We start from the raw sequence: 54,783 nt of genomic DNA on the forward strand, positions 1-54,783 counted from the left end.
TATGCTTATCTCAAAGATGTGCTGATGCGACTGCCAACGCAGCGGGCCAGCGAGATCGAGCGACTGCTGCCGCATCAGTGGATACCTGCCTGATCTGTGCAAGGTGTGTTCGCTGGCCGCTTACAATCAGCTTGCAGCACGTTGTGGTTGGTCATCTCGGTGGCAAGATTTTTGGCGGCTATGGTCAGTGTTGGTAAAAAATCCGCCAACGGACGGCTTCTGACAATGCCATACCTGTCCTTCATGGCCTGGGTGGTTTTGCCGCCGAACAATGCGGCATCCCCTCGGGAGCGGATTCTGGCAAAGCCCTCATCATCCACACCGCGCTCGTAGATGTTCTGCGACAGCTCTTTTTCCGACTCACGTAAACGATCCCGCGCATCGAAGCGGGCCTGTAGGCGCATCCTATCTTCGATAAGCTCCTGCTTGCGCGTTTGCAGCGCAAAGTAACTCTGAGCAAAAGCAATCGGCTGCTTACGCGGGTCACCATTCTGAGCAATCAGGTAGCAGGCATAACGAGTGAGCATGAAGTCGTCTACGGGCCGCTGTCCGCCTTTGCCGACCTCGATCATTTTCGTGACGCCACGAAAATGATTAGCGGCATCCAATCCAGCAGTTTCGCACGAGGCTATAGCGCGCTGGATGGCGGTAAGAAAATTCTCCCAGCGGGCATACCCCAAGGGCTCTTGTAATTCGCGAGCGAACCAGAATTCGATGTCCTCATCGGACACCCGTTGCACCAGCGCATCAAAGCGCTGTTGCAATTGAGGTAGGAATTGATTGTCCATAATGAAGGCTCACCAGAGGGTTTTGATTTCGGTAGCTGGCGACAGCAGCTTAAATACCAGTCTGACGTTGATCTTTAAGCTGTGACTCGCAAAGCAGGCAATTGGTCAGCAGCTTGCTGACCAAATTGGCGATCCGGACAATGCTCAGCGAAGAAGCGCATGTACTTGAGATTACTGGTTGACCAGCCTTTCATGTCTGGGAACAAATCCTTGAGATCTCGTGCCAGACGCTCGATCACTTTCGCGCCCCAGGCGTTGACCTGTTGCCGTTGCCTGATTTCCGCTCCGATCCGGTGATACAAGTGCACCAGCTCGGCATTGACTGCCAGTGCGGCACGTTGTCGGGCTTGAGTAATATCGACTTTAAGCTGAGTCAGCCAGTCAGCGTAGCCCTCGGGCAATCCGAAAATCGTTTCTTTGTTCACTGACAGATCTCCCAGTCCTGGCCGGCTAAGCGGCGTATCTGCCGCTCTTGCTGGCCGTTCGGGCGTAGTTCGAATTTATAGGATTGAAGTCGTTGCATGGCTGGATCATACGTTTTGCCTCTGCGTGATCGCATATATCTATATACCGCTATCCCGGCCTTTAACCAGAAACACCCAAGGATCGGTAAAAAGCAGGCGGTTGCACGCTTACTCGATGACGGGTATCTTTCGTCCGTCGCCCATATGGCGACGGGGTTTGACGGCCCTTAATACATACAGGCGCACAAGCGCTCCATGATGATTGCAGGCGCTTTTTTTGTGCTCGCATATCTGTCTATGGCGGCTGTGCGCGGGAGACCTTCGGGTCTGCCGGGGTCCTGTATGTGTGCCCGGCCCGTCAACCTGCGCACAGTTGCCACCCTTATTCGTTTGACGGCGAACCGGTGGCAGCCCTTCACATACAGGAGCTCTACCATGTCGCATTTCCTCAACACAGTCACACCCGCACTTCACCGCCGCATCGTCTCAACCTAACCCGCTCACCCTGCCACACCAAGGGATCGCGCACTCCATCAGGGTGGTCGCGAGGATGACCTGTATTCCAAGGCCATAGGCCGGCGGAGATCAACATGAAAAATAAAAATGGCGCACTGGCGTCAACGGACCCGGCTTGCCCGAAAAAAGCCACCGAGCTGTTTTTTGTCATTCACCCCAACGTGGCCACACCGCTGCTCGGGCCACTGCTCACGGCCAGCGAGGCCGAATGCGCACGCTCGTTGATTGGCAGCGCTGACGCTGTTGTCGAATCCCGTGCGGTCGTATCAACCGAGGATTTCATTCACGGGCACGCTGTAAAGAACGGCCGCGTCTGCCGGGTCTTGTTGGGGCTCGCCACCCAAGGAAGGCAGGCATGAACGACTCCAACACGCGAGCCACTTTCGATCATCTGCCGACCCTGTCGCCCCGGCCGGACTACGCCCCCGACTACACCGGCAAGCGACGCGGGACCATGACGGCCATCGCCTGGTATCGCCCAAGCCGCTCGGGCAAAGGCACATTGTGGCTATGTCGCTGCAATTGCGGCTTGTACGAGTATCGGCGTCCGGGAACCTGGGAATCCAGGCCGCACCCGGACGACACCTGCGACGTTTGCCTGCGTGCCAAGGGCCCGAATGCCAGGCAAACCGCGCCGGAGCGTCTGCGCCAATGGGTCGATGGCTTGCGTGCTCTTGGCCTGACCGATACGGAGGTTGCCTGGTTACGTGAGACGGGCAGCGGGGTGGACACCCGAGGCAAGACGGCCGCCGAGATACGCGAGCAGATGCTCAAGCGTGTGTGAGTGACAGCGTCCGTCCTTGAGCGGCTGCGTCATTCCCGAACCGGGCCGGTATACTGCCGGCCCAGTTCGGGAGTAGCCCATGATCGCCTTGCCCATCGACGCTGTATTGCCGGCCCTGCGCCAAGCCCTCAACGAGCGCCATGAAGTGGTGCTCGAAGCCCCGCCCGGCGCCGGCAAGACCACCCGCGTGCCGCTGGCGTTGCTTAACGAGCCATGGCTGGCCGGGCAAACCATCCTGATGCTCGAACCGCGCCGTCTGGCTGCGCGGGCTGCGGCCGAACGGCTGGCCAGCGAGCTGGGCGAGAAGGTTGGCGAAACGGTGGGCTACCGGATTCGCCTCGACAGCAAGGTCGGGCCGAAGACGCGCATCGAGGTGGTCACCGAAGGTATCTTGACCCGCCGTTTGCAGGACGACCCGGCGCTGGACGGCGTTGGGCTGGTTATTTTCGATGAATTTCACGAGCGCAGCCTGGACGCCGATCTGGCCCTGGCCCTGAGCCTCAATGGCCGCGAACTGCTGCGCGACGAGCCGCCGCTTAAAGTGTTGTTGATGTCCGCCACGCTGGAAGGCGAGCGCTTGTCGGCGCTGCTCGACGACGCGCCGGTGGTGCGCAGCGAAGGGCGCATGTTCCCGGTGACGATTCAGTGGGGGCGGCCCTTCCAGCCGGGTGAATTCATCGAGCCGCGTGTGGTGCAGACGGTGCTCGATGCCGTGGGCAACGAAACCGGTAGCCTGCTGGTCTTTCTGCCGGGGCAGGCGGAGATTCGCCGCGTCCACCAGCAACTGGCTGATGCCTTGGGCGAGCGCGCCGATATTCTGCTGTGTCCGTTGCATGGCGAGCTGGACCTCAATGCCCAGCGCGCCGCCATCGATCCGGCGCCGCCGGGTGCGCGCAAGGTCGTGCTGGCCACCAACATCGCTGAAACCAGTTTGACCATCGATGGTGTGCGTGTGGTGATCGACGCTGGCTTGGCGCGGGTGCCGCGTTTCGATCCGGGCAGCGGCATGACCCGTCTCGACACCCAGCGCATCTCCCGCGCCAGCGCCACGCAGCGCGCCGGTCGCGCCGGGCGGCTGGAGCCGGGCGTGTGTTATCGATTGTGGTCCGAGGCCCAGCACGATCAGTTGGCGGCCTACGCCAGCGCCGAGATTCTGCAGGCCGATCTTGCCGGTCTCGCCTTGCAACTGGCGCGCTGGGGCGTGGAGCCCGACCAACTGAAGTGGCTCGACCTGCCACCGACCGCCGCTTTTGCTCAGGCCCACGACCTGTTGCAACGCCTTGGCGCGCTGCAAGCCGACGGCCGTCTGGCCACTCATGGCCAGGCCATGGCTGAAATGCCGGCGCACCCGCGCATTGCTCATCTCTTGCTGCGCGGTCAGTCGCTGGGGCTGGCCGACATGGCCTGTGACGTCGCCGCGCTGTTAGGCGAGCGCGACATCTTGCGCGGCGCCGGTGCCGATCTGCACAGCCGTCTGGTGTTGTTGTCTGGCGAACAAAAAGCCCAGCGCAATGCGCAGGGCGGTGTGCAGCGCGCCCGACAACTGGCCCGCCAATACCGCAGCAACCTACGTGGCAAACCCGCGCAAGCGGTCAACGATCCTGACCACCCGCGCTGGCTGGGCGCCTTGCTGGCGCTGGCTTACCCGGACCGCGTCGCCCGCCAGCGACGCCCCGGTGGCGCCGAATACCGCCTGGCCAACGGCCGCGCCGCCTTGTTTGGCGACAGCGATGCCTTGATGAAACACGAATGGCTGGTGGTCGCCGACCTCGGCAGCCGTCAGGGCCAGCGCGAAGAGCGCATTTATCTGGCCACCGATCTGGAGCCTGCACTGTTCGACACGGTGCTGGCCGAACAAGTGCGCAACGTCGATCAACTGGATTGGGACGAACGCGAAGGCGTACTGCGCGCCGAGCGTCAGCGCAAGGTCGGAGAATTGGTGCTGAGCAGCGAACCGCTGCCCGGTCTTGATGAAGCCGCGCGCGGCCAGGCCTTGCTCGGGCTGGTGCGGCGCAAAGGACTGGAACTGCTGGCCTGGACGCCGGAACTGCGCCAGTGGCAGGCTCGCGTCAGCCTGCTGCGTGAACTGGATGTGCAGCAACACGCCAACAGCGAATGGCCCGACGTCAGCGATAGCGCTTTGCTCGTCAGCCTTGAACACTGGCTGCTGCCGTACCTGGGCAAAGTCAACCGGCTCAGCCACTTCGGCGCGCTCGACCTGTCGTCGATGCTGCGCAACCTGCTGCCTTGGCCGCTGCCGCAACGCCTCGACGAACTGGCACCTTCGCATGTGCAAGTGCCTTCCGGCTCATCGGTGCGCCTGGACTACAGCGAGCAACCGCCGATTCTCGCGGTGCGGTTGCAAGAGCTGTTTGGCCTGTCCGACACCCCGCGCATCGCCAATGGCCGGCAGACCGTGAAATTGCACCTGCTGTCGCCGGCCCGCCGCCCGGTGCAGGTCACTCAAGACCTGGCGAGCTTCTGGCGCACGACCTACAGCGAAGTGAAGAAGGATTTGAAAGGACGTTACCCCAAGCACTACTGGCCGGATGATCCGCTGGTGGCCGAAGCCACGGCGCGGATCAAGCCTCGCAAGAGCTAGGGGCGCTTACCCGCGACGACGGTCGTAATGATCGTAACGGTAGTAGTGGCGCGGTGGCGGCGCATAACGGTGATGTTCGTAACGCGGGCGTACCGGCACGTACCTCACCGGCTCACGATGATGGCGGTATTCGCGTGGCGGTGGGCGGCGGTCATAGTGACGGTCGTCGTGGCGATCATTACGAGCGATTACTGTGGCCAGTACCGCACCGACGGCGGCGCCGGCAACGACAGGCACGATCACATTGCGATCAGCGGCCGTGGCGGTCGCAGTACCCGCCATCAGCAGGCTGGCGGACAACATCAGGATTTTGGTCATCTTCGAAAACATGGTGTCTCCTCAGGCGGCATATGTATTCGCCATGTATCGATAAGACATCGGTTTGGTGTAAATCCGAGTACAGAGTCTGTAAAGGTCAAGTAAAGGGCGTGATGAATCCTCATGGCCGATTCGTTGTCTGCATGTGACTTATTGAAAACAGGAGTTGATCGATGACCCAGGATGAAAGCGTGGACTACACCCAGGTTCCGGCTGGCATGCAGCCGTTTCCAGCGCCAGAATCAGTGTTCGTGCCCGACCAGCAGGATCTGGCCACCCACCTGCACCCGTTGTTCAGCATCGATATCAGCACGATCAACCCCGAGTGGTCGGGCGTGTTGCACATGCTCAGCCCGCTGGAACCCTATGAAAGCCTGGTCGGCGAACTGACCGAGTGGGACGGCTATCACGGCGATTTGCTCAAGACCAACTGGATCGGCTTCAAGATCGAAGACGGCCGTTATCGCCTGTGCGGCGACCCGCGTTACTTCTTTCTGCACGAAGGCAATGCCCAACTGCCTGACCCGCACCCCGGTGCCCGTGCCGATCTTGAGCAGCATTACGCCGAACAACATCGCGCCTACGCCGCTGCGGCCGAAGTGTTCAAGGCCCGTGGCATTCTGGTGCGCCCGGATTGGGATACCGACTCGCCGGTAGCGTTCGTCGAGCAACTGGGCGGCGAAGTGGGCCTTGGCAACTGGGTCGAGACCGTCGAATTCCCAACGAAAATCATCGACGTCGATGCCGACAATGGCGACTACCTTGTCTACCCCTTGAGCCCGGCCGGCAATCGCTTTCTGCATGTGGCCAGTGCCCACGGCTGGAATTACCGCAGCGCGGGGGCCGATCTGATCGTGATGTTTTATGAGCCAATCGAGGGGTTGGTGTTGTTTACGTTTGACTACAGCTGAGTCTTGGCGGTTAGGGGGCATGCGGCGTGCGTGATATCTTGCTCTACGCTAGTGGGCATCGGTGCTGCCCCTACAGCTGAAAAATGGCAGGTGCCGTCGAAGAAAGATAAAACCTCACAGGAGTCTCCATGCTGACGGCTATCCATATCTCTGGATTCAAGAGCTACAGAGACCAGTGGCTACAGCTTTCGCCGTTGACGCTCATGATCGGCGCCAATGCATCGGGCAAGAGCAATGCGCTGGAGGCTTTTCGCTTTCTTTGCTGGCTTGGCCAAGGTCAGAAGCTGTCAGTGCTTCATCACCGGGTCGACGATTCCGAGCAGATTTTACGCGGCCAGGTGAAGGACTTGCCTTATTTGAACGGGCAGTCTTTCACATTGGGTTGTGCAACCGATGACCGCGAATGGAATAACCTCAGTGTCGAAATTGCCTTGCGCGACCCTGAGCTGCATATCGTCCAGGAAAGCATCACGTCGACCCGCCAGAAGTTGCCTCTTTATCGTATCGAGCAGCCTTCAAGGGGGCTCGGTACTGATGCTCGCGTGTCCTACAACAACTTTGCACGCGGTGGCCACAAGCCGCAGGTCACCTGTACTGACCAGATTGCGATTCTGAACCAGCTTGCCAGTTCGGCATTATTTGAATCGGGTCACAAGAAAGCGCAGAAGGTCATTCCCGAAACCACCAGCCGCTTTCAGAAACTGCTGACCAGTACGCTGTTTCTGGATCCTGTGCCTGGTTTGATGCGCGGTGACAGTTATCCTGCCACCCTGTTGCGCGGCGACTGCTCCAATCTGTCGGGCGTGCTTTACACGCTTTGGCAGAAGCAGGAAATTCGTCCTGCCATCGTCGAATTCATCAAGAGCCTGCCCGAACAGGACGTCAAGGATGTTCGTTTCTTTGAGGATAGACGGGGGCGCGTGTCGCTGGAACTGGTCGAGAGTTTTGGGGCCGTCGAACGTAACTGGTCGGTGGAGTTATTGTCCGACGGTACGCTCAGAGTGCTGGCGATTGCTGCCGCCCTGTTATCTGCACCCGAGGAGTCCACCCTTGTGATCGAAGAGGTCGATAACGGCGTGCATCCATCAAGGGCTCGGCAATTATTGACCACCATGCGTGAACAGGCACAGCAGCGTGGTGTACGGTTGCTGTTGACCACCCACAATCCGGCATTGATGGACGCGCTGCCCGACAGTGCGCTGGCTGATGTCGTGTTGTGTTACCGCGATCCACAGGAGGGTGATAGCCGGTTGGTTCGCCTGGCCGATCTTGAGGATTACGCCGGGCTTGTCTCTCAAGGGCCGCTGGGCGAACTGGTGACCCGAGGCGTGGTGGATCGTTTCATCAAGTCGCCCGTAACGGTGGAGCAAAAACGCAGGAGTGCGCAGGCCTGGCTGCAGCAAATGCAAGGTGATGACCAATGAGTGCGGTCTGCCTGATCGACACCAGCGTATTCCTGAATCTGCTCAATGTACCCAATCGGAACCAGGCACGGGCTGAAGTGGTGACCAGCTTTGAAGAATATGCCGAGAGCAACTGCACGTTCATTCTTCCGATGGCAACCATTCTGGAGACCGGCAACCATATTGCCCAGAACGGTAATGGTGTTGTCCGGCGCAAAACCGCGCAGCGTTTTTGTAACGCCGTGGCTGCGGCCTTCACCGAGGAGCCGCCTTATCGCTTGAGCGAATTTCCCGGCACAGAAGAAGTCATGAGCTGGTTAACGGAGTTTCCAGATAAGGCTGGCCAGAATAAATCGCCAACCCGGATGGGTGAGGGAACAAGTTTTGGCGATTTGAGCATCCTCAAGGATTACGAGAAGTGTGTGGCACGCTTCCCGATGAGTGAGGTGTTCGTCTGGTCGCTTGACAGTGACCTGGCCGCTCTCCATCACCTGCCGGCCCGTTTTAAATAGTCATCAGGGCTGTGCAATCAAAGCGAGCGCCCATCGTAGCGGCGCTCTTCAAGGCTCGATAACCAGACGTGCAACTCATCAATCAGGCAGTTCAGGTTGACGTTGACCTCTTGTGGCGCAGAACGGGGACGGCAGTGGGTGTGGCTGCCGCAGCGCGCGCAGAACAGATGGACCGCACGCCGGGTTGCAAACTGGTACACCGCCAGATGTGCGTCAGTGGCTGCATACCTGAACGCCTGTCCCTTGACCCGGTAGTGCTTCGCCGCTTTACGTATGCAATAGCTGCAATTGCACAGCGTGTAGAAGTCATTGGCGGGGCGGAACCAGAAGCGAACCGCTCCACAATGACACGCGCCCTCAAGCCAGGCAGCATTGGCTGTCATCAAGCATCGTTGCCATAGAAATGGCTCAGAAAGCTTCGGGTGGCTTCGCATTCGGGGTTGTCGATCACCACCGAGGGTGGCCCGGACTCGACCACGACACCGTCCCTCATGAACACGACCTTGTCGGCCACTTCGCGGGCAAAGGCGATCTCATGGGTCACGATAATCATCGTCATGCCTTCGCTGGCCAGCGCTTTCACAACCCCCAGTACTTCGCCCACCAGTTCAGGGTCCAGCGCCGAGGTGGCTTCGTCGAACAACATGACCGAGGGTTCCATGGCCAAGGCACGGGCAATGGCCACTCGCTGTTTCTGGCCTCCGGACAACATGTCCGGGTAGTAATCGGCCCGGTCGGCCAGACCCACTTTGCCCAGCAGCTCCAGCGCCAGTTTGCGCGCCGCTTCCTTGGGCATTTTCTTGACCGTAACCGGACCCTCCATGATGTTTTGCACAACGCTCATGTGCGGGAACAGGTTGAACTGCTGGAACACCATGCCGGTGTTGGCGCGAAACGCCGCCAGGTCTTTATCTTTGGGCAGCTTTGAAGAGCGGCCATTGCCAAAGTGCATGGTGTGATGGTTGACCTTGATCGAGCCGCCTTCCGGCACGGTCAGCAGGTTCACACAGCGAAGCAGCGTCGACTTGCCTGAACCCGAAGGGCCGAGGAGGGCGACCACTTCGCCCTTGTTGACGTCCAGCGAAACGTCTTTCAGGACAGCCAGCTGGCCGAAGGACTTTTTCAGGTTACTGATACTGATGATGGGCGACGTCATGTTCAGGCTCCGGTCTTGCTGCGCATGCGTGTTTCGAGTCGTTTCGACAACATGGTTGCCGGAAGAAGGATGATGAAGTAAACGACGGCAATGACCGAGTACACCTCAAGTGGACGGTATGTGTCGTGGGCAATGATCTGGCCCTGATACAGCAGGTCCGGCAAGGCCAGCACCGAAAGCAGCGAGGTGTTCTTCAACTGCATGATCGACTGGTTGACCAGCGGCGGCACCATACGCTTGAGTGCCTGTGGCAACACCACGCGCCACATCACCTGACCACGGCGCATGCCCAGCGCCTTGGCGGCTTCTGTCTGTCCTTCGTCGACGGAAATGATGCCGCCGCGAAAGATCTCCGAGTAAAACGCGCCGCCATACAGCGACAGGCACAGTACCGCTGCAGTCATGGCCGAGATCTGGATGCCGGTCAGGACCGGCAACGCGTAATAGAACCAGACCAGTTGCACCAGCACCGGCGTACAGCGAAAGATTTCGACATAGGCCCGGAACGGCGCGCAGACCCAGAGCGAACCGGAAAGGCGTGGCAATGCCGTGAGAACGCCGATCAACATGCCGAGTACCACGCAAATGAACGTGTAGAAAAGCGTGTAGCCGATGCCTGTCTGTAGCAGTGAGTAATAGGTGGTTAAAAACGCAAAATCCCAGGTATAGGAAGACATAAGCACTACTCGAACTTTACCGAAGCAGGGAAGGATTCAGGCTCGACACCGGCCAGTTTCTGCATGTTGGAAAGGACGACTTTCCTGACATCGCCATTGGCCTGTTCCTTTTTCAGCCATTTATTCACAGCCTGGGTAAGGGCCGGGTCATCCTCTTTCTGCATGCCGATGGTCACCGGTGCCGCCAGTACCGGCGTGGGCACTTGGATGCTGCCGATGGTGGGGACTTTCTTGATCAGGGGTTGTGCGAGCAGCACGACCAGCACCTGACAGTCGACGCGTCCTGACTGCAGCGCCATGGTGGCGGCGCTGGTGCTTTCCAGTCGCGAGATGCTGGCGTTGGGCAGCATGCTGGTGACGAAGTTATCCATGGACGAACCGATGTCCACCGAGATCTTCGCGTCGGCGGCGTTGAATTGATCCCAGGTTTTTTCCGGGTAACCGTTCTTGCACACCATGGTGTAGGTGTTTTGAAAGATCGGGTCCGAGAAGTTGACCATGCCGCGGCGGGCGGGTGTCGGCGCCATGCCGAACATCACGTCAATCTTGTTGGCCTGCAAGTCCATGACCGCATTGCCCCATGTAGTCTCGACGTACCGGGTTTTTACACCCAGTTCCTGAGCCAGGTCGTTGGCAAAATCGGGACCGAAACCTGACCACTCACCGGTTGCCAGGCTCTTGCTGTAGTAGGGCACCGCACCATTGATCACGCCGACACGCAGCGTCTTGGTTCTTTCGATGCGCGACAACGACGACTCAGGTTCTGCATACGCATTGGAGAGTGTGCCGAATGCAATCAGTGCGCTGCCCAGTACGGCCCGCAAGGAAGTGGAGTTGAAGAGCGATTTCATAGCGCTGACCCTCGTATGCTTGAATGATTTATTGTCGAGGCAGTAACGGTGTTGCAGGGCGAGCGTCATGCTCTGGATTCGCGTCGTGCGAACGTTGCTTATTGTGGTTTTAGCGCATCACAGGCTTTTTTTGCTTCAGTGGAATCGGTCGGCCGAAAACTCGGTTGGAAGATTCGTGCCGGGTTTATTCAGGATGATTGCCGTGACCAGCTCGGCGGTCTTGGGCGCCGAGGCCAGACCGATATGACCATGACCGAAGGCATAAATGATGTTCTGCGATGCTCTCGATGTTGAAATGACCGGTAATCCATCCGCCACAGAAGGGCGTTTGCCCATCCAGCGGGTCATGGTGGCAGGGTCAAATACCTGTTGCTTGAGGCTGGGGTAAGTGTTGGCGGCATGCTGCAAGAGCATGTCGCTGCGTTTCCAGTCAGGCTCTGCATCTTCGTGGGCCAGTTCCACCTGCCCCGAAAAGCGCAGCCCGGCATTGGTCGAGGTGTTGGCCATGCGTCCATCGCTGGGCATGACCGGCATCGGTAGCTCGAAGTCAGGACTTTTGATCACCACGTTGTAGCCGCGCTCACTGCGCATCGGCACTGCATCGCCCAGGCGGCTTGCAAGCTGGCCGGAACCGATGCCGCAGGCGATGACCACTTTATCGGCGCTGATTACTTGATCGTTGACAATCAGCCGCCCGTGGCGCTCGACCTGGGTGACATGCGCCTGAATAAAGTCGGCGCCCATCGATACCGCATGATCGACCAGGCCACGCACGTAATCACCCGGGTTAAGGCAATGCGCGCCGTCTTCTACCCAAGCGCCAAAGCTGTACTTACCGGCCAGTTGCGGGACTTTCGCCCTTATGGTCGAACTGTCCCATTCCTGCCAGCGCACACCGTTGATGCGCCGCAGCCGCCAGGCCAGGCTTTCTGCCTCGAAAGCGCGCTTGTCGGGGTAGGCATACAGCAGGCCGCTCTGCTGGATCAAATGGCTCAGCCCGGCTTCCTGGGCCAGCTTCACATGGCGGCTGGGCGCATCACACAGCAAGGTATTGAGCAGCCGGGCCGTGTGTTCGACCTTGGCCAGCGTCGAGCCGGCCTGGGTAAAACGCCACAACCAGGGCGCCAGGCCCGGCAGTGCCTTCATTCTGATGGTCAGCGGTCCGCTCTTGTCCAGAAGATACCCCGGCACCTTTTTCCACAGGCCCGGTGTCGACATCGGCACGATAGAGGCAGGGCTCAGCCAGGCACCGTTGCCGTGGCTGGCAGCCTGTTCACCGCCGGGCAAGCCGGCGTCGATGATGGTGACCCTGGCGCCTGTCTTCAACAGTTCGATGGCCGTGCACGCCCCGACAATACCCGCACCCAAAACCACAACGTTCATATCATGTTCCATCAAGTCAGGCTGTCTGGGCGCGTGGCGCTGTTTTCACTGGCGTTAAACCCAATACGTGATCCAGGGCTGAAAAAATATCGTAGACCGGAAGACCAAAGCGTTGTTCGACGGCCTCCCGATAAGGTGGCAAGTTAGTGCATTCAAACAAGATGGCTTTACTCGACGGGTGTTTATCAAGCACGCGCGCCACACTCTGGATAACATCCTGTTGCGCTTTGTCAGGGTCCAGTTCAAGGCGATCGTTATTTATGACCGGGTAAAGTTCCTGGCCGTCTTCAATACCTTGAATCACAACATGGGGTGACCAGAAGCGACCAAAGTGCTGTCTGGAAAGAAGGCGCCCGTCATAGGTAATCACCGGCAGTGAAACATGCCAGCCAAACTGTTTGACCAGTGCCGGAACCAGGTTCAGCGATGACGAAACCAGTGGCACGGGAATCGCGCTTTCCAGTTGATCGTGAAGGGAGCAGGCGAAACCGCACGAGGTGGTAATGGCCGTGCAGCCGCGCTCGACCAACGACAAGGCCGCGTCGATAAAGCCGTCGACCACCGCTGCCTGAACAGGCGCTGCGCTGACGACCGATGCCGGTGTAGCAAGCGGTGCGGTCAGGAATTCCACGGGGTAACGGTACGATTGAGGATTACCGACATCGCCCACAGGACGGGGGAAACGGGTATTGAGCATGATCACGCCGAGCTTGAATGCAGGGTGAGACATACAACCTCCTCACAAGTGTTTTGCCAGAGAAACGCCAGCTGTTTGACAGCGCGTTTCAACATGCTGGCGCGTTTGCCGGGCAAGAACAAGCGAGTATAAGTGGGTTGGTCATTACTTTTAGTCAGGGCAGAGCGTCCTGACAAATAGTCAGTGACACACAACCTTTTTTCGCTTGTTTGTCGCCACTGTTCATCGCGTAATAAAGGGAGTTTTAAACAGTTGATTGTTCGTTGTTTGAATGCGTAATCATTAAAGGATGTACCTCATGGCGGAAAACACTTCACCCACGGCACAGATCAGTGGTGGCGATGCGTTAGTGCGTATGCTGCAACTTCAGGGCGTCAAACATATCTTCGGTGTCACCGGCGACACGAGCCTGCCGTTTTATGACGCCCTGCATCGTCTTGATCATGGCATCACTCATGTATTGGCGCGTGATGAGCGCTGCGCCAGTTACATGGCCTATGTGTATGCCAAGTTGACCGGCAAGGTGGGGGTGTGTGAAGGGCCGAGCGGCGCGGGGGCAACTTATATGCTGCCCGGCATCGCCGAGGCCAATGGCTCGTCTGTCTGTGTATTGGGCATCAACTCCGACATTCCGGTCTCGGGGCGCGACAAGTTCGTACTCACCGAGCTGGACATGAAAGCGCTCTACAAGCCAGTCACCAAATGGAACGCGGTGATCGAAACACCCGGCCGGTTGCCCAAGGTCATCCGCACGGCCTTCCTTGAAATGACCAGCGGCGCACCGGGTGCTGCGCATATTGCGGTGCCTTACGACGTGATGAAAGGCGAACTGGATGAAAGCGAGGTGTATGCCTATGAACAATTCAACCAGTTCCCGGCGGTGCGGCCTGGTGCAGACCCCGAGACGGTACGCGCCACGGTCCAGGCATTGCGTGCAGCGAAACGCCCGGTGTTCGTCTGCGGTGGCGGCGTGGTACTGGCGGGGGCCTGCGCTGAACTTGAGCAACTGAGTGCTCATCTAGGCGTTGCCATCGCCACCTCGATCAGCGGCCAGGGCACAGTCTCGGATCACAATCCCTATGCGGTCGGCGTGGTCGGCACCAATGGCTCAACCCCCGAAGCCAGGGCTTTTGTCGGCACCTGTGATCTGGTGATTTTCATCGGTACCCGCGCAGGTTCTGTGGTGACCGAAAAATGGGGCAATCCGGGACTGGCTGAAAAGACCATTGGCCACATCGATATCGATGCGCATGTCATCGGCAGCAACTACGACACTCGATTCGCCTTGATGGGCGATGCGCGGACCATTCTGCGCCAGTTGCTTGCCGAGGCCTGTGCGGGCGAGGCGCTGCAGCGCGATGAACTGCTCGATGCGATTGCCACCGTGAAATCAACCCGCCAGGCGGCGCTGCACCGGCCAATCAATTCGCAGACAGGGCAGATTGAACCGGAAATTGTGGTCAGGGCACTGCAATCGGCGCTGCCGGCCGATGCGGTGCTGGTGATCGACCCAGGCACGCCGACACCGTTTCTGTCGGCCTATCTCGATGTACAAGTACCGGGCAACAACATTGTTTATAACCGCTTCCACGGCGGCCTCGGCTATTCGTTGCCGGGCGTGGTGGGCGCTTATTACGCCCGGCCGCAACAAAAGTGTGTGGCGGTCATGGGCGATGGCAGCTTTGGTTTTTCATCAAGCGAACTGGAAACGATCTACCGGCTGAATATACCGGTGACCCTGATTGTGCTCAGTAACAGCAACTATGGCTGGATCAAGGCCGGGCAGTACGCCAGTTACGGCGAGCGCTATTTCTCGGTCGACTTCAGCACCTCCAACAGTGCCCGCGTGGCCGAGGCCCACGGCATCAAGTCCTGGAGTGTGCGCGACGATCAGGACGTGCTGAGTGCGGTGCAACAAGCCCTGAGCCACGACGGCCCGAGCCTGGTGGAAATTTTCGTCAAGGAACTGCATGAAACCCGGGCGCCGGTCAGTGCCTGGATGGGCTAAGCGTTTTACCGGCGAGCCCTGAGTCAACGGCGCTCGCCCGACCCTTACTGCAACACCCATAACAATAAGGCGTTACTTCAACAGTCTGCCAATCATCAGGTCGGGGTATCAAGGTGAATAATAAACTTGCACTAGTTGTTCTGGCGGCACTGCCGCTGTTGGCCAATGCCGAGGGGGCGGCACAATCGCAGGCAAAAGGCTTCGTTGAAGATTCTTCAATGGACCTGTTGTATCGAAACTTTTACTTTTATCGCAACTTTCTGAACCGCCCGGCAGGCACGCAGAATTATGTAGAAGAATGGGCGCATGCGCTGATGCTCAATTACAAGTCGGGTTACACCGCCGGTACGGTCGGCTGGGGCATCGATTTGCAGGGTTATGTGGCGCAAAAACTCGACGGTGGTCCCGGGCGGGTCGGTTCAGGCTTGATGCCGGTCGGCAGCGACGGGCATCCGCGAGATTATCAACAGCGCGTCAACCCGGTGGTAAAGATGCGCATCTCCAATACCGTATTGAAGTATGGCAGCCAGCAACCGGATAACCCGGTGTTCAACTATTCGGACAGCCGCCTGCTGCCGCAGAGTTACACCGGCTTCTCGCTGCAAAGTAATGAGTTTTCATCGCTGTTGATGGACGCCGGTTACTTTACCAGCGGCAGTTCGCGGGTTGATCAGGGGCATGACAGCGCCATCGGCCTGACCTTTACCAACTCGAACAACAGCATCGATGCCCGCTCGGCCAGGTACGCAGGCGTGGTCTATAAACCGGTGAAGGGTGTTTCGCTGCTGGCGTACGGATCGGAGCTTGAAGATGTCTGGCGCCAGTATTATCTGGGCGCCACCTATGTCACGCCGCTCGCGGACAACCTGACCTGGGACTCGACCTTCAATCTGTACCGCACCCTCAGTGACGGCGCCGAGAAAGCAGGTTCTATCAGCAACTCGACCTGGAGCCTTGCCAGCGGCATCAAGTCGGGTTTTCACCGCATCGGCCTGGCCTTTCAGCAGGTGCATGGCGATGAGGCGTTCGATCACCAGGGCACGCCGGGCCAATACGGGCGTCTGTGGCTGGCCAACTCGGTGCAGTACTCGGACTTCAACGGCCCTAATGAAAAGTCGGCGCAGATTCGTTATGACTACGACTTTGCCGGCCTGGGTATTCCTGGCCTGACCTTCATGGCCCGTTACGTCAGGGGCTGGGACATCGACGGCACGCAGGCCAACAGCCTTTACGCCAATCGCTATGGTGCCGATGTCAAACACTGGGAGCGCGATGTCGACGTGAAGTACGTCGTGCAAGGCGGGTCGGCCAAGGGCTTGTCGGTGCAGATGCGCTACGCCGCTGCGCGCGCCTCGACCGCCAATGCCCTGACTGACTTGAATGAGTTGAGGGTGATTACCTCGTACCCGCTTTCGCTTTTCTGATCACAGGCTTCAACAGAAAAAGGGTGTCCTCTCGGACACCCTTTTTCATTGTCAGCCCTTGCGAGCCTCCTGTATCAGCCAGTCACGGAACACGATTGCATGCTGTTTATGGCGTTTACGCTCCGGGCTGACCACCCAATAGGAATCGCTTGAGCGTACCGGCGCACCGAACGGCAAGTGCAATTCACCACTGTCCAGTTCGCGTTTCACGTACTGCAGCGGCACCACCGCCAGCCCCAGCCCGCTGACGGCGGCGCTGATCAGCATTTCACTCTGGGAAAAACGCAAGCCTTGAATCAAACCGCTGTGATTGAGGCCGCATGCACGCAACCACTGTAGCCAGAGACTGGGCCTGCTTGAGTTTTGCAGCGTGGGGATTTTGGCAAAATCCAGTTGCTCGAGTTTCTCGCCCAGCGGGATCAACCTGGGTGAGGCGACCACGACCAGGTCTTCGGCAAACAGCTCCAGCGCCCGCGCGTCTGTCCAGGCCCCTGCGCCGCGGATAATCGCGACATCGATCGGGCTGTTCTGAAAATCGACATCGGCCGAGACCGCGAACACCTCGATCGGAACACCCGGTGCCAGCCGGACGAAATTCTCCAGGCGGGGTGCAAGCCAGCGCGAGATGAACGTAGGGTTCGCGCCAATCATCAGCGACAGATCGGCCTTGCGACCGCGCACCAGATCGATGGTCATCTCTTCAAGCCGGTTGAGCATGACATCGACATCGCGCAAGTAAGTCTTGCCGGCGTCGGTCAGGATCAGGCGCGATCCTGAGCGCTGAAAAAGCTCCACGCCCAGTTGCCGTTCAAGATTGGAAATCTGCCGGCTGACGCCACTTTGGGTGATCTGCAAGTCTTCCGCTGCACGGGTAAAACTCAAGTGCCTGGCCGCCGCTTCAAAGGCTTGCAGGGCTGACAGGGAAGGAAGGAAGCGGCGCATGAGCAAGACCTTTGCAATCAATGAACAATCGGTTCGAGCGAGTGTGCCTATGAATAGCAAATTACGCGCCGGATTTGTATTCAGGATTCGGGCTGTGTCGAGACCAAGGTAGTTGACGCATCTGGCAACGTTAATCAAGAATGCCCGGCGAGGACTGCAACCGCGCATCCGTCGGGCTTGGGTACCAGCCAATACCCCCCCGTAATTTCGGCAGCAGAGAAGGCTGGTTTCTCTGAAGTAGAGACGACAGACAGGCTTGTCGGATTCTGAACCCAAGGTGAGAGCCCGGAGCTAAAGAATCGCTGCGACTACTCCTCATCAATACTCGAAAGGCGTCCGTCAGGACGCCTTTTTGATTACTCCCTTAAAAACTCATCTTCACCCCCGCCTGCACACTGCGCCCGGCTGCCGGCACCTCATCCCTCAGAATCGAACTGGCATAGCGCACCGTCTGGTTGTTCAGATTGTCGCCTTTGACAAACGCCAGCCACTCGCTTTGCCCCACATCGAAGCGATAGCCGAGGCTGGCATTGAGGGTGGTGTAGCCGCCGGTGTCGCTTTCGGCTTGCGGTACGCGGTGCTGGGCGCTGGCGTGTTCGGCGCCGACGCTGGCTTGCCACTGATTGTAGTCCCACAGCAGCGCGGTGTTCAGGCGCAGGGGCGAGATGCGTGGCAGTGGCTCGCCGGTGTCGCGGTTGTTGGCGCGGGTGTAGTCGGCCGAGCTTTGCAGGGCGAAGTTGCCGTACGGGGTTTGTGCCAGGCGCCAGTGGTCCTGGGCTTCGATGCCCCAGAAATCGGCTTTCACGCCGCTGTACAGGTACTCGGGCAGGGCATCGTCATCACCGGCGGCGACTTCTTCGCCGTCGTCGTTGAGGTAGCGGCCGCTGCCCAACAGGCCGATGTAGTTCGAGAAGCGGCTGTAGAAGACTCCGACGCTGCCTTTGTGCGTGCCGTTGTCGAAACGCAGGGCGAGGTCGGTGGACCAGGATTTTTCCTTCTCGGCATTGGCATCGCCCACTTCATAGGTGCCGGTCGCCTCATGCGGGCCATTGGCGTACAGCTCGTAGAAGGTCGGCGCTCGCTCGGTGTAGCTCAGGGTGCTGGCCAGCGACCAGATATCGGTCAGCTTGTAGATCGCGCCGAACGACAGACTGCCGGCGGTAAAGCTGTGGCTGGCGTCGCTGCCCTCGAAGCGTTCGTTGCCGTCGGCATCCGGGCGCAGGCGTGTGTGCTCCAGGCGGCCGCCCAGAGTCAGGTCGAGACGCTCGGTGGCTTGCCAGTTTTCCAGCACGAATAGCGCGGCGCTGTCAGTGTCGGTGCGCGGCACGAAGGCTTCGGCGCCCAGCGCCTGGAACTGGCTGCTGGCGACCTGCGCGCCGACCACGCCTTCCAGCGGGCCGATGGGTTTATGCCGCGCTTCGATGCGGGCTTCATAGCCATCGTTCTTGAACACGGTGCCGGTTTCGCCGTCTTCGATCTCGCGGTGTTCATAGGTGGTGTGGCCGAAATCCAGCTTCACCGAACTGAACGGGCCGTCGAGGTCGCGGATTTCCGAGGCCAGCGCGTAATGGCGCTGTTCCATGTCGATGCGCACCGCGTCTTCGGCCGGCGAGCCGTAGTTGCTGTCGTACTCGTCGTAAGACAGGCCGACATAACCGTGATCCCAATGGTAAGCGCCGCCGATGGCACCGCCGTCCTGGCGGCCATCGCTGTTGGCCACGCGGTGCTTGCTGTCGTCGTCGATGGCGCGCTGATCCCGCGAACGGGCGTAGCCGGGAATGCGCAGGTCGTTGAACTCGCGCGAGTTGGCGTCCAGGTGCAGGGCAAAATTGCCGTCACCGGCTTCCAGTTTGCCGGCGCTGCTGCGCGTGGTGTCCGCGCCGCCATAGCGCAATTCGCCGCCGCCATGGACGCCGTGAACCGGTTCGGTGGGGATGCGGTTGTCGAAGGTATTGACCACGCCGCCGACCGCGCTGCCGCCATACAACAAGGCGGCCGGGCCGCGTACGACCTCGATGCGCTCGGCGTTGGCCGCGTCGTACGGCACCGCATGGTCATAGGACAGCGACGAGGCATCCAGCGCGCCGGTGCCGTTGCGCAGGATGCGGATACGGTCGCCATCGAAGCCGCGAATCACCGGCCGGCTGGCCGCCGGGCCAAAGTAGGTCGACGACACGCCGGGCAGGGTATTGAGCGTCTCGCCCAGTTGCGCCGACTGGCGCAGGGTCAACTGATCGCCTTCCACCACGCTGGTCGGCGACGCCAGGGTGGCGCTGCCCAGCGGGTTGGCGGTGATCACCTGCGGGTCGAGCACGACGGCCTGGGCCGCATAAACCGGCTGGGCGACGAGCAGCGCGGCGGCGAGTGTGGAAAGCGGGAAGGCGAATCGGGCGAGCATTGAAGTGTTCCTTACGGTTTGAATTGTTATGTTATAACATAACAATAATCCGTCCAGATGAAACTTCGTGCCCGCCCTCAAGGACGTCGCTTGTTGCGCATCACCTCCACGTGTTCGGCAAATTCGTTGAACGGGCGGCGTTCGCTCAGTGCTTGATGCATCCACTGCTGCCCGGTCATGGGTGCCAGCCCTTGCAGGGGCGGGTCGCTGTCGAGGTTGGTAGGAAACGCATAGCCTTGCGCTGCGCTGGCAATGACCGCGTTCAGCGCCGTGGCGTCGAGCGTTTGCTGCTCGAGTCGCCCAAGCAGGTACGGGTAAACGGCAAGCATCATGCGGTCATGGTCCAGTGCTTCCATCGGCTTGCCGAACGCCGAAGAGATCTGCAGCAGGTTGGCCATGCGCTGCCGGTCGGCGGTGCGATTGGTACCGGCGGCATGCATCAACGCCGGGTTGAAGAACAGCAGGTCGCCCTTGTGCAGCGGCAATTGCACGGCACGGGCCTGGAAATACTCGATGAAGGCCTGATTGCGCCAGGCCATATAGCCGGCCTCGTACTGCTGGGAAAATGGCAGCAGCAGGGTCGGACCTGTTTCCACCGGCATGTCGCTGTGCGCGACGGCGCCTTGCAACGTCAGGTACTGGCTCATGACCTGTACGTCGAGTGGATAGTGTTGCAACACCTCAAGGGTCTGAAAGCCCAGGTGATAGTCGCGATGCGGTTGTTGCGCCTGGCCGCCGGGACGTACCACGTTAACTTGCGCGGTGACCTGGTAGTACGGCCCTAGCCAGGCCTGGGCGACCAGTCCGATCAGCGGGTTGCTGTAGTAGTCGATAAACGACTCGGGTGAGCGCAGGGCGGCTTTTTGCAAGGCGTTCCAGATGCGCCCGTTGGCGCCGCTTTGGGCAAAGTGATCGCCGCCGCTGGCGTGCCGTGCTTCATCGTCGAGGATGTCTTCGAATACCGCGCTGTGTTGGTCGATAACCGCCATGTCAGTGAAGCCCTGACGGATCACCACCACACCTGGTCCATGACGGAACAGCCGATGCAACTCGCTCATCAGCGGCTTCGGGTCATCGTTCAGCGCCCGATGCAGGGTGTCGGCCTGATAGATCGGCACGTTGCTCAGCACACTGTCGCACTGTGGGTAGTCGGCTGCGCGGGTGGTTTGCTCGCACAGCGTGGCAAAGGTTTGCAGGCACAGATCGTTATGGCTCACATAGCGGCTCATGGCTGCACACCCGCTGCTGGCCATTGCAGGGCGCTTTGCGGGCGAGGGGCGGTCTCTTCGCCGCAACCGATCACGCCTTGTTCTAGGTCGGTAACCGTGCCGGTTTGCAGGCCGGATTCGGTCGATAGCAAAAACGCTACATGGCGGGCAACTTCTTCGGGTTTGAGCAGCCGGCCAAACGGCTGCGCCCGCTCGGCCTCGGCCAGCCAGCCGTCTTGGGCACCGTGGTAATGACGCTGGATTTCATCCTCGTGCGGGGTGTCCATCCAGCCGATGTTCAGGCCATTGATCCGGATGCGGTTGCGCAAGGTGCTGAACGCCACGTTTTTAGTCAGGATCGCCAACGCGCCTTTGGACGCGCTGTAGGCTGTCAGGCCCACCGGCCCGCCGTGGGCGACGATGCTCTGGATATTGACGATCGAGCCTGCGATACCGTCGCGGATCATCAGCTTTATCGCCTCCTGCATGAGAAAAAAAGGCGCCCGCACATTCACTGCAAACAGGGCGTCAAAGCGCTCGGGCGAGGTGTCGAGAATACTGCCGCGATCTGACATGCCGGCGCAGTTCACCAGCCCGTGCAGCCGGCCAAAATGCCGGTCGGCGGCGGCGATGATGCGCTGGCAGTCCTCGACCCGCTCCAGATCGGCTTCGATGAACACCGCCTGGCAGTCGAGCGCGGCGAGTTTCTCGACCTGTTGCTGGCCCTTGGCGCGACTGCGCCCGCACAGTGTCAGCCCGGCGGCGCCGCGCTTTGCCAGAGTATGTGCGACTGCGGCGCCCAGGCCTTGAGTGCTGCCGGTAACGACAAAAAACTGCCCGGCGAAGGGGCGTGTGAGATCTGTATGCGACATGGATGTTCTCCTGTTTATTGTTATGAGCTGTACACCTTTCGAGGCTGAGACTAGCATCGGATAAGCCTCAAAATAGCGCTGAAAGACCTCAAGAAAACCTCATGTCAGGAGTTCACCATGACCTCGCTGCTCGACCGCGCCGGGCGTTATTCCATCAAGCAACTGGCGGCGCAGGCCGGGGTCAGCAAAGCCACGGTCGACCGCATGCTGCACGGCCGTGCCGGCGTGCATGCACAGACCGGCCGGCGCATCGAACAGGCGCTCGATGAACTTGAAGCCCAGGAACGCACCGGCCTTGCGGTGGGGCGCACCCTGCATGTCGACGTCATCATGCACACGCCGACCCGGTTCAGTGACGCGGTGCGCGGGGCTATCAATGCGCAACTGGGCAGCCTGGCACCGTTTCGGTTATTCCCGCGTTTTCATCTGTTCGAAGACATCGACAGCCTGCGCATGGCCGAGCTGATTCAGCGCTGCGTGGACAATGGCTCTCAGGGCATCGTGCTCAAGGCCGCCGATGAACCTGCCGTCAACCAGGCGGTAAACCAGGCCATGAGTGCTGGTGTGCCCGTGGTCACGCTGGTCACCGACCTGCCGCAAAGCACGCGTCTGGGCTATGTCGGGATGAACAACCGCACGGCCGGGCAGACCGCTGCCTATCTGTTGTCGCGCTGGCTGGACCCGGCACCCCAGCCGGTGGCCGTGGTACTGAGCAACGATCTGTTTCGTGGAGAAGAAGAAAGAGAAGTGGGCTTTCGCAGTTGGCTGCGTGCCCGTGCGGCGCATTTGCAGGTGCTGGATATCAGCGGTGGCGGCGGGGTGTATGCACCGACCTTTGAGCGGGTCAGCGAAGCGCTGATGGATTACCCGACGCTCAAGGCGGTGTACAGCGTCGGCGGCGGCAACCGGGCGATTGTCGACGCCTTTGCGGCACAAGGCCGTAGCCTGGCGGTGTTCGTCGGCCATGATCTGGATGAAGAAAACCGCCAGCTACTGGCTGAGGAGAGGATCGCGGCGATCATCGACCATCCGCTGCAAACCGATGCCCGGCATGTATTGATGCACATCCTGCAGTTTCACCGGCTGTTGAAGCGCGAGCCGATTCCGCCGTCACCGGTGAACATCGTCACGCCCTTCAGCCTGATGTGATTCAGAAAATATTGATCGGGTAGCTGACGATCACTCGATGCTCATCCGCGTCGCGCTGGCTGACGTAGCCGGTGCGCAACTGCGCGTGACGCAGGGCGACGGTGAGGTTCTTGGCCGGGCCCGATTGCACTGCGTAGCTGAGTGTGACGTTGCGTTCCCATTCTTTTTCGTCGCCGCTGACGGTCTTGATGTGCGAGCCGCTTTCATACATGGCCAGGAAGGTCAGGCCCGGTACGCCCGCCTTGGCGAAGTCATAGCCGTAGCGCACCTGCCAGGTGCGTTCGCCGGCGCGCTGGAATTTGCCGATCATCGATTCGGTCATGAAATAGGCGGTCGAGCCGTCGCCCTGATTGAGCCATACCGCATCGCTGTCGCCGCTGACCACCTGATACCCGGCGGCCAGGGTGTGGCCCTCGATCAGGTAGGTGAACATCGCGCTGGACAGGCGGCTGTCGACCTTGCCCTTGGTCACGCCGTTGCCGTAATAGCCGACCGTGTAATACGCAGGGTTATTGCCGTTGGCGCCGTCGGAGCGGTTATCGAAGTGACGCAGGTCGGTGCGCAGCGTGCCGGGGCCGACCGGCAGTTCGTACTTCAGACCCAGAAAGTGCTGTTTGTAGAAGTCTTCGAGGTTGCCGTAGTAGTACTGCAGCGTCAGGTCCTTGACCGGTTTGTAGTCGACGCCGGCGTAATAGAACTTGTTGACGAACTCGCCGGTCAGCGCGTTGTTGGCGCCGGGGATCGACATGCCCATCTGGTTGGTCGAGCCACGGCCCATGACGTGTTCCAGCTGGCCGGCGGTAAAGGTGAAGTCGCTCAGGTCTTTGGACTGGATCTGCCCGCCGCGAAAGGTCTGTTGCAGCATGCGGTCGGTGGACATCACCACCGGCAGCATGGGCACCAGCGTGCCGTATTTCAGTTCGGTCTGCGAGATTTTGGCCTTGAGTGTCGCGCCCAGGCTGCTGAACTCGTCCACCGCACGGCCGTCGCTGTCAGTGGGAAAGATGTTGCCGTTGAACGCCGAACTGGTCGGGTTGTAGTGACGGCCCTTGCCCGAGTCCAGGCGGATACCCAATTGACCGAACGCATCGACACCGAAGCCCACCACGCCCTGGGTGTAGCCCGATTGCACGTTGAGCATGAAACCCTGGCCCCATTCCTGGGTGTAGTTAGGGTCGGCTGCGCCACTGCGGTTGTCGGCATTGCTGAAGAAGTTGCGCGCCAGAATGCTGGCCTTGGTGTCTTCCACGAAACCTGCAGCCTGGCTTTGTTGCGCGATCATCAGGCCACAGAGGCCGGCAATGACAGTGGGCGTGCGATTGATACGCTCCATCGGTTCATCCTCAATTATGTAGTCAAGTGTGGGGAGAGGCAGGGCAGGGCGGCAGTCAGGTCTTTTCTTGTTGTTCACGGGTCAGCGTCACCGCTGGCAGTCGATACAGCACGTACAGGGCTACGCAGCCCAGGGCGGCGCAGAGCAACAGGCCGACATCCAGCGAATGCGCCAGCGCGGCGCGGGCGATGGGCAGGGCGCTGTCGCTTTCAGGCTGGAGTGTTCGCAGCAGCACTTGCGGGTCGCTCAAGCGCGCCAGGGCGTGGCTTTGCCCGGCAGCGTCAAGGGCGCGTTGCAGGTCGCTGAGGTACAGCCACTTGACCAGTGCGCCCATGATCGCGGTGCCGAGCAATCCGCCGACCAGGCGCAGCGACTGGGTCAGCGCGGTGGCGATGCCCAGCAGCGGGCGCGCAGCCAGGGTCTGGGTAAACACCGTGAGGTTGAGCAGGATGAAACCCAGCCCGAGACCGGCCAGCAGAATCAGCATCAGCAATGTGTGAAAACTGCCGCGCAGGCCGAGGGTTGCCAGCGCCACACAGGCCAGCGACAAGGCGACGAAGCCTGCCAGTGGCACCCGGTTGGGGTTTTGCAGGCGGGTCACCAGCCGACTGTTGACGATGGCGCCCAAAGTGATGCTCAGCGCCAGCGGTGTGATCAGCAGGCCGGCTTCTTGCGGCGAATAGCCGTAGCTGCCCTGCAACAGCAGCGGCAGATAGAACAGCAGGGTGAACATGATCGCGCCGGCAATCATCGACAGCCCGAACAGGCGGCGCAGGCTGGGGCTGGCGAACAGGGCAGCCGGCAGCAAGGCATGCTGACAGCGCCGTTCCCACCACCACAGGCCCAGCAATGCGGCCGCCGCCAGCACGCCCAGGGTGATGCTCAACACGCCATCGCTGTGGCCCAGCCACTGCACGAACAGTTGCAGGCTGCCCAGCAGCACGACGATCAGCAGTGCGCCGAGCCAGTCGAGGCGAATCGCGCCGCTGTGTTGCGGGCGATACCACGGCAGAAAACGCCAGGCCATGACAAAGGCCAGACAGCCCAGCGGCAGGTTGAGCCAGAACACCGAGCGCCAGCCGAACTCGCCGGTCAGGTAGCCGCCCAGTCCCGGCCCGATGGCATTGATGACACTGAACATGGCACTGAGCAGCACTTGCCAGCGCAAGCGCTGCGCGGTGTCGGGAAACAGTTCGGGCACACACGCAAAGGCGGTGCCGATCAGCATGCCGCCGCCGATGCCTTGCAGTGCGCGGCCCACGATCAAGACCCACATGTCGTGGGCCAGGGCGCAGGCCAGCGAGGCGAGGGTGAAGATCAGCGTGGCGGCCAGCACGAACGGCTTGCGTCCATAAAAATCGCCCAGCCGGCCAAAGATCGGAATGGTGACGATCGAGGCCAGCAAGTAACCGGTCGCGACCCAGGCGTACAGCTCAAAGCCATCGAGTTCGGCGACGATGCTCGGCAGCGCGTTGCCGATCACGGTCTGGTCCAGCGCCGACAGCATCAACACCAGCGACACGCCGAGCATGGCCAGCAAGGCTTGCCGGAAGGTCAAGGGCGATGGGCTCGGCGCGGTCATGGCGGCTCCTCAGCTCAGGGTCGCGACGGCGGCGGCAATCCGCGCGCAACCGGCTTCCAGGGTTTCCAGCGCCGTTGCGGTGGACATGCGGAAGAACGGCGCCAGCCCGTAAGCGGTGCCGGCCACCACGGCTACGCCCTGGCTTTCGAGCAGAAACAGCACCACGTCGGTGTCGGCTTCCAGCACCTGGCCGTCGGGGGTGCGCTTGCCGAGCAGGCCGGCGCAGTTGACGTACAGGTAGAACGCGCCGTCGGGCTGGATACAGCTCAGGCCGTCGATGGCGTTGATCAGCGTCAGGCAGCGATCACGGCGCTGGCGGTAGACCTGCACGCTGCTGGCCACGAAACTTTGGTCGCCTTCAAGCGCGGCAACGGCAGCGGCCTGGCTGACCGAGCAGGCATTGCTGGTCGATTGCGACTGCAAGGTGGCCATCGCGGTGATGATGTCTTTGGGGCCGGCGGCAAAGCCGATGCGCCAGCCGGTCATGGCGTAGGTCTTGGACACGCCATTGATGACCACGACGCGGTCGCGCAGGCGCGGCTCGACGGTCAGCAGATGGGTCAGCGGCTGGTCGTCGTAGCGGATGTGCTCGTAGATGTCGTCGGTCATCACCAGCACATCAGGGAAGTCGAGCAGCACATCGGCCAGCGCGCGCCACTCGGCGGCGCTGTAGGTCGCACCGGTCGGGTTGCTGGGCGAGTTGAGCAGCAGCCAGCGCGTACGCGGGGTGATGGCGGCGCGCAGTTGTTCGGCGCTCAGCTTGAACTGGTTGTGCTCCGGGCACGGCAACGTCACCGGGCGACCGTCGCAGGCCAGCACCATGTCCGGGTAAGAAACCCAGTAGGGCGCCGGGATCAGTACTTCGTCATCGGCACTTAACGTGGCGGCAAAGGCGTTGAAGATCGCCGCTTTGGCCCCGCTGGTGACTACCACTTCGGCGGCGCTGTACGCCAGGCCGTTTTCGCGTGCCAGCTTGGCGACGATGGCCTCACGCAGGGCCGTGGTGCCAGCATTCAAGGTGTAGCGGGTTTCGCCCTTTTCGATGGCCGCGCTGGCGGCCTGGCGGATGTGCGCCGGGGTATCAAAATCGGGCTCGCCGACCACCAGGTTGATGATCGAATGGCCGGCACGGCGCAACTCGTTGGCACGATCGGCCGCCGCGCTGCTGGGGGAAGGTTTGATACGGAGCACGCGGGCAGCGATGCGGGATGCGGTCACGGTGGCATTCCTCGTTGATGGCCTTGACGAGGACTACGTTACGAGCCCGGCGCAGGCTGCCCATAAGACGAGTTCGTTCTGGTTTGATAGGCAGCGCTTATGACCCGCGATGAACCTGGCATGCGCCAAAATAGTGCGCGCAGTGTTTGCTGGGGCTACGGGCGGTTATGCCTTGAGGAGTTTCTGTCACCATAACCAACGCTTATGACGGCGCCGCAGGCAAGCTGGCCTGGCTCTTGCTGAGCAGGCAGGGTATCGATCCGGAAGTACCCGCCATGAACCTGCGCCGCCTGAAGTACTTTGTGAAAATCGTCGACATCGGCAGCCTGACCCAGGCCGCCGATGTACTGCACATCGCCCAGCCGGCCCTGAGTCAGCAACTGGTGACCCTGGAAGCCGAGATGCAGCAGCAATTGCTGATTCGCACCAAGCGCGGCGTCACGCCCACCGAGGCCGGCAAGGTCTTGTATGGCCATGCGCAGGTGATCCTGCGCCAGTGCGAGCAGGCGCAAAGCGACGTCAACACCAGCGGCCAGGCGCTGTCGGGGCCGGTGTCGGTGGGCCTGGCACCGGGTACGGCGGCGTCTTCGCTGTCGCTGCCCTTGCTCAAGCGGGTGCGCGAGCGGCATCCGGGCATTTTGCTCTACCTCAACGAAAACTTCGGCACCACGCTGAGCGAGCTGATCATGAACGGGCGCATGGACATGGCCGTGCTGTATGGCGGGCGCGAGGTGCATGGCCTGAGTTTCGTGCCCTTGCTGCGCGAGCAGTTGTTTCTGGTCAGCGGCGATCCGGCGATGGCCGACCGCGAGCAGATCGCGCTGGCCGAAGTCAGCGACATCGACCTGCTGCTGCCGCGCACCTACAACACCATGCGCCGGCTGGTGGACGAAGCCTTTGTGCGCATCGAGCGCAGTGCGCGGGTGATCGCCGAGATCGAATCGTCGACCAGCCTGGCCGCCGCCGTGGCCGACCGCTTTGGCGCGACGATTCTGCCCGAGTCGGCCGCGCGGGTACTGGCCGACACCCACGGCCTGCAGCTGTGCCACATCGTCGAGCCGGAGATCGAAGCACCGTTGGCGCTGTGCCTGTCGGGGCACCTGCCGCTGTCGGTGCCGGCCCAGGCAGTCAAGGCCATCCTGCTGGAACTGGTCGCCGAACTGCGCGGCAAGCAGCGTGAGGGCTGAGCGGTCATAAGGCGGCCTTATCTCTCCACATTCAATCCGTCTTGGTCTGGCAAAAACCGCCTCGATACATTGGCCTCAGCCACTTTTGTTATTGCCAGGCAAGGGCCCTCGCATGAAACCGGAACGAATCAAATCCCTGATCGACCTGATGGTCGAGTCCGACCTGAGCGAACTGTGCCTCAGCGAAGGCGATGCGCAATTGCGTCTGCTGCGCGAGCCGGGCCAGGCCGTTGCCAGCAACATGTTGCCAGCGGCGCCCATCGTCGCCGCCACTGTTCCTGCACCGGTTGCGCCACCGCCCGCCGCAACCGGCACTGACGTCTGCGCTTCGCTGTACGGCGTGTTGCACCTGACGCCGACGCCCGACCAGCCGCCGTTTGTCGAGGTCGGCGCGGCGGTGGAGGCCGGTCAGACCCTGGCGGTGATCGAGGCGATGAAGATGTTTCATCCCCTCAAGGCGCAGGTGGCCGGGGTGGTGAGCGCCATTCTGGTCAAGGGCGGCGAAGAGGTTCAGGCCGGTCAGGTGCTGATCCGTATCGGTTGAGCCGTGCTGGCTGCCCACCCATTTTCGAGTCGGGGTTTTTCATGTTCGACACAGTATTGATCGCCAACCGCGGAGAGATCGCCCTGCGCATCCTGCGCGCCTGCAAAGGCCTGGGGCTCAAGACGGTCGCGGTGTATTCCGAGGCCGATCGTGACGCCAGCTATGTGCAGCAGGCCGATGACGCGGTGTGCATCGGGCCGGCCGCGCCAGGCCAGAGTTACCTGAACCAGAGCGCCTTGCTGTATGCCGCACGGCTGACCGGCGCCCAGGCGATTCATCCGGGCTATGGCTTCCTGTCTGAGAACGCAGGCTTTGCCGAACGCATTGCCGAGCAGGGCCTGACCTTTATCGGCCCCAGTGCTGCGTGCATTCGGACCATGGGCGACAAGGTCGCGGCCAAGCGCGCCATGCGTCTGGCCGGCGTGCCGTGTGTGCCGGGGCCGGACAGCGCCTTGCCGAACGACCCGCAAGCGGTATTGGCCATCGCCGATGACATCGGTTACCCGGTGATCGTCAAGGCCGCCGGCGGCGGTGGCGGGCGTGGCATGCGCGTGGTGCATGAGGCCGGGCAGCTACTGGACGCCATTGCCATTACCGGTGAAGAAGCGCGCCGCGCCTTCGGCAATCCCGAGCTGTACATCGAGAAGTTTCTTGGTACGCCGCGCCATGTCGAAATCCAGGTGCTCTGCGATGCCTATGGCCACGCCCTATGGCTGGGCTCGCGGGACTGCTCGATGCAGCGCCGTCACCAGAAAGTGCTTGAGGAGGCGCCGGCACCGGGCATCGATCCTGCGCTGATTGCCCGCGTGGGTGAGCGCTGCGCCGAGGCCTGCCGGCAGATCGGTTATCAGGGCGTGGGCACTTTCGAGTTTCTGTTCGAGCACGGCGAGTTTTATTTCATCGAAATGAACACCCGTCTGCAGGTCGAGCACCCGGTCACCGAGGCCACCAGCGGTATCGACATTGTCCAGCAACAGATCCGCATGGCCATGGGTGAACGCCTGACGCTGACCCAGGCCGACATTGGCGTACACGGCCACTCGCTGGAGTGCCGGATCAACGCCGAAGACCCGCGCAGCTTCATGCCGACGCCGGGCCTGGTGACGCGCTGGGTGGTGCCGGGCGGGTTTGGCGTGCGCGTCGATTCGCACGTCAGCCAGGGCTATCGCGTGCCGCCGTATTACGACTCGATGGTGGCCAAGGTCATCACCCATGGCGCGACCCGCGCCGAGGCCCTGGCGCGCATGCGCCTGGCCCTGAGCGAGATGCAGGTCGAGGGCATCGCCACCAACATCGAGCTGCACCGCGACATCCTTGAAGACCCGGTGTTCTGCGCTGGCGACATGGACATCCATCACCTTGAACACTGGTTACAGACCCGGAGCCAACCATGAGCCGCCTGGCCGCTGCACCGTCTATCAGCCTGCTGGGCACCACGGCCTTGTTGCTCGAAGCGCCCGGTGAACTCGATTTATTGCCCCAGCAACGTATCTGGGCGCTGGCGCGCCAGATCAAGGACTGGCCCGAAGTTGGCGAGGCCGTGCCGGGCATGAACAACCTGATGTTGACCCTGCGCACGCCGCCCCGCGACCTGTCCGGCCTGCGCACGCGGCTGCTGGAAGCGTGGGAAGCGTGCCAGGCGCTGCCGCTGCAAGGCCGCATCGTCGAGTTGTCGGTGGTCTACGGCGGCGACGACGGCCCGCACATGAATGACGTGATCGCCCACACCGGACTGGACATCGAGACCATCGCCAACCTGCATTGCGAGCCGTTGTACCCGGTGTATGCCTTGGGCAGCCACCCCGGCTACTGCTACCTGGGTGGCATGGACCCGCGTCTGGCCACGCCACGGCGCAAGGTGCCGGTGCTGAACATCGGTGCCGGCGCGGTTTCCATCGGCGGCGTGCAGACCGGCATTTCGGCCTCGGCCGGCCCTAGCGGCTGGAACACCATCGGCCGTACCGAAATGGTTTTCTTCGACACCGAGCAAGACCCGCCCGCGCTGTTACAACCCGGCGACCAGTTACGTTTGCGCATAGAGAGGATCATCCGATGATCGAGATTATCAGCGCCACCGCCCTGGCCACGGTCCAGGATCTGGGACGCCTGGGCAGCCTGGGCTTTGGCGTCGGCACTTCGGGGGCGATGGACAGCCTGTCGCTGCGCCTGGGCAACCTGTTGCTGGGCAACGACGAGGGCGCGGCGGCCATCGAGATTCCGCTGTTTCCGTTTCAGGTGCGCTTTGTCGAAGACTGCGCGTTCGCGGTGACCGGCGCGACCTGCGCGGCAACGCTGGACGGCGCACGGCTGCCCGGCAACTGGATGGCCCAGGCACGCAAGGGCCAGGTATTGAACCTCAATTACCCGAGCGCTGGCAGCCGGGCTTACCTGTGCCTGGCCGGCGGCATCGATGTGCCGTTGGTGCTGGGCTCGCGCAGCACCCAACTGCGCGGCGCCTTCGGTGGCTGGCAGGGGCGGGCGCTGGCGCAGGGCGACCGGCTGGCGGCAGGCTTGCCGGGTCTGTCTGCGCTGAGCGACTTCGGCCTGGAGTCGCCGCTCAGCGCCCTGCCGCTGACGGTCGATGGCTTGCCTGCGGTGCGCGTGCTGCCAGCCGCCGAATATGAATGCTTCAGCCCCGATGCGCGCGCCGGCTTCTTTGCCAGCCCGTGGAAGATCACCACCCAGAGCAATCGCTACGGTTATCGCCTCGAAGGCACGCCGTTACTGCCCGAACGGCCGCTGGAGATTCGCTCGCACGGCATCGTGCCCGGTGTGATCCAGGTGCCGCACGGCGGCCAGCCCATCGTGCAGATGCGCGATGCCCAGCCCAGCGGCGGCTACCCGAAATTCGCCACCGTGATCGAGGCCGACCTGTGGCGCCTCGGCCAGGCACCGATTGGCAGCCAGGTGCGCTTTGTCGAATGCAGCTATGAGCAAGCCGTCGACGCGCTGGACGAGCATCGCACCTTCATCGACGACGCCCGCCGCCTGCTGGCGCTGCGCAGCCTGCAAGGAAATCACTGATGGATATCCGCGAAATCCGACAACTGGCGACCTGGCTGGGCGAAGCGCAACTGAGCGCGCTGGAACTCAAGCGTCCGGGTCTGGAACTGTTCATCAAGCGCAGTCAGGTTGCCCACATTCCTCGTAGGAGCTGCTTCAGCAGCGAAGATCACGAAAGCCGCGCACCGGCTCATGAGCGCCTCAACTCACCCCAAGCCGGCCTGTTCATCCTGTACCGCCCCGACGAACGCAGCGCCTATGCACAGCCCGGCGAAACCATCGAGGCCGGGCAACTGCTGGGCCTGCTGAAAATCGGCGGTCTGTACCTGCCGGTGCGCAGCAGCATGGCCGGCAAGTTGATTCGCTTTATTGCCCAAGACGGCGAGCAGGTCGGTTACGGCCAGCCGCTGCTTGAACTGGAGGCTTGCTGAATGCGCATCGACTTGAACGCTGACCTGGGCGAAGGCTTCGGCCCCTGGCGCATGGGCGAGGATGAAGCGCTGATGCCGCTGATTTCCTCGGCCAATGTCGCCTGCGGATTTCATGCCGGCGACCCGACGATCATGGACGCCACGGTGCGCCGCGCCAAAGCGCTGGGCATCGATCTGGGCGCGCACGTGGGCTTTCCCGACCTGCAAGGCTTTGGCCGGCGGCGCATGAACATCGACATCCCGGAGCTGTGCAACCTGGTGGTTTATCAGTTGGGGGCTTTGGCCGGTATTGCGACAGCGGCCGATTACCGTGTCACGCACATGAGCTTTCATGGCGCGCTGGGCAATATGGCCGCCGCCGATGCCGCGCTGGCCGCGCCGCTGATTGAGGCCGTGGCGCGTTTCGATCCGCAGATCATCATCAGCTCGTCGAGCAGCGTGGCCATCGAGAGCGCCGCCGAGCGTTGCGGCCTACGGGTGGCCACGACGTTTCTGGCCGACCGGGCCTATGACGAAAGCGGCCTGCTGGTGCCACGCGGCATCGAAGGCGCGGTGATCAAGGACGCCGCGCAAGTGATGGCGCGGGTCGTGCAATTGCTGCAAGACGGCACGGTGACGACCTTGAGTGGCAAGACCATCGCCGCCAATGCCTGCTCGATCCTGCTGCACGGCGACACACCGGGCGCGGTCGAGCTGGCGCGGCAGATTCGCCACGGCATCGAAGCCAAGGGCGGCGTCATCACCCCGATTTCGCAACTCGTCCACCGGTCATAAGCGCACCTTATTGCCACACAACCATTGCGTCTTGGTCGCTGCGAGCCCGGCTCGTTAAAGTCCCAGACAAGGCGATTGCCACCCCCAAGACGGGACGTGATCCAAGCTCATTCGAGGAACTGTGATATGCCTTTTTCCGATTACAAAACAGCGCTGGTCACCGGCGCTTCTTCCGGTATCGGCGAGGCCGTGGTCGAACGCCTGTGTGCCGAAGGCCTTGAAGTGCATGCCCTGGCACGCAGTGCCGACAAGCTGGCGGCGCTGGCCGGGCGCACCGGTTGCATCGCGCATGCCATCGACGTCACGGATCTCGCCGGGCTGACCGCGTTGTTTGCGGCCCACACCTTCGATGTGGTGATCAACAATGCCGGTGTCGACCGTCCGGGTTCGTTGCTCAAGGCCGACGCCGAAGGCATCGATCTGCTGGTCGACGTCAACCTGCGCGCCGTCTTGCAGATCGCGCGCCTGGCGCTGCCGGGCATGGTCGAGCGCGACCGTGGCCATATCGTCAATATCAGCTCGATTGCCGCCGCCTATAACTTCGGCGGCAACGCCACTTACCACGCCACCAAGGCGGCGGTGAGTATGCTCTCCAAGCAATTGCGGGTCGATGCGTTCGGCAAGCGCGTGCGGGTCACCGAAATCTGTCCGGGCCGGGTCGCCACCGACATCTTCGCCCATGTCCACGGTGACTCCGAAGAAGTGCGCCAGCGCTTTATCGAAGGCTTCGAGCTGCCGGTGGCCGCCGACATCGCCAATGCCATTGCCTTTGCGATTGCCGCACCGGTGTCGGTGAATATCGGCCACATGGAAATCACCCCGACCCTGCAAGTGCCGGGCGGGTTGTCCACGGCGCGGCCGCAGGATTACGTCGGTTAAGCCACCGATTCTTCAATAGAACGGCGCTTTTTATAGAACGGCTCAAGCCGTCATCGCTGTACCGCGCCGCTGGCAACCGGCGGCGCCTTGCTCCTGCCCCAAGCCGAATGTCGATGGAACACACCATGACAACTGACTTCGATCTTTCCGCGATCCTGCACGGCGAGTATGCCGAGCTGATCCTCAAGGGCATCGAGATGACCTTGCAACTGGCGCTGTTCGCCTGGTGCCTGGCCATGGCGCTGGCCGTGCTGCTGGTGTCGATCCGCCTGACCGGTAACCGCTACGTCGAATACCTGGTGGCGGCCTACGTGTCCTATCACCGTAACGTGCCGACCCTGGTGCAATTGATGCTCTGGTACTTCGGGGTACCGACCCTGCTGTCGGAGTCGACCCAGCTGTGGCTGGCCAACTACAGCACCGAATACCTGTTTTCGGTGATCGCCCTGGGCTTGTGCCAGGCGGCGTATTTCAGTGAAGACATCCGCAGCGGCCTGCGTGCCATTCCGGCCGGGCAGACCGAAGCGTCACGGGCGCTGGGCCTGGGTTATGTGCGTTCGATGCGCTACGTGATCCTGCCGCAAAGCATCCGCAATTGCCTGCCGTCGCTGATCAACCACACGGTGCTGCTGTTCAAGAACACCAGCCTGGCGATGGCCATCGGTGTGGTGGAACTGACCTACGCCAGCCGCGAGGTCGAGAACTACACCTTCCGCACCTTCGAGGCGTATCTGGTGGCGACCGTGGTGTACCTGGCCTTTTCCCTGCTGCTGATGGCGCTTGGCGCGTTGCTGGCACGGCACTTCAGTAAAGCGATGGCGAGGTAAGCGACCATGTTCGATATGTTCACGATCCTGCAGGACAACTGGGCGCTGTTTCTGGTCGGCCAGTACCCGCATGGCCCGCTGGGCGGGCTGGCGTCGACGCTGATTCTGGCGGTACTGGCGCTGGTACTGGCGTTTCCGCTGGGTTTACTCCTGGCCCTGGCCAGGGTGTCGCCCTGGCGCTGGCTGCGTTACCCGGCGACGGTGTGGGTTTATGTGTTGCGCGGCATTCCGCTGTTGATGGTGATCTTCTGGACCTATTTCCTGGTGCCGCTGCTGATCGGCCACAACATCACCGGCTTCACCACCATGCTCTGCACCCTGGTGATCTACCAGAGCGCCTACCTGTGCGAGATCGTGCGCGGTGGCATTCAGGCCTTGCCGGCCGGCCAGTACGAAGCCTCGCGGGCACTGGGCATGGGCTATATGCGCACCACGGTGTGGGTGATTTTGCCCCAGGCGCTGTACAACTCGCTGCCCAGCCTGGTCAGCCAGTTCATTTCGATCATCAAGGAAACCTCGCTGGGCTATGTGATCAACGTGCAGGAAATCACCTTTGCCGCCAACCAGGTCAATAACCAACTGCTGACCAAACCCTTCCAGGTGTTCTTCATCCTGGCCATCACTTACTACCTGCTGTGCTACGGCCTGACCCGGGTGGCGAATGCTCTGGAGCTGCGCATTGCGCGCAAGCGCCAGGGCCTCGCGCCGGCGCCAACTCCGAGCCGGCCGGCTTTGACTACCCACTGACCGAGGGCGCCTTCATGCATCCGATGATCATGTTTTCCAGGATCAACAAATGGTACGGCGACTATCAGGCCCTGACCGACATCACCGCCGAGGTCAAGCGCGGTGAAGTGGTGGTGCTGTGCGGCCCGTCGGGCTCTGGCAAGTCGACGCTGATCCGCACCGTCAATCGCCTGGAGGATATCCGCGACGGGCAGATTCTGTTCGACGGCCAGGACGTACACGGCACCGACGCCAACCTCAACCGCCTGCGCAGCCGGGTAGGGTTTGTGTTCCAGAGCTTCAACCTGTTTCCGCACCTGTCGGTGCTGGACAACATCATCCTCACCCCGACCAAGGTGCGCGGCCTCAAGGGCAGCGAAGCCAGGGCGCGGGCCATGGAGCTGCTCGACCGCGTCGGCCTGGCGCACAAGGCCGGCGCTTACCCCGCGCAGCTCTCGGGTGGCCAGCAGCAGCGCGTGGCGATTGCCCGCGCGCTGGCCATGGAACCGCCGGTGATGCTGTTCGACGAGCCGACCAGCGCCCTGGACCCGGAGATGGTCGGCGAGGTGCTCAGCGTCATGAAAAGCCTGGCCAAGGAGGGTATGACCATGATGTGCGTGACCCACGAGATGAATTTTGCCCGTGAAGTGGCGGATACCATCTGGTTCATGGATGCGGGGCAGATTCTTGAAAAATCCACCCCGGAAAGCTTCTTCCAGCAACCGACGCACCCGCGTGCGCAACGTTTCATTGCCGATCTGCGCAGCCACTAAGGGCTGCGTTCATTCAACCGTTTCGATCTTGATCTGATGAGGATGCTCCCATGGGTATGAAGTCTCTGTTGGCTGTGTTGCTGGTTTCGCCATTGGCCGTTGCGGTGGCGCAGGCCGATCAGTTGAGCGATGTCATGAGCAAAAAGAGCCTGAGCTGCGGCGTGTACGCCGATGTGCCGCCGTTCTCCGCGCCTGACCCGAAGACCCGCGAGCTGGTGGGCATGGATGTCGACCTGTGCAAGGCGCTGGCCAGGGAGCTGGGCGTGGAACTGGAGCTCAAGCCGCTGTCGGTTGAGGCACGGATTCCCGAGGTGAAGATGGGCCGCGTCGACCTGATCTTCGCCAACCTGGCCTACACCAAGAGCCGCGCCGACCAGATCCAGTTCAGCGACCCGTACTACATCGCCAAGGAAACCCTGGTGGTACGCGCTGCCAACGCCGACCAGCCCAAGTCGTTCTTCGAGGGCAAGCGCATCAGCTCGACCAAGGGCTCGACCTCCGAACAATCGATCCGCCTGGCCAATGCCACGCCGGTGACCTTCCAGGACACCGGTTCTGCCTACATGGCCCTGCAACAGAACAAGGTCGTGGGCCTGGTCACCAACACCATGACCGCGATCAAACTGGTCGGCCAGGCCAAGGCCAGCGGTGTGGAGCTGGCGATTGCCAAGGAGCCGATGGCGCTGGAACCGATCGGTGCCGGCATGCGTCAGGGCGAACCGGCGTTCCTGGCCAAGGTCAACGAATCGCTGCGGGCCATGGAAGCCAAGGGCGAAATCGACGCGATCTGGGAACGCTGGATCGGCCCGAACACCGAATACAAGATGGTCCGCGTCGACAAGGTCCAGAGCCTGAGCGAGCTGAAGTTCGACCCGCTGCCTTGATCGTAGGACCGGCTTTAGCCGGGAACGGGGCGCGGTGTACCATTCGCGGCTAAAGCCGCTCTCATCAAACATAAAATAAGTTATTGATTTTATTGAATTAAAAACACCAATCTGTAGGAGGCAGCTCTGCTGGCGATTGAGCGCGAAGCGCTCACAGAAATTTCTGAAACGCTGACATTTTACGACTGCTAGTGCAGCCGATCGCGATGGTCCGGCATTCCGGCAGAGACGGATCGCCGCCCGCTCCCTCCTACATCCCATGTTTGCTGCGCGACAGCGCGGCGCCGTGGCGGTGGGTGATCTCCTACGGCAGCAACAAGCGCCCCAGCAGCGGTAGGTGGTCGGAGATTTCCAGCGTGTCGGCCTGACGCACCTGAGCCTCAAGCCGCTTGAGGCTCGGGCTGTAGAACAGGTAGTCGAGCGTCCGGTCCGGGCCATCGATGTGCGGGTCGTTGGGCCAGTGGGTAAACCAGCGGTCACGTTCTGTGCTGCTGGTTTCGTTGTTGGCCGGAATCGTCGGGTAGGTTTCGCGCAGCCGATGCAAGGATGGAGTGTGCGGCTGCAGGTCAAAATCCCCACCCATCAGCCACGGCGTACCTTGGCCCGTCAGATGATCGAGCAGGCGTGCGGTCATTTCGACTTGCTGACGCAACGTGTCAGCATCAGCCGCCGGCGCATATAACTGTGTGTTGATCGCCGCCAGCCGGCTGCCATCGTTCAGCGGCAGGTAACTGACCAGCAAGGCCGGTTTGGGCTGGAACTGACGCACGATGATATTGGCGTGTTGCACCGGCAGTTGCAGGCGTTCGGCGCTGTCGATGCGATAACGGCTGAGGGTCGCCAGTTTCAGGCCGACGCTGCCCCAGATATGCGGGTGCGGGATGAACTCGGCCTGCCACTCCAGCGCCTGGGTGCTGCACGGGTAAAGGTCCGCCAGGCGTTCTTGAAGCAACGCCAGTTGGTCCTGATAATCGATGTGTTTGGCGCTGTCGCCGACTTCCTGTAGCAGCAGTACATCCGGCTGCTCATCGCGGATTACCCGCACCACTTCATCGAGATCGAACGCCAGGTCTTCGGCGGTGGGGCGTTCGTCCGGCTCATCGGCGGCGGCCGGTTCATACCAGAACACATAGCGTTTGCCCGCCAGGTACTGGATGTTCCAGGTCATGACCTTCAAGGCCTGGCCAGGCACCAGCAGCGGCGCTTCAGGCGTGCTGCACATTGCCGTGACCGGTTCACGCAGGGGCGGTCGCCAGGTCAGGTGGTACACCGCCAGCCACAGCCCGGCAATCGGCAGCAGGGTCCAGAGGGCCAGACGCAAAAGGATTCGGTTCATCGCTCGGATGGGCCTCCTGATGGGCTGCGCTCAGCATAGCCCAGGCATCAGGCCTTGGGCGGGGTGTCGGCCACCAGCATGAACAAGCGGAACATCACCACGCCCATGAACAGTTGCAAAAAGCTGCTCAGGCTGTCGAGTATCAGCGCGACGCCGGACGCCTGGGGCTCAGGAAACAGGTACATGCCCAAGCCTTCGATCATCGACAGCGGAAGGTAGATGATCAACAGGCAGACCAGAATGCGCAGAAAATGCCCGGTGGTCATCTGCATGCTTTCACGCATGGCCAGCAGCGGCGGGCGCTGGCGCAGCACCAGCAGGTATTCGCTGAACGCCAGCTTGATCATCACCCACAGGCCCGGCAACACGAACAGCGACAGGCCGAACATGATCAACAGCGTGCTGATCGCCGACAACACCGCAAAGCCGGGCCACAAGCGCAGGGTCATGGCCCAGATATCGACGGTGCGCGGCTGTTCGCCACGGGTGCGGGCATCGAGCAGCAGAATCAGCGCGCCGCTGTACAACGGATAGAAGAACAGGCCCACCACCAATCCATAGGCGTTCGAGGCACTGCTGGTCACGGCGTTGTCGACAGCCTGCTTGACCAGCGACTCGAGGATGACCAGGGGCAGGCACAGCACCACGATGCTGATCAGATTGCGACGAAAGAAGTAGAGCGAGTCCTGGATGATGTTCAGCGGGTTCATGTAATCGGTCATGGCAAAAGGTCGGCGGACACTGTAGCCCATTGGTCGATGACCCACCAAGCACGCCCGGTTACAGCGTACTTCTTAACTTTTTTGTCATGTCCTTGAAGCGCCCCTTGCCAGCCCCATTACGTTCTCAAGGCCACCCATTGGCCTTTTGACGATCCTTGCGAGGTGAGCATGAACCACGAAGAGCAAACCCTGATCGACGGTCTTTTCGCAAAACTGAAAACCGCCGAGAGCACCGCCGGCCCGCGCGATGTAGCGGTCGAGTCGCACATCAACGAGCACCTGCGTCGCCAGCCCGCTGCGCCGTATTACATGGCTCAGGCGATTGTGGTGCAGGAAGCGGCGGTCAATCAGCTCAACCAGCAAGTGCGCGAGCGCGACGAGCAGATTCGTCAGTTGCAGGCCGAGTTGCAGCAAGCGCGCAGTGCGCAGGCGCCGGCCAGTGGCGGCGGGGGCTTTTTGTCCGGCTTGTTTGGTGGTGGCCAGACGCAACGCAGCACGCCACCTCCTGCGGGCGGCGGCTGGCGCGACAGCGGTTATGCACCGCCGCCGGCACCGTCCGCAGCGCCGGCACCGGCCCCGGCCCCGGCCAAGGGCAGCGGCTTTCTCGGCAGTGCCTTGCAGACCGCTGCGGGCGTGGCCGGTGGCGTGATGCTGGCGCAAGGCATCAGCAGCCTGTTTGGCCATCACAACGCACCACAGGAAATCGTCGAGGTGATTCAGGACTCGCCGGCACAAAGTTATCAACAGGATGATGGCTGGAACCGTGATCAGGATTATCTGGCCGACGATGACGGATCGTTCGATGACGATGACAGTTTTGTCTGAGTCAAAAGCGAAATCCTGCGTTAAGCATTGTTGCGGAGGTCCCCAGCAGGACGGCCTCCGCGACGACAGGCCCCAGGGTAACTCCTACCCCGGGAATGATCACGGGCGCGACGCCGTAGCGATTCAGCGGAATCTTGTCACGGTACTCGCCCCGATAGCCGTGTAACAAACCCCCGGTGACTTTCAGGTACACCGCAGGATACCGGCTGTTGTTGAAGCGCTTGCCGACATAGCCGTACACGGAACGTTGTGCGAATGAATTGCGGAACGTCGCACCACCATAAACCAGCCCCGACGCTTCGTTGCGCTCCAGGCCGATCAGGTTCTGACGGTTGTCATGCTCCGGCGAAGGCGAAAAATGCCGGGTGTACACGCTGGTCTGCACGGCCCAGAAACCGTCCCTGTCTGCCTGCGCATCGGCCTTTACTGACAGGGCCATAGCGCCCGGCGCCAAGAGCAACATCACCTGCATCACTGCCTTCATGTTCATGCCCGGACCTACTGCTTACGACGTTGAGGCTGGGTGTTATACGGCTTGGGTGATGGGCTCTGTAAGCGGAAGAGTCCCAATGTTGTGTAGGAACTATCCTTAAATTAATCGGGATCATTACACGTCGCTCATCCGGGATATTTTTTGATTCATTTCGCGAGCAACACGATTGAGCGTGCTGTTCCAGGCGACGTACATCCTCTGCGCATAACTGGCATACTGCGCGCTGTTTGCAACCAGGGAAGTGACAGTGAAAAAGATCGCGGTGTTTGCCGATGTGCAGAACCTCTACTACACGGTGCGGCAGGCGCACGGCTGTCATTTCAACTATGCCGCGTTCTGGGCTGATGTCAGCCAGCACGGCCAGATCGTGCAGGCCTACGCCTATGCCATCGACCGGGGCGACAGCAAGCAGCAGCAATTTCAGCAGATCCTTCGCAACCTGGGCTTTACCGTGCGGCTCAAGCCGTACATTCAGCGCAGCGACGGTTCGGCCAAGGGCGACTGGGACGTGGGCATCACCCTGGATGTGATGGAACACGCCGCCGAGGTCGATGAGGTGGTGCTGGCCTCCGGCGATGGCGATTTCGATCTGCTGCTCGAACGCATCATCGACCGCTACAAGGTCGAGGCGGTGGCCTACGGCGTGCCTGGGCTGACCGCCAACTCGCTGATCCGTGCCGCCACCCGCTATGTGCCCATCGAGGGCGCGTTGTTGCTCAAGAATTGAACACCTGATACCGCACAGAAAAAGGCTACCGATTGTGGAACGCATTGCCGTCATCGACTTTGAAACCACCGGCATCTCGCCCGGTCCCGGTTGCCGTGCCACGGAAGTGGCGGTGGTGATCATGGAAGAGGGGCGCATCGTCGACCGCTTTCAGAGCCTGATGAATGCCGGTGTACGTATTCCGGAGTTCATCGAGTCTTTGACCGGTATCAGCAACGCGATGATCCGCACCGCGCCCTCAGCCGAGCGGGTCATGGGCGATGTCGCGGATTTTGTCGGCAGCACGCCACTGGTGGCGCACAACGCCTCGTTCGACCAGAAGTTCTGGGACTTCGAGCTGGCACGCATTCAGCGCACGCGCGTGCAAAGCTTTGCCTGTTCGATGCTGCTGGCCCGGCGCCTGATGCCCGGCGCGCCCAACCACAAGCTCGGCACCCTGACCCGGTATGCGCGCCTGCCCAACACCGGCCAGGCGCACCGGGCAATGGCCGATGCCGAAATGGCCGCCAACCTGGTGGGCCACATGACCGGCGAGTTGCGCAACACCCACGGCATCACCGCCGTGTCTCACCAGTTGCTGTGCAGCCTGCAAAAGGTTCCGGCGGCGCGGATTCTCGAAGCCCTCAAGCGTCAGCGCGGGCTTTGATCGCCGGTTTTTCCAGGCGTACCCCGTTACCCAGATGACCGGCCGGCAGGCGCCGGTCCACAGGCGTCGACAGCACGATCGAGGTCTTGCTGAAACCAAAGCGCGCCACGCGGTCGAGCAATTGTTCCAGATGCTCCATCGAGTCGACCGCCGCGCGCATGATCACGCACGGATCGCCGGTGACGCGGTGGCACTGGATCAACTCGGGAAACTTGTACAACTCTTCATACGCGTGCTGATTGCCGTGGCTGCCCAGGCGCAGCTCGATCATGCACTGGATCGGCAGGCCGACCTTGGCCAGGTTGACCTTGGCCTCGTAGCCGGTAATCACCCCGTTGCTTTCCAGTTTGGCAATCCGCTCGGCCACCGCCGGCGCCGACAGGTTGACCAGTCGCGCCAGTTGCGCGAATGACGCACGGCCGTTTTCCAGCAGTGCATCGATGAGAATGCGGTCGTATTTATCCAGCTCCACAGGGGGTCTCCCGAGCGAATATCGAAATCGAAGGTGAAAGCCGGATAGTACCGTTGAATCGAAATTATCTGTGCCGTTTAAACAGCTTTGTCGGCTTAATATTCCGTATCCGCCTTCTTAAAATAGCTCGACCATTCGAATGGATTCCGAGCCTGCCATGCCTCATACCCGTCGCTTTCCCCTGTTGCTCATCGGTGCCTTCCTGGCGCTGTACCTGATCTGGGGCTCCACCTACCTGATGATCCGTATCGGCGTGGCCTCCTGGCCGCCACTGATGATGGCCGGGGTACGCTTTCTGATTGCCGGTGCCTTGATGTACAGCTTTTTGCGCTGGCGCGGGGTGCCGGCACCGACCGCCGCGCAATGGAAGGCGGCAGCGATCATCGGCTTCTTGCTGTTGGGCTGCGGCAATGGTGGCGTGACCCTGGCCGAACATGCCGACGTGTCTTCCGGCGTCGCCGCGCTGGCGGTGGCGACCATGCCGCTGTTTACCCTGCTGTTCGGGCTGTTCTGGGGTAATCGCACCACGCGTCTGGAATGGGCCGGCATCGCGCTGGGCCTGATCGGCATCGGCCTGCTCAACCTGGGCTCCAACCTGCAAGCCAGCCCATATGGCGCCGCCTTGCTGATTTTCGCCGCCGCGGCCTGGGCGCTGGGTTCGGTGTTGAGCAAGCACCTGCCGTTGCCGAGCGGGCCGATGGCCAGCGCCGCCGAGATGCTCACCGCTGGCGCGCTGCTGATGGTCGCCAGCCTGCTCAGTGGCGAACGCCTGGAACAGATGCCCACGGCGGCCGGTTGGGGCGCACTGGCGTATCTGGTGGTGTTCGGCTCGATCGTCGCCTTCAGTGCGTATGTGTACCTGCTGAAAAACGTGCGTCCAGCGGCGGCGACCAGTTATGCCTACGTCAACCCGGTGGTGGCTGTGGTGCTGGGCATGCTGTTCGCCGGCGAGCACATCGGTCCTGAAGAAGCGCTGGCGATGCTGGTGATCGTCAGTGCGGTGATCCTGATCGGCCTGCCGCAGTGGCGTAAGCCTGTGGTTGCTCCTGCAGCGACCTGACGGATCAGCCGGCGACAGGGTAAACTGCGCGCCTTGCGCTGAATTTTCCCTACGGTATTTCCATGACATTCGCTTCTCTTGGCCTGATCGAACCCTTGCTGCGTGCGCTTGAGGCGCTGGGCTACCAGACCCCGACGCCTGTCCAGGCCAAGGCGATTCCCGCTGTACTCGAAGGCCGCGACCTGATGGCTGCGGCCCAGACCGGCACCGGCAAGACCGCAGGCTTTGCCCTGCCGCTGCTGCAACGCCTGACCATGGAAGGCCCTAAAGTGGCCGCCAACTCGGTGCGGGCGCTGGTGCTGGCGCCGACCCGTGAACTGGCCGAGCAGGTGCACGCCAGCTTCAGCCAGTACGCCGAGCATGTGCCGTTGAGCACCTACGCGGTGTATGGCGGGGTGAGCATCAACCCGCAGATGATGCGCCTGCGCCGTGGCGTCGATGTGCTGGTGGCGACGCCAGGTCGCTTGCTTGATCTGCACCGGCAGAACGCGGTCAAGTTCAACCAGGTGCAGATTCTGGTGCTGGACGAAGCCGACCGCATGCTCGACCTGGGGTTTTCCGAAGAGCTGCGCGGCATCTACAACGTGCTGCCGAAAAAGCGCCAGACCCTGCTGTTCTCCGCGACCTTCTCCGACCCGATCCGGCAGATGGCCGGGCAGATGCTCGACAACCCGCTGAGCATCGAAGTCAGCCCGCGCAATGCCGCCGCCAACACGGTCAAGCAATGGGTGGTGACCGTCGACAAGAAGCGCAAGACCGAACTGTTCATCCACCTGCTCAAGCAACAGCGCTGGGGCCAGGTACTGGTGTTCGCCAAGACCAAGGTCGGTGTCGATCAACTGGCCGAGCGCCTGCAAGGGCTGGGCATCAAGGCCGACGGTATTCACGGCGACCGCCCGCAAGCCACGCGCCAGCGAGCGCTGGACAGCTTCAAGAGTCGCGAGATCCAGATTCTGGTGGCCACCGATGTCGCCGCCCGCGGCCTGGACATCGACGATTTGCCGACCGTGGTCAACCTTGACCTGCCGATCGTCGCCGAAGACTACGTGCACCGCATCGGCCGCACTGGCCGCGCCGGGCAGACCGGTGAAGCGATTTCGCTGGTGTGCGCCGATGAGGTCGAGCAACTGGCAGCCATCGAAGTGCTGATCCGCCAGACCCTGCAACGCAACGACGAACCGGACTTCATTCCCGATCACCGGGTACCGGTCACCGATGCCAGCGGGCAGATTCTCAAGAAACCGAAAAAACCCAAGAAACCCAAGGCCAGCGGCAAGGGCAACCTGGGCAAGTGGATCGACAGCGGCGAGCCGGAAGCGGCAGCACCCACGGCCAAGCCGGTGCGCAAAGTGCCTGTGTTCAACACCGGCCCGCGTAAGCGCAAGCCGTAAACCCGGTTTACGGCGCCAGCCAGCGCAGCACGCCTTGCGCGGCTGCGCGCCCGCTGGCAAAGCAGGCGGTCAGCAGGTAGCCGCCGGTCGGGGCTTCCCAGTCGAGCATTTCGCCGGCGCAGAACACACCCGGCAGCGCCTTGAGCATCAGATGTTCATCCAGCGCCTCAAAGGTCACGCCACCGGCGGTGCTGATCGCCTCGTCCAGTGGCCGGGCCTTGACCAGCGTCAGCGGCAGGGCCTTGATTGCCTGGGCCAGCAACCTGGCATCGCTGAACTGTTCGGCGCTGGTCAGCTCGCGCAGCAGCGCGGCCTTGACGCCTTCCAGCCCCAATTGACCACTCAAGTGCTTGGCCATCGAGCGTGAACCGCGCGGTTTGCTCAAGGCCTTGAGTACCGCCTCCGGCGTCTTGCCCGGCAACAGGTCGATCGACACCGTGGCGTGACCATGGCGGTTGATCAGTTCACGAATCGGCGCCGACAGCGCATACACCAGGCTGCCTTCCACCCCGTGTTCGGTCAGGACGCACTCACCCAGGCGTGGCGACACGTTATCCACAGCCATCGCAATATTCTTCAGCGGCGCACCGGCAAACTTGCTGCGCAACACCTCGCTCCAGGCACTCACTTCAAAGCCACAGTTACTGGCCTGCAGCGGCGCCACTTCGACGCCTTTGGCGTGCAGCCACGGCAACCAGGCGCCATCAGAACCCAGCCGCGCCCAACTGCCGCCACCCAATGCCAGCAACACCGCTGCCGGGCGCAAGGCCAGTTCGCCTTCAGCGTTCGCCACGCGCAGGCTGCCGTCACTGTTCCAGCCCAGCCAGCGATGGCGGTTATGCAAGCTGACGCCGCCTTCGCGCAGGCGCTTGAGCCAGGCGCGCAGCAAGGGCGCCGCTTTCATATCGGTCGGGAACACCCGCCCGGAACTGCCAACGAAGGTTTCGATTCCCAAACCATGAATCCACTGGCGCAAGGCGTCGGCATCAAAGCTTTGCAGCAACGGCTCGATCAGCGGCGCACGCTCGGCGTAACGGGAAACAAACGCCGGATAAGGTTCGGAATGGGTGATGTTCATGCCGCCAACGCCGGCCAGCAGAAATTTGCGCCCCACCGACGGCATGGCGTCGTACAGGTCAACCTTGACGCCGGCCTGGCTCAACACCTCGGCTGCCATCAACCCGGCCGGACCCCCTCCAATGATGGCAACGGATGCAGGGGCAGGGGAGGTCGATGAGGTCATGGGCAAACCGGCGCTGGTGATACGAAAGGGGTGGGCATTCTACCTGAGAATCGTGGTCGTATTTTGCGGGCCGGGTTTGCTCTGTTTCGCGGCCTTTCGTAAAATTTGCACCCCGCCCGGGCATGCGACAATGCCCTTCGCCGATCAACCCAGTCAGGAACACCGTGGCCAGAAAATCAAGAAGGGAACTCGTCAGTGCGACAGGCGCCGCCGACATGCCGGTAACGGTCATCGATGTGGCGCGTCAGGCCGGTGTTTCACCCATTACCGTTTCGCGTGCACTCAACCGTCCCGAACTGGTCAGCGAAGCGACCCGCGAGCGGGTGCTCGAAGTGGTCAAGGTCATGGGCTATGTGCCCAACCTGCTGGCGGGTAGCCTGGCGAGCAGCAAAAGCCGGTTGGTGGCGATCCTGTTGCCAACCATCGCCAACTCGATCTTCGCCCCGGCGGTGCAGGCCATGATGGACCGCCTGACCGAAGCTGGTTATCAGTCGTTGCTGGGGCCGACCGGTTATTCGCCGGAAAAGGAAGAAATGCTGCTCGAGGCCATTCTCGGCCGGCGCCCGGACGGTATTGTGCTGACCGGTACCCTGCACACCGAAGGTAGCCGGGCGCGTCTGGCGTCGGCGGGCATTCCGGTGGTAGAGGCCTGGGACCTGAGCGATACCGCGCTGGACATGCAAGTCGGCTTTTCCCATGAACAGGTCGGCGAGCAGGTGGCCGAACACTTTGTTGCCAAGGGCTATCAGCGTTTTTCGGTGATCACCGTGGATGATCCGCGCGGCATCCGCCGCTGCAACAGCCTGATCCAGCAGCTGGAGCGCCACGGCATTCGTGATGTGCCGGTTGAAATACTGCCTTTGCCGGCCACCTGGGAAGTCGGCCGCGAAGGACTCAAGCGCCTGTTGCAACGCCCCGAGCCACCGCAACTGGTGTTCTGCAGTTCCGACACCGTGGCCATGGGCGTGCTGGCCCAGGCCACCGAACTGGGCCTGCGCGTACCCCAGGACATCGCCGTGCTGGGCTTTGGCGACACCACCAACAGTCGCTTTGCCCAACCGGCGCTGTCGACCATCAGCGTCAACGCGGCCGTGATGGGCCGCGAAGTCGCCCAGGCGCTGCTGCGCCGTTTCGATGGCGATACACAAACGACCCGTTTCGACAGCGGTTTCTCACTGGTCGAACGCACCAGCACTTAGAAAAAGCCGGGCGGCAGCAACCCGCCCGTATTCCTGTTTTTCAATCAGCCACGAAATTATTCAGTGCAGGGCTTGAATGATAACGTTATCTCTGTGCATGATAACGTTATCGTTGTACGACGACGTATGAGTAAGCGAGCCTGCTCGCCCTCAACTACCCGCATAAAAACAATTCGTGGGAGCGCCCTGTATGCAACAACCCCTGCCACAACCTGTGACACAACCCAAGAAAACCCGCGCCCGGTATCTGATCCTGCTCATGCTGTTTCTGGTGACCACGATCAACTTCGCCGACCGCGCCACCATCTCGATTGCCGGCTCAAGCATCCAGAAAGACCTGGGCATCGATGCCATTACCCTCGGCTACATTTTCTCGGCCTTCGGCTGGGCCTATGTGCTCGGCCAGATTCCGGGCGGCTGGCTGCTCGATCGTTTCGGTTCCAAGAGGGTGTATGCGGCCAGTATCTTCACCTGGTCGCTGTTCACCCTGCTGCAAGGCTTTATCGGTGAGTTCAGCGTCGGCACGGCAGTGGTGGTCCTGATTCTGCTGCGCATGTCCGTAGGCCTTGCCGAAGCGCCTTCTTTTCCGGGCAACGCACGCATCGTCGCGTCCTGGTTTCCGACCAAAGAGCGCGGCACCGCCTCGGCGATCTTCAACTCGGCGCAGTATTTCGCCACCGCCTTGTTTGCCCCGCTGATGGGCTGGATCGTCTACCGCTTTGGCTGGCAACACGTGTTCATCTTCATGGGCGCCCTGGGCATGCTGTTTTCGCTGATCTGGCTGCGCACTATCTACAGTCCCAAGGGTCACCCGTGGGCCAACGCCGAAGAAGTGCGCTACATCGCTGAAAACGGCGGTCTGGTCGACCTGGACGATCAACGCAAGAAAAAGGATGGCGGCCCGAAGTGGGAATACATTCGCCAGCTGCTGACCAATCGCATGATGGCCGGCGTGTACCTGGGCCAGTTCTGCATCAACGCGCTGACCTATTTCTTCCTGACCTGGTTTCCGGTGTATCTGGTCCAGGAACGCGGCATGACCATTCTCAAGGCCGGCCTTATCGCCTCGCTGCCGGCCATTTGCGGATTTCTGGGCGGCGTGCTGGGCGGGGTGTTCTCCGACATGCTGCTGCGCCGCGGCCACTCGTTGAGTGTGGCGCGCAAGACGCCGATCGTGGTCGGCATGCTGCTGTCGATGTCGATGATCATCTGCAACTACGTCGATGCCGACTGGATGGTCGTGGCCTTCATGGCGTTGGCGTTCTTCGGCAAAGGCGTCGGCGCGCTGGGCTGGGCGGTGGTCTCCGACACCTCGCCCAAGCAGATCGCCGGGCTGTCCGGTGGGCTGTTCAATACCATTGGCAACCTGTCGTCGATCTCTACCCCGATCGTGATCGGTTACATCATCGCCGCCACCGGCTCGTTCAAGATGGCGCTGGTGTTTGTCGGGGTCAACGCCCTGATCGCGGCGGTCAGCTACCTGTTTATCGTCGGCGAAATCAAACGTGTCCAGCTCAAGGGGCTTGTCGATCCTGATGCACCTGCTCCGGTGCCCGCTGATGCCGTGAACTCTCGCTGATTCCAACAAGTAAGGACTTTATTCATGAATGCTCTGACTTCGACCCAGACTACCCGTGGCGCACCGCTGATCACTGAGCTGCAGGTTGTGCCGGTGGCCGGCCACGACAGCATGTTGCTTAATCTGAGCGGCGCCCACAGCCCGTTTTTCACCCGTAACATTCTGATTCTCAAGGACAACGCCGGGCATGTTGGCGTGGGCGAGGTGCCGGGCGGCGAGGCCATTCGCAAGACGCTGGAAGACGCCCGTGAGCTGCTGGTGGGGCAGTCGATCGGTCACTACCAGCGCCTGCTCAATCAGGTGCGCACCGCCTTTGCCGATCGTGATTCGGGCGGGCGCGGATTGCAGACCTTCGACCTGCGTATCACCGTGCATGCGGTGACGGCGCTGGAATCGGCACTGCTCGACCTGCTCGGTCAACACCTTGATGTGCCGGTGGCGGCGCTGCTCGGTGAAGGCCAGCAACGCGATGCAGTCGAAATGCTCGGTTATCTGTTCTACGTCGGCGATCAGGCCAAGACCTCATTGGCTTATCGCCGCGAAGCCGAGGCCGACAACGCCTGGTTCCGCCTGCGCAACGAAGAAGCGCTGAGCCCGGAAAAGATCGTGGCCCTGGCCGAGGCCGCTTACGAGCGCTATGGCTTCAAGGACTTCAAGCTTAAAGGCGGCGTACTGCGCGGCGACGAAGAAATCGAAGCGGTCACCGCACTGGCCGAGCGCTTCCCGGATGCACGCATCACCCTGGACCCCAACGGTGCCTGGTCGCTGAAAGAGGCCATCCGCCTGTGCCGCGATCAGCATCATGTGCTGGCCTACGCCGAAGACCCGTGCGGCGCGGAAAACGGCTATTCCGGTCGCGAAGTGATGGCCGAGTTCCGCCGTGCCACCGGCCTGCGCACCGCGACCAACATGATCGCCACCGACTGGCGGCAGATAGGCCACGCCATTCAGTTGCAATCAGTCGACATCCCGCTGGCCGACCCGCATTTCTGGACGATGCAGGGTTCGGTGCGCGTGGCACAGATGTGCCACGAATGGGGGCTGACCTGGGGTTCGCATTCCAACAACCACTTCGACATATCGCTGGCGATGTTCACTCAGGTAGGCGCCGCCGCACCGGGCGAGATCACCGCCCTGGATACCCACTGGATCTGGCAGGACGGCCAGCGCCTGACCAAAGAGCCGTTCAGGATCGTCGACGGCAAGGTTGCCGTGCCGAACAAGCCCGGCCTGGGCGTCGAGCTGGACCTTGATCAACTGAACAAGGCCCACGAGCTGTACAAAGGCATGGGCCTGGGCGCGCGCGATGATGCCACGGCCATGCAGTTTCTGATTCCGGACTGGACCTTCAACAACAAGCAGCCTTGCCTGGTGCGTTGATCGTCAGCTTTAACGTGTAATCACTGGCCATACTGCTGGCAACCGGCGCGCAACCCCCTTGCGCGCCGTTTTTTATTTACACCTACAACCCCCGCTCAACCCACACCCTCTGCGCACTGTGATGCAAGATCCCGTGCCGGCGCGCCAGCGCATGCCGATCCTTGCTGTACCCGCCACCAATCACACCCATCACCGGAATATCGCGTCCCAGGCAATGATGCAGCACCGCTTCATCGCGGGCGGCCAGTCCTTGATCGGTAAGGTTCAGATACCCCAGCGCATCGTCCTTGTGCACATCGACACCGGCGTCGTACAGCACGATGTCCGGCTTATAAAAGGGCAATAGATAATTGAGGGTGTCGTCGACCACTTGCAGGTAATCCGCATCACCCATGCCATTGGGCAGCGGGATGTCCCAGTCGCTTTGCGCCTTGCGGGCCGGGAAGTTCTTTTCGCAGTGCAGCGAGACGGTGATGGCGTCTTCGGTGTCGGCCAGCAGGCGGGCGGTGCCGTCGCCCTGATGGACGTCGCAATCGAAGATCAGCACTTTGCTGACCCGGCCGCTGCCCAGCAGGTACTGACTGATGATCGCCAGGTCGTTGAAGATGCAGAAGCCGGCCGGGTAATCGTAATGGGCGTGATGCGTACCGCCGGCCAAGTGGCAGGCCAGGCCGTGCTGCAGGGCATGTTCGGCGGTCAGCAACGAGCCGCCGACGGCGCGCACGGTACGCCGGGCCAGCGCTTCGCTCCATGGCAGGCCGAGGCGGCGCTGGTCTTCGTGCGACAGGGCGCCGCTCATGAAGCGTTCGATATAAGCAGGGTCATGCGCCAGGGCCAGAATGTCCGGCGGGCACAGCTCGGGGCGCAGCAATTGCGCGTCACAGGTAATGCCGCTTTCGATCAAGTGATCACGCAGCAGGCGAAACTTGTCCATCGGAAAGCGGTGGTCGGCCGGGAAGGGTGGGCTGTAGTCGTCGTGGTAGATGAGCGGCAGGGACATTTTTCATGCGCTTTAGGGTCCAACCGCGATAGTGACAGCAATGCCATCAGTCGCACAGCCGTGCGTCGTGATCACAGCTAAACTGGCGCGATCCAGAATTGCCCCGAGGAATGACGGATGGAACCCATACTCACGCTCGACAGCGCCCGATTATCGATGCGTCAGTGGCACGATGATGATCTGCCGGCATTCGCCGCCATGTGCGCCGACCCGCAAGTAATGCGTTATTTTCCCGAACCGATGAGTCGTTTGCAGGCCGCAGCGATGATTGGCCGTATACGCGGGCATTTCGCTGAGCTTGGCTTTGGCCTGTGGGCGCTGGAACGCAAGGATACCGGGGCGTTTATCGGTTTTACCGGCCTGCTGGTGGTGGGCTTCGAAGCACCGTTTGCACCGGCGGTGGAAATCGGCTGGCGTCTGGCGCGGGAACATTGGGGCCTGGGTTTTGCCAGCGAGGCGGCGTGGACAGCACTGGGCTGCGGTTTTGAGCGCCTGGGGCTGGAAGAGGTCGTGTCGTTCACCGCGCACAGCAACCTGCCGTCGCAGAAGGTCATGCAGGCCATCGGCATGCAACTGGACCCCGGCGGCGACTTTGACCACCCGGCCTTGCCGGACCAGCACCCGCTCAAACCCCATGTGCTATACCGCATCAACCGCAAGCAATGGCTCTCGACACTGCAAGGCTAAGGGATTCTGTATCATCCTCTGTCTATTGCGCGGTGTGGCCGCGCCGATCCGTTTTGTGCAAAGGAGTCATGAATGAGCCGAGTGCTTGAAGACCTGGTTGACCTGCTGACCCTGGAGTCCATCGAAGAAAACCTGTTTCGCGGTCGTAGCCAGGATCTGGGCTTTCGCCAGCTGTTCGGCGGCCAGGTACTCGGCCAGTCGATCTCGGCGGCCAGCCAGACCGTCGAAGATGATCGCCACGTGCACTCGATGCACGGCTACTTTCTGCGTCCGGGCGATGCGCAGTTGCCGGTGGTCTACCACGTCGACCGGGTGCGCGATGGCGGCAGCTTCAGTACCCGGCGTGTGACGGCGATCCAGAAGGGCAAGCCGATCTTCACCTGCAGCGCATCGTTTCAGTACGACGAAGAGGGTTTTGAGCATCAGGCTGCGATGCCTGAGGTGGTTGGCCCGGACGATCTGCCGTGCGAACTGGAGCTGCTGACGCGCAATGCGCATCTGATTCCCGAGGCGATGCGCGAAAAATTCCTGTGCCCCAAGCCCATCGAGTTTCGCCCGGTCACCGCTGAAGACCCGTACAACCCCAAGCCGGGCGAACCGGTCAAATACGTCTGGTTTCGTGCCGATGGCGCGCTCAAGGACATTCCGGCGCTGCACAAGTACCTGCTGGCCTATGCCTCGGACTTCAACCTGCTGACCACTTCGTTGCTGCCGCATGCCAAGACCGTCTGGCAACGCGACATGCAGGTCGCCAGCCTCGACCATTCGTTGTGGTTTCACAGCAACCTGCGCGCCGACGAGTGGTTGCTGTATGCCATGGACAGCCCGTGGGCCGGCAACTCGCGTGGTTTTTCGCGCGGCAGTGTGTACAACCGCGCCGGACAACTGGTGGCGTCGGTCAGCCAGGAAGGCTTGATAAGGCATCGCAAGGACTGGGCATGAACCTCGATCAGATTCGTCACTGGGTGTTCGACATGGACGGCACGTTGACCGTGCCGGTGCATGATTTTCCGGCCATCAAGCGTGCGCTGGATATTCCTGAGCAAGCCGACATTCTCGGCCACCTGGCCAGCCTGCCTGCGGCCGTGGCGGCAGACAAACATGCCTGGCTGCTGGAGCACGAGCGCGAGCTGGCGCTGGGCTCGGTGGCGGCCACCGGCGCGGTGGAGCTGGTGCGTGAGCTGGCCGGGCGCGGTTATCGGCTGGGCATTCTGACCCGTAATGCGCAGGAGCTGGCGCACATTACCCTCGAGGCCATCGGCATTGCCGACTGCTTTGCGGTCGAGGATGTTCTTGGGCGCGAGAACGCCACGCCCAAGCCGGACCCGGCCGGCCTGCTCAAGCTGGCCAGCGCCTGGGAGGTCGAACCTGCGCGCATGGTGATGATCGGCGACCACCTGCACGACCTTGGTTGCGGCCGCGCCGCCGGCGCCCGCACGGTGCTGGTCAACCTGCCGGAAAACCCCTGGCCAGAGTTCACCGACTGGCACGCCCGCGACTGCAACGCCCTGCGTGAGATGATCTAGCGCGGCCGCGCAAGCGGCCAGCTACAAGCTACAAGCTACAAGCCTGCACCATCTACTTGCAGCTTGAGGCTTACAGCTTAAAGCTGCCTCAAAGCTGCTTAAAGAGGACTGCCTGGCTCAGCGGTGCGGTAAAAATACTGTCGCCGCCGTGGCCCACGCCCGGCACTTCGACCACGCGCTGGTTCAGGCCTTCGGGGTGGCGTTTGCTCAGGTAGTCGAAGTAGTTATGCCCGCGCACCAGACGATTCGGGCCTTGGGCTTCGGCGGCGCAGCTCTTGTCCAGCGCAGGGTGGTTGGGGTCGTTGTCGAGCAAGCCCAGCAGGTAAGTGACATCGCGTTGCACGTAGGCTTTTTCAAGGTCGCCGCGCTCGATTTTGCTGGCATAGGCGGGCAGTTTGTTCAGGCCGTATTTCCAGTCGTTGAAGTTCGGGCAGGTTTTCTCCGACACCGCTTGCGGACGCTGGGCGTCGAACCAGGCGTAGGTCGACGGGTCGGCAATCACGTAGCGCAGCCGCACGCCTTGCTTGCGCAGATAAGCTTCCTGCTTGCCGCCGAGCAGGGCATAACGCTGGGCCATCTGTGCGCCACCGGAATGGCCGGCGATGACGATTTCCTTGAGGTTGGGGAACAGTTTGTCGTCGCCCAGGCGCTTGAGAATCTGGTCCAGCACAGTGAACGAGCTGACCGGTTTGGGACCCACGGACGGTGCGCCGGTGATCCACTCGTCTTCGCGCCAGCGCAGGATCGAGTCGGCCAGGTGATGCGCGACGATGTCTTTTTCATCGAGAAACTGTGGCGCGATCAGCAGGGTCTTGTTGCGTTCGTGAGACTGGTTGGCGGCGCGCTCGACGGTGCGCAGGTACGTCTGGGCGTTACGCCCGCGGCCGTGCAACACGACCACCACGCGCTGAATCTGCGGCTTGGGCCGCAGCCATTCCTGGCTCAGGCCCAGCGTTGCCTGGCTGCCATTGATGGCCAGGCGGTCGGGGCTGATAGAGGTGACGGGAGAACCCTCGGCATGTGCATTCAGGCTGGCGACGGTGGTGCTCAACATCATGGCCAGCAACAACGGTTTGATCATCAATTACAGGCTCTTGGCGGCGAACGTGTCGCACTGGTTGATATTGCCCTGGTCAAAGCCGGTCTTGAACCAGCGCACCCGCTGCGCGGATGTTCCGTGGGTAAACGAGTCGGGTACCACGTGGCCGCGACCCTGGCGTTGCAAGCGATCGTCGCCAATGGCGTTGGCCGCATTCAATGCCTCTTCAATATC

General features: G+C 61.6%; 58 protein-coding genes (1 of these 58 only partly in view). 33 read left to right on the forward strand and 25 right to left on the reverse strand.

What is annotated here, in order from left to right:
• Nucleotides 1-93, forward strand: a 93-nt coding sequence (locus tag ACYP2A_RS05830; RefSeq protein WP_459743837.1) for a transposase domain-containing protein, incomplete at its 5' end; no start/stop codon positions are given.
• Here the strand turns inward: ACYP2A_RS05830 and dinD are convergent.
• From dinD to ACYP2A_RS05845, 3 genes are all read right to left on the reverse strand, one after another.
• Entirely contained in the window at nucleotides 75-788 is a 714-nt protein-coding gene (gene dinD, locus ACYP2A_RS05835; protein ID WP_459743590.1) for a DNA damage-inducible protein D, read from the reverse strand. The genes ACYP2A_RS05830 and dinD overlap by 19 nt on opposite strands.
• Nucleotides 789-862: 74 nt before the next feature.
• Entirely contained in the window at nucleotides 863-1,213 is a 351-nt protein-coding gene (locus ACYP2A_RS05840; RefSeq protein ID WP_459743592.1) for a DUF1016 N-terminal domain-containing protein, read from the reverse strand.
• A complete protein-coding gene (locus ACYP2A_RS05845; RefSeq protein ID WP_459743594.1) occupies nucleotides 1,210-1,347 on the reverse strand; it encodes a helix-turn-helix domain-containing protein in 138 nt (45 codons plus the stop codon). The genes ACYP2A_RS05840 and ACYP2A_RS05845 overlap by 4 nt, the downstream gene beginning before the upstream one ends.
• Nucleotides 1,348-1,842: 495 nt before the next feature.
• On the opposite strand from ACYP2A_RS05845, the gene ACYP2A_RS05850 reads away from it, so the two are divergent.
• The 3 genes from ACYP2A_RS05850 (at nucleotide 1,843) to hrpB (ending at nucleotide 5,154) form a co-directional block, all read left to right on the forward strand.
• Nucleotides 1,843-2,127, forward strand: a complete 285-nt coding sequence (locus ACYP2A_RS05850) for a hypothetical protein (protein WP_459743596.1) — start codon at nucleotides 1,843-1,845, stop codon at nucleotides 2,125-2,127.
• Nucleotides 2,124-2,552 carry a hypothetical protein gene (locus tag ACYP2A_RS05855; protein ID WP_459743598.1) on the forward strand — a complete coding sequence of 143 codons (429 nt, stop codon included), beginning with the start codon at nucleotides 2,124-2,126 and terminating at the stop codon, nucleotides 2,550-2,552. Before ACYP2A_RS05850 ends, ACYP2A_RS05855 begins: the two co-directional genes overlap by 4 nt.
• A 79-nt stretch (nucleotides 2,553-2,631) precedes the next feature.
• Nucleotides 2,632-5,154: an ATP-dependent helicase HrpB gene (gene hrpB / locus ACYP2A_RS05860; protein ID WP_459743600.1), complete on the forward strand. Its 2,523-nt coding sequence runs from the start codon at nucleotides 2,632-2,634 to the stop codon at nucleotides 5,152-5,154.
• Nucleotides 5,155-5,160: 6 nt separating this feature from the next.
• On the opposite strand, the gene ACYP2A_RS05865 is transcribed toward hrpB, so the two are convergent.
• Entirely contained in the window at nucleotides 5,161-5,484 is a 324-nt protein-coding gene (locus tag ACYP2A_RS05865; protein ID WP_459743602.1) for a hypothetical protein, read from the reverse strand.
• Between the two features lie 161 nt (nucleotides 5,485-5,645).
• Here ACYP2A_RS05865 and ACYP2A_RS05870 point away from each other — a divergent pair, with 161 nt between their 5' ends.
• The 3 genes from ACYP2A_RS05870 (at nucleotide 5,646) to ACYP2A_RS05880 (ending at nucleotide 8,298) form a co-directional block, all read left to right on the forward strand.
• Entirely contained in the window at nucleotides 5,646-6,383 is a 738-nt protein-coding gene (locus ACYP2A_RS05870) for a hypothetical protein (protein ID WP_459743604.1), read from the forward strand.
• A gap of 128 nt (nucleotides 6,384-6,511) precedes the next feature.
• Nucleotides 6,512-7,807: an AAA family ATPase gene (locus ACYP2A_RS05875; RefSeq protein WP_459743605.1), complete on the forward strand. Its 1,296-nt coding sequence runs from the start codon at nucleotides 6,512-6,514 to the stop codon at nucleotides 7,805-7,807.
• Nucleotides 7,804-8,298 (forward strand): hypothetical protein, encoded by a 495-nt coding sequence (locus ACYP2A_RS05880; protein ID WP_459743607.1) that lies wholly within the window; start codon nucleotides 7,804-7,806, stop codon nucleotides 8,296-8,298. The genes ACYP2A_RS05875 and ACYP2A_RS05880 overlap by 4 nt, the downstream gene beginning before the upstream one ends.
• A 17-nt stretch (nucleotides 8,299-8,315) precedes the next feature.
• On the opposite strand, the gene ACYP2A_RS05885 is transcribed toward ACYP2A_RS05880, so the two are convergent.
• From ACYP2A_RS05885 to ACYP2A_RS05910, 6 genes are all read right to left on the reverse strand, one after another.
• Nucleotides 8,316-8,681, reverse strand: coding sequence for a GFA family protein (locus ACYP2A_RS05885; protein WP_459743609.1), 366 nt, complete (start codon nucleotides 8,679-8,681; stop codon nucleotides 8,316-8,318).
• Nucleotides 8,681-9,454 (reverse strand): amino acid ABC transporter ATP-binding protein, encoded by a 774-nt coding sequence (locus tag ACYP2A_RS05890; RefSeq protein WP_459743611.1) that lies wholly within the window; start codon nucleotides 9,452-9,454, stop codon nucleotides 8,681-8,683. Before ACYP2A_RS05890 ends, ACYP2A_RS05885 begins: the two co-directional genes overlap by 1 nt.
• A 2-nt stretch (nucleotides 9,455-9,456) precedes the next feature.
• Nucleotides 9,457-10,131, reverse strand: coding sequence for an amino acid ABC transporter permease (locus ACYP2A_RS05895; RefSeq protein WP_459743613.1), 675 nt, complete (start codon nucleotides 10,129-10,131; stop codon nucleotides 9,457-9,459).
• A gap of 5 nt (nucleotides 10,132-10,136) precedes the next feature.
• Nucleotides 10,137-10,982 carry a transporter substrate-binding domain-containing protein gene (locus ACYP2A_RS05900; protein WP_459743615.1) on the reverse strand — a complete coding sequence of 282 codons (846 nt, stop codon included), beginning with the start codon at nucleotides 10,980-10,982 and terminating at the stop codon, nucleotides 10,137-10,139.
• Between the two features lie 135 nt (nucleotides 10,983-11,117).
• Nucleotides 11,118-12,365 carry an NAD(P)/FAD-dependent oxidoreductase gene (locus tag ACYP2A_RS05905; RefSeq protein WP_459743616.1) on the reverse strand — a complete coding sequence of 416 codons (1,248 nt, stop codon included), beginning with the start codon at nucleotides 12,363-12,365 and terminating at the stop codon, nucleotides 11,118-11,120.
• Between the two features lie 16 nt (nucleotides 12,366-12,381).
• On the reverse strand, nucleotides 12,382-13,095 hold the full coding sequence (locus ACYP2A_RS05910; RefSeq protein ID WP_459743618.1) for an aspartate/glutamate racemase family protein: 714 nt from the start codon (nucleotides 13,093-13,095) through the stop codon (nucleotides 12,382-12,384).
• A gap of 265 nt (nucleotides 13,096-13,360) precedes the next feature.
• Here ACYP2A_RS05910 and ACYP2A_RS05915 point away from each other — a divergent pair, with 265 nt between their 5' ends.
• The gene (locus tag ACYP2A_RS05915) at nucleotides 13,361-15,070 is read left to right on the forward strand and encodes a thiamine pyrophosphate-binding protein (RefSeq protein ID WP_459743620.1); all 1,710 of its coding nucleotides are present in this window, start codon (nucleotides 13,361-13,363) and stop codon (nucleotides 15,068-15,070) included.
• Between the two features lie 113 nt (nucleotides 15,071-15,183).
• Nucleotides 15,184-16,494, forward strand: a complete 1,311-nt coding sequence (locus ACYP2A_RS05920) for an OprD family porin (RefSeq protein WP_459743621.1) — start codon at nucleotides 15,184-15,186, stop codon at nucleotides 16,492-16,494.
• Between the two features lie 51 nt (nucleotides 16,495-16,545).
• Here the strand turns inward: ACYP2A_RS05920 and ACYP2A_RS05925 are convergent, their stop codons facing one another.
• The 4 genes from ACYP2A_RS05925 to ACYP2A_RS05940 form a co-directional block, all read right to left on the reverse strand.
• A complete protein-coding gene (locus ACYP2A_RS05925) occupies nucleotides 16,546-17,436 on the reverse strand; it encodes a LysR substrate-binding domain-containing protein (protein ID WP_459743622.1) in 891 nt (296 codons plus the stop codon).
• A gap of 364 nt (nucleotides 17,437-17,800) precedes the next feature.
• The gene (locus tag ACYP2A_RS05930) at nucleotides 17,801-19,834 is read right to left on the reverse strand and encodes a TonB-dependent receptor (RefSeq protein WP_459743624.1); all 2,034 of its coding nucleotides are present in this window, start codon (nucleotides 19,832-19,834) and stop codon (nucleotides 17,801-17,803) included.
• Nucleotides 19,835-19,911: 77 nt separating this feature from the next.
• Nucleotides 19,912-21,063: a phytanoyl-CoA dioxygenase family protein gene (locus ACYP2A_RS05935; protein ID WP_459743626.1), complete on the reverse strand. Its 1,152-nt coding sequence runs from the start codon at nucleotides 21,061-21,063 to the stop codon at nucleotides 19,912-19,914.
• Nucleotides 21,060-21,914, reverse strand: coding sequence for an SDR family oxidoreductase (locus ACYP2A_RS05940; protein WP_459743628.1), 855 nt, complete (start codon nucleotides 21,912-21,914; stop codon nucleotides 21,060-21,062). Before ACYP2A_RS05940 ends, ACYP2A_RS05935 begins: the two co-directional genes overlap by 4 nt.
• A 126-nt stretch (nucleotides 21,915-22,040) precedes the next feature.
• On the opposite strand from ACYP2A_RS05940, the gene ACYP2A_RS05945 reads away from it, so the two are divergent.
• Nucleotides 22,041-23,063, forward strand: a complete 1,023-nt coding sequence (locus tag ACYP2A_RS05945) for a LacI family DNA-binding transcriptional regulator (protein ID WP_459743839.1) — start codon at nucleotides 22,041-22,043, stop codon at nucleotides 23,061-23,063.
• 1 nt (nucleotide 23,064) lies between these two features.
• On the opposite strand, the gene ACYP2A_RS05950 is transcribed toward ACYP2A_RS05945, so the two are convergent.
• Genes ACYP2A_RS05950 through ACYP2A_RS05960 form a run of 3 tightly spaced genes read right to left on the reverse strand, consistent with a single transcriptional unit; the run spans nucleotide 23,065 to nucleotide 27,196 of the window.
• Complete coding sequence (locus ACYP2A_RS05950) at nucleotides 23,065-24,396, reverse strand: OprD family porin (RefSeq protein ID WP_459743629.1); 1,332 nt, start codon at nucleotides 24,394-24,396, stop codon at nucleotides 23,065-23,067.
• A 55-nt stretch (nucleotides 24,397-24,451) separates the two neighbouring features.
• Nucleotides 24,452-25,978: an MFS transporter gene (locus ACYP2A_RS05955; protein ID WP_459743630.1), complete on the reverse strand. Its 1,527-nt coding sequence runs from the start codon at nucleotides 25,976-25,978 to the stop codon at nucleotides 24,452-24,454.
• Between the two features lie 9 nt (nucleotides 25,979-25,987).
• Nucleotides 25,988-27,196, reverse strand: coding sequence for an aspartate transaminase (locus ACYP2A_RS05960; RefSeq protein ID WP_459743632.1), 1,209 nt, complete (start codon nucleotides 27,194-27,196; stop codon nucleotides 25,988-25,990).
• A 275-nt stretch (nucleotides 27,197-27,471) separates the two neighbouring features.
• Here ACYP2A_RS05960 and nac point away from each other — a divergent pair, with 275 nt between their 5' ends.
• From nac to ACYP2A_RS06020, 12 genes are all read left to right on the forward strand, one after another.
• Nucleotides 27,472-28,383, forward strand: coding sequence for a nitrogen assimilation transcriptional regulator NAC (gene nac, locus ACYP2A_RS05965; protein ID WP_459743633.1), 912 nt, complete (start codon nucleotides 27,472-27,474; stop codon nucleotides 28,381-28,383).
• Between the two features lie 112 nt (nucleotides 28,384-28,495).
• The gene (locus tag ACYP2A_RS05970; protein WP_459743634.1) at nucleotides 28,496-28,927 is read left to right on the forward strand and encodes an acetyl-CoA carboxylase biotin carboxyl carrier protein; all 432 of its coding nucleotides are present in this window, start codon (nucleotides 28,496-28,498) and stop codon (nucleotides 28,925-28,927) included.
• Nucleotides 28,928-28,968: 41 nt separating this feature from the next.
• Nucleotides 28,969-30,321 (forward strand): acetyl-CoA carboxylase biotin carboxylase subunit, encoded by a 1,353-nt coding sequence (gene accC / locus ACYP2A_RS05975; RefSeq protein ID WP_459743636.1) that lies wholly within the window; start codon nucleotides 28,969-28,971, stop codon nucleotides 30,319-30,321.
• Nucleotides 30,318-30,983, forward strand: coding sequence for a 5-oxoprolinase subunit PxpB (gene pxpB / locus ACYP2A_RS05980; protein WP_459743638.1), 666 nt, complete (start codon nucleotides 30,318-30,320; stop codon nucleotides 30,981-30,983). The genes accC and pxpB overlap by 4 nt, the downstream gene beginning before the upstream one ends.
• Nucleotides 30,980-31,951 carry a 5-oxoprolinase subunit C family protein gene (locus ACYP2A_RS05985; protein ID WP_459743640.1) on the forward strand — a complete coding sequence of 324 codons (972 nt, stop codon included), beginning with the start codon at nucleotides 30,980-30,982 and terminating at the stop codon, nucleotides 31,949-31,951. Before pxpB ends, ACYP2A_RS05985 begins: the two co-directional genes overlap by 4 nt.
• On the forward strand, nucleotides 31,951-32,361 hold the full coding sequence (locus ACYP2A_RS05990; RefSeq protein ID WP_459743642.1) for a biotin/lipoyl-containing protein: 411 nt from the start codon (nucleotides 31,951-31,953) through the stop codon (nucleotides 32,359-32,361). Before ACYP2A_RS05985 ends, ACYP2A_RS05990 begins: the two co-directional genes overlap by 1 nt.
• A complete protein-coding gene (locus tag ACYP2A_RS05995; RefSeq protein ID WP_459743644.1) occupies nucleotides 32,362-33,135 on the forward strand; it encodes a LamB/YcsF family protein in 774 nt (257 codons plus the stop codon).
• 126 nt (nucleotides 33,136-33,261) lie between these two features.
• Entirely contained in the window at nucleotides 33,262-34,014 is a 753-nt protein-coding gene (locus ACYP2A_RS06000; RefSeq protein WP_459743646.1) for an SDR family oxidoreductase, read from the forward strand.
• A gap of 125 nt (nucleotides 34,015-34,139) precedes the next feature.
• On the forward strand, nucleotides 34,140-34,841 hold the full coding sequence (locus ACYP2A_RS06005; RefSeq protein WP_459743648.1) for an amino acid ABC transporter permease: 702 nt from the start codon (nucleotides 34,140-34,142) through the stop codon (nucleotides 34,839-34,841).
• Between the two features lie 6 nt (nucleotides 34,842-34,847).
• Nucleotides 34,848-35,588: an amino acid ABC transporter permease gene (locus ACYP2A_RS06010; protein ID WP_459743650.1), complete on the forward strand. Its 741-nt coding sequence runs from the start codon at nucleotides 34,848-34,850 to the stop codon at nucleotides 35,586-35,588.
• Between the two features lie 23 nt (nucleotides 35,589-35,611).
• The gene (locus ACYP2A_RS06015; RefSeq protein WP_459743840.1) at nucleotides 35,612-36,340 is read left to right on the forward strand and encodes an amino acid ABC transporter ATP-binding protein; all 729 of its coding nucleotides are present in this window, start codon (nucleotides 35,612-35,614) and stop codon (nucleotides 36,338-36,340) included.
• 50 nt (nucleotides 36,341-36,390) lie between these two features.
• Nucleotides 36,391-37,224, forward strand: coding sequence for an ABC transporter substrate-binding protein (locus ACYP2A_RS06020; protein ID WP_459743651.1), 834 nt, complete (start codon nucleotides 36,391-36,393; stop codon nucleotides 37,222-37,224).
• Nucleotides 37,225-37,528: 304 nt separating this feature from the next.
• On the opposite strand, the gene ACYP2A_RS06025 is transcribed toward ACYP2A_RS06020, so the two are convergent.
• Together ACYP2A_RS06025 and ACYP2A_RS06030 are read right to left on the reverse strand one after the other, a co-directional pair.
• A complete protein-coding gene (locus ACYP2A_RS06025; protein ID WP_459743653.1) occupies nucleotides 37,529-38,560 on the reverse strand; it encodes an endonuclease/exonuclease/phosphatase family protein in 1,032 nt (343 codons plus the stop codon).
• 47 nt (nucleotides 38,561-38,607) lie between these two features.
• Nucleotides 38,608-39,270 (reverse strand): YciC family protein, encoded by a 663-nt coding sequence (locus ACYP2A_RS06030; RefSeq protein ID WP_459743841.1) that lies wholly within the window; start codon nucleotides 39,268-39,270, stop codon nucleotides 38,608-38,610.
• A gap of 180 nt (nucleotides 39,271-39,450) precedes the next feature.
• On the opposite strand from ACYP2A_RS06030, the gene ACYP2A_RS06035 reads away from it, so the two are divergent.
• The gene (locus tag ACYP2A_RS06035; protein WP_459743655.1) at nucleotides 39,451-40,107 is read left to right on the forward strand and encodes a DUF2076 domain-containing protein; all 657 of its coding nucleotides are present in this window, start codon (nucleotides 39,451-39,453) and stop codon (nucleotides 40,105-40,107) included.
• A gap of 1 nt (nucleotide 40,108) precedes the next feature.
• On the opposite strand, the gene ACYP2A_RS06040 is transcribed toward ACYP2A_RS06035, so the two are convergent.
• Nucleotides 40,109-40,591: a sn-glycerol-3-phosphate transporter gene (locus ACYP2A_RS06040; RefSeq protein WP_459743843.1), complete on the reverse strand. Its 483-nt coding sequence runs from the start codon at nucleotides 40,589-40,591 to the stop codon at nucleotides 40,109-40,111.
• A gap of 256 nt (nucleotides 40,592-40,847) precedes the next feature.
• Between ACYP2A_RS06040 and ACYP2A_RS06045 the strand changes: the two genes are divergently transcribed.
• Both ACYP2A_RS06045 and ACYP2A_RS06050 read left to right on the forward strand, forming a co-directional pair.
• Complete coding sequence (locus ACYP2A_RS06045; RefSeq protein WP_122472182.1) at nucleotides 40,848-41,327, forward strand: LabA-like NYN domain-containing protein; 480 nt, start codon at nucleotides 40,848-40,850, stop codon at nucleotides 41,325-41,327.
• A 34-nt stretch (nucleotides 41,328-41,361) separates the two neighbouring features.
• A complete protein-coding gene (locus tag ACYP2A_RS06050) occupies nucleotides 41,362-41,973 on the forward strand; it encodes a 3'-5' exonuclease (protein WP_459743657.1) in 612 nt (203 codons plus the stop codon).
• On the opposite strand, the gene ACYP2A_RS06055 is transcribed toward ACYP2A_RS06050, so the two are convergent.
• Entirely contained in the window at nucleotides 41,951-42,445 is a 495-nt protein-coding gene (locus tag ACYP2A_RS06055) for an Lrp/AsnC family transcriptional regulator (RefSeq protein ID WP_459743658.1), read from the reverse strand. The genes ACYP2A_RS06050 and ACYP2A_RS06055 overlap by 23 nt on opposite strands.
• A 157-nt stretch (nucleotides 42,446-42,602) precedes the next feature.
• Here ACYP2A_RS06055 and yedA point away from each other — a divergent pair, with 157 nt between their 5' ends.
• On the forward strand, nucleotides 42,603-43,505 hold the full coding sequence (yedA, locus tag ACYP2A_RS06060) for a drug/metabolite exporter YedA (RefSeq protein ID WP_459743659.1): 903 nt from the start codon (nucleotides 42,603-42,605) through the stop codon (nucleotides 43,503-43,505).
• 62 nt (nucleotides 43,506-43,567) lie between these two features.
• Entirely contained in the window at nucleotides 43,568-44,896 is a 1,329-nt protein-coding gene (locus tag ACYP2A_RS06065; RefSeq protein ID WP_459743660.1) for a DEAD/DEAH box helicase, read from the forward strand.
• Between the two features lie 7 nt (nucleotides 44,897-44,903).
• Here the strand turns inward: ACYP2A_RS06065 and ACYP2A_RS06070 are convergent, their stop codons facing one another.
• Nucleotides 44,904-46,139, reverse strand: coding sequence for a TIGR03862 family flavoprotein (locus ACYP2A_RS06070; RefSeq protein WP_459743662.1), 1,236 nt, complete (start codon nucleotides 46,137-46,139; stop codon nucleotides 44,904-44,906).
• Nucleotides 46,140-46,303: 164 nt separating this feature from the next.
• On the opposite strand from ACYP2A_RS06070, the gene ACYP2A_RS06075 reads away from it, so the two are divergent.
• From ACYP2A_RS06075 to gudD, 3 genes are all read left to right on the forward strand, one after another.
• The gene (locus tag ACYP2A_RS06075) at nucleotides 46,304-47,338 is read left to right on the forward strand and encodes a LacI family DNA-binding transcriptional regulator (protein WP_459743664.1); all 1,035 of its coding nucleotides are present in this window, start codon (nucleotides 46,304-46,306) and stop codon (nucleotides 47,336-47,338) included.
• A 190-nt stretch (nucleotides 47,339-47,528) separates the two neighbouring features.
• Complete coding sequence (locus tag ACYP2A_RS06080) at nucleotides 47,529-48,917, forward strand: MFS transporter (protein ID WP_459743666.1); 1,389 nt, start codon at nucleotides 47,529-47,531, stop codon at nucleotides 48,915-48,917.
• Nucleotides 48,918-48,941: 24 nt separating this feature from the next.
• Complete coding sequence (gene gudD / locus ACYP2A_RS06085; RefSeq protein WP_459743668.1) at nucleotides 48,942-50,297, forward strand: glucarate dehydratase; 1,356 nt, start codon at nucleotides 48,942-48,944, stop codon at nucleotides 50,295-50,297.
• 82 nt (nucleotides 50,298-50,379) lie between these two features.
• Here gudD and ACYP2A_RS06090 read toward each other — a convergent pair whose 3' ends face one another.
• Nucleotides 50,380-51,297, reverse strand: a complete 918-nt coding sequence (locus ACYP2A_RS06090; protein ID WP_459743669.1) for a histone deacetylase family protein — start codon at nucleotides 51,295-51,297, stop codon at nucleotides 50,380-50,382.
• A gap of 117 nt (nucleotides 51,298-51,414) precedes the next feature.
• Between ACYP2A_RS06090 and ACYP2A_RS06095 the strand changes: the two genes are divergently transcribed.
• From ACYP2A_RS06095 to ACYP2A_RS06105, 3 genes are all read left to right on the forward strand, one after another.
• On the forward strand, nucleotides 51,415-51,984 hold the full coding sequence (locus tag ACYP2A_RS06095) for a GNAT family N-acetyltransferase (protein WP_459743671.1): 570 nt from the start codon (nucleotides 51,415-51,417) through the stop codon (nucleotides 51,982-51,984).
• A 72-nt stretch (nucleotides 51,985-52,056) separates the two neighbouring features.
• The gene (tesB, locus tag ACYP2A_RS06100) at nucleotides 52,057-52,926 is read left to right on the forward strand and encodes an acyl-CoA thioesterase II (RefSeq protein WP_459743673.1); all 870 of its coding nucleotides are present in this window, start codon (nucleotides 52,057-52,059) and stop codon (nucleotides 52,924-52,926) included.
• Nucleotides 52,923-53,510: an HAD family hydrolase gene (locus ACYP2A_RS06105; protein WP_459743674.1), complete on the forward strand. Its 588-nt coding sequence runs from the start codon at nucleotides 52,923-52,925 to the stop codon at nucleotides 53,508-53,510. Before tesB ends, ACYP2A_RS06105 begins: the two co-directional genes overlap by 4 nt.
• 88 nt (nucleotides 53,511-53,598) lie before the next feature.
• Here ACYP2A_RS06105 and ACYP2A_RS06110 read toward each other — a convergent pair whose 3' ends face one another.
• Together ACYP2A_RS06110 and ypfJ are read right to left on the reverse strand one after the other, a co-directional pair.
• Nucleotides 53,599-54,591 carry an alpha/beta hydrolase gene (locus ACYP2A_RS06110; RefSeq protein ID WP_459743676.1) on the reverse strand — a complete coding sequence of 331 codons (993 nt, stop codon included), beginning with the start codon at nucleotides 54,589-54,591 and terminating at the stop codon, nucleotides 53,599-53,601.
• A gap of 3 nt (nucleotides 54,592-54,594) precedes the next feature.
• Nucleotides 54,595-54,783, reverse strand: the final stretch of a protein-coding gene (ypfJ, locus tag ACYP2A_RS06115; RefSeq protein WP_459743678.1) for a KPN_02809 family neutral zinc metallopeptidase. The gene runs 714 nt beyond the window's last position; 189 of the gene's 903 nt are visible here — the last part of the coding sequence; its start codon lies beyond the right edge, outside the window; its stop codon occupies nucleotides 54,595-54,597.

The organism is Pseudomonas sp. 3A(2025), assembly GCF_054589175.1.

Excerpts from the sequence above, each read along its gene's own strand:
- dinD (WP_459743590.1), bottom strand. The coding sequence starts at position 788 with ATGGACAATCAATTCCTACCTCAATTGCAACAGCGCTTTGATGCGCTG.
- ACYP2A_RS05845 (WP_459743594.1), bottom strand. The coding sequence starts at position 1,347 with ATGCGATCACGCAGAGGCAAAACGTATGATCCAGCCATGCAACGACTT.
- ACYP2A_RS05850 (WP_459743596.1), top strand. The coding sequence starts at position 1,843 with ATGAAAAATAAAAATGGCGCACTGGCGTCAACGGACCCGGCTTGCCCG.
- ACYP2A_RS05855 (WP_459743598.1), top strand. The coding sequence starts at position 2,124 with ATGAACGACTCCAACACGCGAGCCACTTTCGATCATCTGCCGACCCTG.
- hrpB (WP_459743600.1), top strand. The coding sequence starts at position 2,632 with ATGATCGCCTTGCCCATCGACGCTGTATTGCCGGCCCTGCGCCAAGCC.
- ACYP2A_RS05865 (WP_459743602.1), bottom strand. The coding sequence starts at position 5,484 with ATGTTTTCGAAGATGACCAAAATCCTGATGTTGTCCGCCAGCCTGCTG.
- ACYP2A_RS05870 (WP_459743604.1), top strand. The coding sequence starts at position 5,646 with ATGACCCAGGATGAAAGCGTGGACTACACCCAGGTTCCGGCTGGCATG.
- ACYP2A_RS05875 (WP_459743605.1), top strand. The coding sequence starts at position 6,512 with ATGCTGACGGCTATCCATATCTCTGGATTCAAGAGCTACAGAGACCAG.
- ACYP2A_RS05880 (WP_459743607.1), top strand. The coding sequence starts at position 7,804 with ATGAGTGCGGTCTGCCTGATCGACACCAGCGTATTCCTGAATCTGCTC.
- ACYP2A_RS05885 (WP_459743609.1), bottom strand. The coding sequence starts at position 8,681 with ATGACAGCCAATGCTGCCTGGCTTGAGGGCGCGTGTCATTGTGGAGCG.
- ACYP2A_RS05890 (WP_459743611.1), bottom strand. The coding sequence starts at position 9,454 with ATGACGTCGCCCATCATCAGTATCAGTAACCTGAAAAAGTCCTTCGGC.
- ACYP2A_RS05895 (WP_459743613.1), bottom strand. The coding sequence starts at position 10,131 with ATGTCTTCCTATACCTGGGATTTTGCGTTTTTAACCACCTATTACTCA.
- ACYP2A_RS05900 (WP_459743615.1), bottom strand. The coding sequence starts at position 10,982 with ATGAAATCGCTCTTCAACTCCACTTCCTTGCGGGCCGTACTGGGCAGC.
- ACYP2A_RS05905 (WP_459743616.1), bottom strand. The coding sequence starts at position 12,365 with ATGAACGTTGTGGTTTTGGGTGCGGGTATTGTCGGGGCGTGCACGGCC.
- ACYP2A_RS05910 (WP_459743618.1), bottom strand. The coding sequence starts at position 13,095 with ATGTCTCACCCTGCATTCAAGCTCGGCGTGATCATGCTCAATACCCGT.
- ACYP2A_RS05915 (WP_459743620.1), top strand. The coding sequence starts at position 13,361 with ATGGCGGAAAACACTTCACCCACGGCACAGATCAGTGGTGGCGATGCG.
- ACYP2A_RS05925 (WP_459743622.1), bottom strand. The coding sequence starts at position 17,436 with ATGCGCCGCTTCCTTCCTTCCCTGTCAGCCCTGCAAGCCTTTGAAGCG.
- ACYP2A_RS05930 (WP_459743624.1), bottom strand. The coding sequence starts at position 19,834 with ATGCTCGCCCGATTCGCCTTCCCGCTTTCCACACTCGCCGCCGCGCTG.
- ACYP2A_RS05935 (WP_459743626.1), bottom strand. The coding sequence starts at position 21,063 with ATGAGCCGCTATGTGAGCCATAACGATCTGTGCCTGCAAACCTTTGCC.
- ACYP2A_RS05940 (WP_459743628.1), bottom strand. The coding sequence starts at position 21,914 with ATGTCGCATACAGATCTCACACGCCCCTTCGCCGGGCAGTTTTTTGTC.
- ACYP2A_RS05950 (WP_459743629.1), bottom strand. The coding sequence starts at position 24,396 with ATGGAGCGTATCAATCGCACGCCCACTGTCATTGCCGGCCTCTGTGGC.
- ACYP2A_RS05955 (WP_459743630.1), bottom strand. The coding sequence starts at position 25,978 with ATGACCGCGCCGAGCCCATCGCCCTTGACCTTCCGGCAAGCCTTGCTG.
- nac (WP_459743633.1), top strand. The coding sequence starts at position 27,472 with ATGAACCTGCGCCGCCTGAAGTACTTTGTGAAAATCGTCGACATCGGC.
- ACYP2A_RS05970 (WP_459743634.1), top strand. The coding sequence starts at position 28,496 with ATGAAACCGGAACGAATCAAATCCCTGATCGACCTGATGGTCGAGTCC.
- accC (WP_459743636.1), top strand. The coding sequence starts at position 28,969 with ATGTTCGACACAGTATTGATCGCCAACCGCGGAGAGATCGCCCTGCGC.
- pxpB (WP_459743638.1), top strand. The coding sequence starts at position 30,318 with ATGAGCCGCCTGGCCGCTGCACCGTCTATCAGCCTGCTGGGCACCACG.
- ACYP2A_RS05985 (WP_459743640.1), top strand. The coding sequence starts at position 30,980 with ATGATCGAGATTATCAGCGCCACCGCCCTGGCCACGGTCCAGGATCTG.
- ACYP2A_RS05990 (WP_459743642.1), top strand. The coding sequence starts at position 31,951 with ATGGATATCCGCGAAATCCGACAACTGGCGACCTGGCTGGGCGAAGCG.
- ACYP2A_RS05995 (WP_459743644.1), top strand. The coding sequence starts at position 32,362 with ATGCGCATCGACTTGAACGCTGACCTGGGCGAAGGCTTCGGCCCCTGG.
- ACYP2A_RS06000 (WP_459743646.1), top strand. The coding sequence starts at position 33,262 with ATGCCTTTTTCCGATTACAAAACAGCGCTGGTCACCGGCGCTTCTTCC.
- ACYP2A_RS06005 (WP_459743648.1), top strand. The coding sequence starts at position 34,140 with ATGACAACTGACTTCGATCTTTCCGCGATCCTGCACGGCGAGTATGCC.
- ACYP2A_RS06010 (WP_459743650.1), top strand. The coding sequence starts at position 34,848 with ATGTTCGATATGTTCACGATCCTGCAGGACAACTGGGCGCTGTTTCTG.
- ACYP2A_RS06015 (WP_459743840.1), top strand. The coding sequence starts at position 35,612 with ATGATCATGTTTTCCAGGATCAACAAATGGTACGGCGACTATCAGGCC.
- ACYP2A_RS06020 (WP_459743651.1), top strand. The coding sequence starts at position 36,391 with ATGGGTATGAAGTCTCTGTTGGCTGTGTTGCTGGTTTCGCCATTGGCC.
- ACYP2A_RS06025 (WP_459743653.1), bottom strand. The coding sequence starts at position 38,560 with ATGAACCGAATCCTTTTGCGTCTGGCCCTCTGGACCCTGCTGCCGATT.
- ACYP2A_RS06030 (WP_459743841.1), bottom strand. The coding sequence starts at position 39,270 with ATGAACCCGCTGAACATCATCCAGGACTCGCTCTACTTCTTTCGTCGC.
- ACYP2A_RS06035 (WP_459743655.1), top strand. The coding sequence starts at position 39,451 with ATGAACCACGAAGAGCAAACCCTGATCGACGGTCTTTTCGCAAAACTG.
- ACYP2A_RS06040 (WP_459743843.1), bottom strand. The coding sequence starts at position 40,591 with ATGAAGGCAGTGATGCAGGTGATGTTGCTCTTGGCGCCGGGCGCTATG.
- yedA (WP_459743659.1), top strand. The coding sequence starts at position 42,603 with ATGCCTCATACCCGTCGCTTTCCCCTGTTGCTCATCGGTGCCTTCCTG.
- ACYP2A_RS06065 (WP_459743660.1), top strand. The coding sequence starts at position 43,568 with ATGACATTCGCTTCTCTTGGCCTGATCGAACCCTTGCTGCGTGCGCTT.
- ACYP2A_RS06070 (WP_459743662.1), bottom strand. The coding sequence starts at position 46,139 with ATGACCTCATCGACCTCCCCTGCCCCTGCATCCGTTGCCATCATTGGA.
- ACYP2A_RS06080 (WP_459743666.1), top strand. The coding sequence starts at position 47,529 with ATGCAACAACCCCTGCCACAACCTGTGACACAACCCAAGAAAACCCGC.
- gudD (WP_459743668.1), top strand. The coding sequence starts at position 48,942 with ATGAATGCTCTGACTTCGACCCAGACTACCCGTGGCGCACCGCTGATC.
- ACYP2A_RS06090 (WP_459743669.1), bottom strand. The coding sequence starts at position 51,297 with ATGTCCCTGCCGCTCATCTACCACGACGACTACAGCCCACCCTTCCCG.
- ACYP2A_RS06095 (WP_459743671.1), top strand. The coding sequence starts at position 51,415 with ATGGAACCCATACTCACGCTCGACAGCGCCCGATTATCGATGCGTCAG.
- tesB (WP_459743673.1), top strand. The coding sequence starts at position 52,057 with ATGAGCCGAGTGCTTGAAGACCTGGTTGACCTGCTGACCCTGGAGTCC.
- ACYP2A_RS06105 (WP_459743674.1), top strand. The coding sequence starts at position 52,923 with ATGAACCTCGATCAGATTCGTCACTGGGTGTTCGACATGGACGGCACG.
- ACYP2A_RS06110 (WP_459743676.1), bottom strand. The coding sequence starts at position 54,591 with ATGATCAAACCGTTGTTGCTGGCCATGATGTTGAGCACCACCGTCGCC.